Origin of the sequence: Fluviicola chungangensis (assembly GCF_007558725.1) — a bacterium.
GTDB classification, from domain to species: domain Bacteria; phylum Bacteroidota; class Bacteroidia; order Flavobacteriales_D; family Crocinitomicaceae; genus Fluviicola; species Fluviicola chungangensis.
The window spans coordinates 115,344-172,596 of record NZ_VLPL01000009.1; the positions used below are offsets into that span (position 1 = coordinate 115,344).

A 57,253-nucleotide genomic window follows, 5' to 3' on the forward strand; every position below is an offset into this window, starting at 1 on the left:
CCGATCTATTACCCCAGGTTTTAAAACGTTTTGAGCGAAATCACGCGCAGCTTCTTTTACTGCTTTTTGTTCTTCTGTCAATTCGAAATTCATCTGTATCGCAGTTTATTTTATATTTGTTCAGGAGACAAATGTACCTATAAAAACTTAATTTTCGTCTTTTATGAATTCATTCAAAATAATCGGCTTAATGTCAGGCACTTCACTCGATGGAGTCGATGTAACTTATGCAACATATACGAAGGTTTCTGATAAGAATTGGGAGTTTAAAATTCACGCGTCTCACACCTTTCAATTCCCTGAAATCCTGCTATCCAGCCTGCATGAAGCAAGCAAATTAACGGGATCTCAACTGATGACACTGGACCACGATCTGGGCATTTTCCTGGCCTCATGCATCAATCAATTTATCGAAGCAAACGGAATTTCAAGACAAGAGGTGGAAGCCATCGCATCTCATGGTCAAACTGTTTTTCACCAACCATCCCGAGGGTTTACAACACAAATCGGGAATCCAGCCGTCATTGCCGTAAAAACAGGTATCAGAACCATCGGCGATTTCAGAACAAAAGATGTCTTGTACGGAGGCCAGGGAGCACCACTGGTACCAATTGGTGATCAATACTTGTTCGGATCAAAAGCGGACGGATTTATCAATATCGGTGGTTTTGCAAATATCAGTTTCGAAGAGAACGGAGTTGTACAGGCTTATGATATTTGTCCGGCCAACCTTCCCATGAACAAACTAGCCCGGTCCAAGCAGTTGGAATACGATAAAAACGGGGATCTGGCCCGGGAAGGCGAATTGAACTATTTCCTGCTGGATTTGCTGAACAGCCTCGAATATTACAAAGAAGAAGGACCGAAATCATTGGGAACGGAATGGCTCGAACAACACTTCTACCCGCTTCTTAAATTTGACAAAGACATTGAAAACAACCTGGCAACAGTTGTAGAACATATCGCCATTCAAATCGGTGAGATCTGTACCAAAAAAGATTTGAAACGCGTGATGATAACAGGCGGAGGTGCAAAAAACACCTTTTTGATCGAACGACTGAAGCGCTATTATACCGGGGAAATCATTTCAGTTGACGGTGAACTGATTGATTACAAGGAAGCTTTGATTTTCGGATTATTGGGAGCATTGAACCTAAACAATGAACCAAATTGCATTTCGAGTGTCACGGGCGCATCAAAAAACGTGATTGGTGGAGTTCATCATTTACCATAGGAATCCTATCACCTGTAAAGTTTACCGGAGAATTCACTGATTTCTCAAGGTTGAAAGAGCAATAATTCCTACTTTTGCGTCTCAATATTTGAAAGATCCAACGAATAAGTTAACATGAAAGATTTACTTCACAAGTTTGAAAATAAGCGCCCGGAAATCGTTTTCGAGTGGAAAGATGCTGAAACTGAAGCAGAAGGATGGGTAGTGATCAATTCTTTGCGTGGCGGAGCTGCCGGAGGTGGTACCCGAATGCGCGTAGGTTTGGACAAACGTGAAGTGGAAAGCCTTGCAAAAACCATGGAAGTAAAATTTACGGTTGCAGGCCCTCCCATTGGCGGAGCAAAATCCGGAATTAACTTCGACCCGAAAGATCCGCGGAAAGAAGGCGTTCTGAGACGTTGGTATGCTGCCGTGACACCGCTTTTGAAGCATTATTACGGAACAGGCGGCGATTTGAACGTAGACGAAATCCATGAAGTAATACCGATTACCGAAGATTGTGGAATCTGGCACCCGCAGGAAGGTGTTTTCAACGGACACTTCCAACCGCGGGAAGCTCAGAAAATCAATCGCATCGGTCAATTGAGACAAGGAGTTCTGAAAGTAATTGAAGACAAACAATATAGCCCAAGTGTAGAAAAGAAATTTGTAGTCGCAGATATGATTACCGGATACGGTGTAGCTCAATCGGTAGCTCATTATTACAACATTTGGGGAGGCGACCTGAAGGACAAAAAAGTCATTGTTCAGGGCTGGGGAAATGTAGCTTCGGCAGGAGCTTATTACCTGGCACAATCAGGGGCCAAAATCGTTGGGATCATTGACCGTGTCGGTGGTTTGATCAATGAAAACGGATTTTCATTTGAAGAAATCAAACAGTTATTCCTGACAAAAAACGGAAACGAGATCATTCATCCGGACTTGAAATCTTTCGATGAGATTAACGGAAAAATCTGGGATGTTCAGGCGGATGTATTTATTCCGTGCGCTGCTTCCCGTTTGATTACGCAGGAGCAAGTTGAACGCATGATCAAAGCAGGAGTCCAGGTAATTGCTGCCGGGGCAAACGTTCCGTTTGCAGATAAAGAAATTTTCTTCGGCCCCATTGCTGATTATGCTGACAACCACATTTCAGTGATTCCTGATTTCATTTCAAACTGCGGAATGGCACGTGTATTTGCCTATTTGATGAGCAATGACCTGAAAGAGCTGACTGACAAAGGAATTTTCGAAGATACGAGCAAGATCATCGGAGATGCATTGAGAAAAGCACACGCGTCAAATCCATCCAAAACCGGAATTGCTAAAGCTGCATTTGAAATCGCACTGAACCAACTGGTATAGTTCATTTGTTCCAAAAGTTCAACAAGTTTAAAAATTGAACTCTGCGCCGATGCTAAAGCTTTAGCGCAAGCATTTTGAACCGTTGAACTTTCAAAAAAGATCATGGCAAACAGGAAAACAGACAGCAGAATATTCAAAAAATTCTTTGAAAGCGAAAAATCGAGCGGTTTAACGCTGATTGCTTTTACCATTTTATCTCTTATTCTGGCAAATTCGTCATTCAAAGACTCTTATATTGAACTTTGGGAACATACGATTGCCGGTTTAAAAATCGAACATTGGGTAAACGACGGATTGATGGCCGTTTTTTTTCTCCTGGTCGGGCTGGAGCTGAAACACGAATTTATGGACGGAGAACTTTCTTCGCTAAAAAAAGCTACGCTTCCTATGTTCAGTGCACTTGGCGGAATGCTTGTTCCTGCCGGGATCTTCGCTTTTATCAATCTCGGTTCACCAACTGCTTCGGGATTCGGAATTCCCATGGCCACAGATATTGCATTTGCCCTGGGAGCATTGTCACTTTTGGGAGACCGGGTACCGCTTTCTATTAAAGTATTCCTGACAGCCCTGGCAGTAATTGATGATTTGGGAGCGATTGTGGTTATTGGTGTTTTCTACACAAAAACCATCTTCTGGCTGAATTTTGCTATCGCAGTAGGAATTTTCATCGGACTGCTGGTCTTGAACAAATTGAAAGTACGTTCGCTCTGGATCTATCTTCCTCTCGGAATCGCCATGTGGTATTTCATGCTCCACTCCGGGATTCACGCAACTATTTCAGGTGTATTACTGGCATTAGCGATCCCTGCTTCCAAAAAGAACGGCGCCAAATCTCCGGCCAATCGTTTACAGGAAAAACTGAATTACCCGGTTCCATTTATCATACTTCCGTTGTTTGCATTGGTAAATACCGCAATTGAAATCGGACCTGCTTGGCAGACAGCTTTGTTTGAACGCGCCAGCCTGGGGATTATATTCGGTTTAGTCATTGGGAAGCCGGTCGGAATCTTTCTGTTCACCTGGATCTCTATCCGTTTCAAACTGGCCGACAAGCCTAAAGGAACGACCTGGGGACAGTTATTTGGAGTTGGGATTCTGGGAGGAATTGGCTTCACCATGTCGATCTTTGTAACCATTCTTGCTTTCACAGATAAAGAAATCATTAACAACTCCAAATTTGCTATTCTTGTTTCCTCCTTATTGGCAGGATTGTTTGGGATTATCTGGCTGAAATGGAGTTTCAAAAAGGCTGCCAAACGCACCAATCTAAAAAAGAAGTAAGCCTGGACCGTAACCAAATCAGTCCTTGAAACTTATTGAATAGACACGCGAATCGCAAAATTCAATCCCTATAAACAAAATACTGTGAATATCTCTTTACCTGAAGGGAAAATCATCTGTTATTGGGGCGTATTTTTGGAAATTGATTCATGTATTCATTTATAGACCAGATGAAAAAAGCAGCAGTATTTACCCTTTTATTTTTAGCAACCCCTTTGTTGAGCCTTGCACAAATTGTCAAAGACAGCGTGCCGGAAGCGGAGAAGGTAGCAAAAGCAGGTGAAAAGATCACGGCATTGGAATTCGTTATGAAAGGCGGTGTCTTCATCATTCCGATTATCATATTGCTGTTCTATACCCTGTATGTGGTGATTGAACGATACAGATACATCAAACGCATGTCTGTATACAATTCCAATCTGTTGAATGACATCCGGATGAACCTTGAAAAAGGAAATATCCAGGATGCATTGAATACGGTACAACGCGACCAAAGTGCTTACGGATCAGTTGTTGCTGAAGGCATTCAAACCATCGGAAGACCTGTTTCCGAGATCGAATCCAACATGGAAAAGGTTGCCAATATCGAAATCGGGAAAATGGAAAAAGGGATGGGAATTTTGGGATTGATCGCAGGAATTGCTCCTACATTCGGGTTTATCGGTACTATTGCCGGGGTAATTAAGATCTTCTACAACATCTCGATTTCCGAAAATGTAAGTATCGGGAATATCTCCGGAGGTCTCTATGAAAAAATGATCAGTTCCGGTGCCGGATTGGTTGTGGGTATCATTGCTTATTCAGCATATCACATTCTGAATGCGATGATTGATAACTACACCCTAAAAATCCAGTCAACGAACCTCGGATTTATTAATATCATTCAACGACCAGGAAAATGGCAATAAAACGCAAAAAACGCTTTCATGCGGGGGTCGAATCCTCCTCCATGAGCGACATCATGTTCTTCCTGCTTTTGTTCTTTTTGATCATCTCGACTTTGGCCAATCCTAACGTGATTAAAGTCCCGCTTCCGGATGCGAAAGAAACAGACACCAAAGTCGGATCTCATCTGACTTTAACAGTAACGAGTGAAAAAAGATACTACCTGGATAAAGAAGAAGTCAGTCCCCAGGACCTGGAAGTCCGTTTACTGCAGGAAACAAAATTGCGAAAAGATGAAACCGTAGTGCTTCGTCCTGCGTATGACTTGGATGTCCAGGAATTGATCGATCTGTTACAACTCGGTTTGAAACATCAATTGAAGTTTGTGATTGCTACCAAGGCCGGATAATGAGCTAAAATCCAGAAATATGTCTATTCGTGTTGAAACAGAGCAAACCTACGGGATCAGGGACCGTAAAATAGCCGGGATAATTGCATTCACGGCTTTTGTGTTGTTAGCAGCTTTGCTTGGTTTTATCGGATACCGCATTTCAAACCAGTCTCTTCCCAAGCAAACGGCATCCGAAAAAATGACACTCATTCCACTGAATCCCCAAGTATTGGAGCAAATGCAAAAAAACGGGCGATCCGGCAGCCCTGCCAAAACAACGGAAGCAAAAACGACACCTGCACAAACAGAGCAACTTCTCGCGGCAGCACATAGTTCCGAACATGTAAAATCGGGGAATTCCAACATAACGAATACATCAGCCCCAAACAATAATCCTTCCGGAGCAAAATACCTGAGCGACAATCCATTTACATCGGGAGGAATCAATGGCGGAAAATACCGTGAAAAGGATCCTATCGGGATGCACGATGATCAAATCGATGATCCGAAACCTGTGAACAACCTCCGTCAGCTGATTTCATTGCCCAATACAAGTGCTATTGTTTCTGATGAGAATTGTAGAATTCTCTTATCCGTTCTGGTAGATCCGGACGGAAATATTATAGGCAATCCAACCCTGGTAAAAAGCGCTTCAACAACAACAGACATGAGTTTGATCAAGGAAGTTATTTCCGTGGTAAAAAATCAGGCAAAATACAACAAAGTAAAAACAACAACGAATATGAAATTGGCACTGAGCATTCGTATTACCGCAAGTTAGTTTTGCTAAAAGTCATTAAAAAAATGAACGATTCGGGAATTGAATGGTAAATTAGAATAGATCATTTTCCGGAAAAACACTAAATGAAGAATTATGGAAGAATTTGCATTTGAAACAGTAAAAGCCGAAGAGATCAAGGATCGCAAGGTTGCAGGGATCATTGCAATATCTGCATTTGCACTTTTATTGGCGATTCTTCATTTTCTCGGATACCGCATCCCAACTCCTCCTCTCCCGGAGCAGTTGTTGTACCAGAATATGGAAATGGAGTTGATTCCAATGGAATTACAGGAATTGCCTACCGGGACCGGTGGTGGTGGCTCCGGAACACCGGCAAAAGTGGAGCAGACAGATAAAACGCCTCCACAGATGGAACAAGTTCTGACACAGAACAGCAGCAATACACATGTAAAATCAGGAAATTCCAACATCACTAACACCAACACTCCGAACAACAATCCTCCAAGTGGACAGAATGTCAGCAACAACCCCTTCGGATCAGGCGGCAGCGGTGGCGGGAACGGAAGTGGAAACGGTCACGGAATCGGGAATGACAACGGAAACGGGGAAGGACCCGGAAGCGGGCCCGGAAGTGGTGGAGACCCTGAGCGTTATTGGGTGGAAAAACCCAATACCAATAGCATACGATCGGATGAAAGCTGTGTCATTGTTTTATCTATTTTGGTCGATCCAAACGGAAATATTATCGGGAAACCAACTTTCGTAAAGAACGGATCCAATACGAATGATATGACGGTGATCAACCAGGTGATTAATGTGGTAAAGAACCAGGGACGGTTCAACAAAGTGAATACTTCCAGAAACATGAAAGTTCCTGTTGTCATCCGGATTAGTGCAAATTAGTTTTCGTTAAAGTCGTTTAAAAAAATAATTTCTTCATTTTTTACTTGTAGATTTAAACTGGTTTACACAGAGGTTTATGTTATTCGTATATATTCTATTTATACTCATTATTATTTTTTCACTCTATCAGTATGTAGACAATAGTGAATGGGAAGAATTTCATGCGAAAAATTTCAAAACAATTTTCGAACACCGCAATAAACGCTATGGCGCTTACCAGGCAAGAACCCGCCAACCAGTAATTATGATGTATATTTTATTCGGAGCAATTGCCCTGGGCGCAGGATCTGTTTACACCAAAACCATCATTGACAACTACGAAGGTTTAAATGAAATGAATTTCAGTGATGTCTCGGACACAACCCAATTTTCGCTAAACAACCAAAATGTGGAAGAAACTCCTCCGGCACAGTTTAATTACCAGGGCGAAAACGGAGACGGGCTTCCCCAAGCAAAAGAAGGCGGAGAAGTACGGGAAGATCGCCCGGAAACAACCGAAGCTTCTTCCAGGCAGCAACCGAAACCGGAACAAACAAAGCCCAAAACCCCGGAAGAATCCATTTATGATTTTGAAGCCAAACAATTCGAAATGACCGGTGGAGCTGCAGAGCGCGAAAGGATCAAAAATGAAATGGAAAAGCGCAAAAAAGAGCGGGAAGAAAAGGAAAAAAAAAGACAGCAGCAAAAAACTGAAGGAGGCAACGGTGGAAATATCGGTTCGAATACCGGAGTGAAAGGCTCCACGATGATGAGCTATAATTTGAACGGCCGGAAAGCCTTTCAAAAAAACGATGATTACATCAAAATCCCTGGCTATATGTGCGGAAAGGGAATTTCGGAAACGATCGTGGTCAAGGTGAAGGTGAATTCAAACGGAGACGTTTATTGGGCGCAATCTCAGGCTCCCTCCACGGCAAACCAGTGTTGTGTAGAATTAGCGGAACGCTATGCCAAGAAATCGCGGTTTGAGTATTCCGAAAGACCTATTGAAGAAGGAACCATTACCTATACCTTCAAAGCACAATAATTCCATGAACTATTCAGAAACCATCGATTGGTTATTCCGGCAATTTCCGGCGTATCACAATTTAGGTGCACAGGCCTACAATCCGGGATTAAAGAACATCGAAGAATTGAGTGCTTTCTTTCATAATCCGGAAAAAGAACTGCGTTTTATTCACGTAGGTGGTACAAACGGAAAAGGTTCCGTATCCAACATGCTGGCTTCGATTCTCACGGAAAGCGGTGAAACCGTCGGTTTATTCACCTCTCCTCACCTTTTCGACTTTACGGAGCGGATCCGCATCAATGGAAACCCGGTCGACGAACAATTTGTCATTGAATTTTGCGAAAAAGTGAGAAATCACTCCTGGAAGATCGAACCTTCTTTTTTTGAAATTACCTGGATGATGGCGCTCGTATTCTTCCATCGAAACAGTTGTTCGATTGTCGTAGCAGAAGTTGGTTTAGGCGGGCGACTGGATGCTACGAATATCATTCAACCACTCATTTCAGTCATTACCAATATCGGGCTGGACCATGTGAATATTTTAGGTGATACGCGCGCAAAAATTGCATTTGAGAAGGCAGGTATCATCAAAACACACACCCCGGTTGTACTAGGTGAAACAGATTCCGAAACCTTTCCTGTATTTGAATCCAGAGCAAAGGAATTGCAGGCCGAAATCATCATCCCACGAAAAGAAATCAGCTTACCCGAAGGAATAATCGGTTACCAAACGGGAAATTACATCATCGTATCAGCCGTTTGTGATTACCTGGAAACACAAGGTTTTTCGGTAGATCAAACTGTTCGCGAAAAAGGGATTCGAAACCTGAAGCGACACACCGGCTTCTTTGGGCGCATGGAAATAATTGCCCGGCACCCTCTGACCATTGTGGATTGTGCGCATAATGCAGAAGGAATTCATGCACTATTTCAATCCGTCAAAGAGTTTTCAAGAGGAACACTTCACTGCATTTACGGGACCAGTTCGGACAAAGACCTGGAAGCCATCCTGGATGAATTCCCAGCTGATGCACATTTTTACTTCACAGCTTTTGCGAATCCACGGAGTATCCGGTTAGAGGATTTGAAAGAAAAAGTAGATTCGCGTGTAGAAAAAAAACTTTTTTTTGATTCCCCGCTAAAAGCATTGGAAAAAGCGCAAGATTCTGCAAACAAAGCGGATACGATTTTGATTTTTGGTTCCTTCTTTTTGGTTCATGATTTTTTTGAAGTTTTTTTTCAAAAAGGTCTTGCAGAAAAGAAATAATGCCTTATATTTGCACTCGCGTTTGAGAAACAACGGTAACTCGGAAAACGCATCGTATGGGGGATTAGCTCAGTTGGTTCAGAGCGCCTGCCTTACAAGCAGGATGTCGGCGGTTCGAATCCGTCATTCCCCACAAAAAGAAAAAAGCATTCAGCGGTAGTTGGATGCTTTTTTTCTTTTTGTCCCTCTGTACTCGCTCTCACGCTCACTCTTTTCGGGCTTTTTTCTTTTTGCAGAGCGAGAACTGAGAGTGAGAGAAGAGTGTGAAATCCCGGTTCGAAGTTTCATTCTGTCTCCTCCCTTGAGAAGAGCATACGCAGTATGTGAAGACGAACAACGACAAGCGTCAGTGCGAAAGTTGTGAGGAGGATTAAGGAGGATGGCAGAACCCAAATCTTCCGCAAGCACCGATTTTATTCGAATTCCCCAAATTCATACCGGTTCAATTCCGGTTTGCTCGGAAATCCTAGTATTTCGGTATTTTTGATTAATAATTCTTTCATTCAAAATGAAAAAAGAAAACTTAACCAACATACATCTCCATTCTGCAGGCGCAACTATTCAGCATAAAAGCCCATTTGAAGATCTCATTTCTTATACAAACGAAACCAATCTTTCACAGGAATTTAGGGAAGAATGGGTTATTCCATTTTATTTTGAACTTAATAATCAATCTGATGAATGGATAAAAAAAATGATCGAGTTAAAACCTCAAATAAACGAAAATATCATACTTCAGAATTTGGGTGATTTTGATTGGAGAATACGATCAACGGGAAGTTATTTTGCTGGTATAAAAAAGGCTATTCAATTTCAAGAAATTATCGGGATTCATTTATTGAAAAGTGAAGTTTGTTATGCAGGTTCAGAATATGCAATAACTCTTGCTTCTTTTAACACAAAACGTTCTGTTTATTATTTGAATCTGTATTTGGAATACTATTTAACAAAACCAGAGCTCTATTTTGATCAAGGTTCAGTAATAACTGCTCTTAAATATCTGGATGAAATTAATAATACGAATAATACAGAAAAACATCTGAAAAACTGGGAGAGCCTTGTAATCTGGCGTAACGAAAAGCAAATTGAAAATCTAAACAATCTAAAAAAACTAATTCCAGATAAAAATCTGGAACTAGAACAACAGATTCAGGAAATAAAACCAATGGATACAAACATTGTAATTTCAAATTTTCATAAATCGATTGAATCATTGAAAAGGATAATAAATGGCTAATTAGTGGTTTCATTTCCGTTCGCTCTTCCCCACAAAAAAGTTCAGATGCAAGTCTGGACTTTTTTTTTGACTAATAATTCCACCGCCGACATCCTGCATAGAGTATTTTTTGAGGTTCCCTGTCATTCCCCACAAAAAGAAAAAGCATTACGAGAGTGATGCTTTTTCTTTTTGTCCCTCTTTGCTCACACTTCACACTCACACTGAGTTGTAGCTTTTTCTTTTTGAGTATTGAGCGTGAGTTTTGAGTGTGGAATCTCGGTTCGAAGATCAATCTAGGCTTCCTCCTTTGAAGGAGGACCGAGGAGGGTGGCAAAGCCAAATCTTCCGCAGTGATTGATTTCATTCAGGTGAGAAATGTTCCGATAGTTATCGGATTTTCGCCTGTGTTCTCGATACGCCCCGCACTCGAGCCGACAGGCGAAAGTATTGAGACAACAGCGGTCGATTCCCATTTACTCATCAACACAAATCGATATCGCTTCGTAATCGGTCCCTAAACTTCCTTTCCAAAACCTTTTGAAAAATTCCTCAGAAAAACTTAATTTTACACCCGAAACCTAAATTATAAGACAATAGGCCTAAACTTAAAATGCTTAAATTTTATCATGAGAAAATTATTAATCTTAACCCTCCTGACACCGCTTACTTTTTTTGCTCAAAAAAATGTTTCCAGGGTAGTGGCAAGAGATGTGATCGATCGCGGCATCAAATTGCACGACGAAGAAAAGTATGCCCAGGCAATCGAAGAGTACCAGAAAGTGAATATCAACGATACCGCTTATGCGCTTGCACAATACGAAACAGCGCTGAGTCACATGGAACTCGAGAACTACCACCAGGCTACTCAAATACTCAATGACTTACTGAAATACCAAATCCGTTTCAATTTTAAGCACACCATTTATTTGACGCTTGGAAGCTGTTACGATATGAACAAGAAACCGGAAGAAGCGATTCGTACGTATACGGAAGGACTGAAATTGTACCCTTATCAACACAACTTGCTCTACAACCGGGGGATAACTTACGCCAATCAAAAGAAATACAAGGAAGCAATCAGCGATTACAAACAAGCTATTCAGAGCAATGTTTATCACGGGAACAGCCATTTGGCACTCGGGTTACTGGCTGCACACGAAGGATTATACGATCAGGCGATGCTTTCCCTGCTGACTTTTCTGTGGTTAGCACCGGACGATTCCAGGGCACCCGAAATTACAGCGATCGTTGAACGACTTTCAAACGGATCTTTCGAAAAAGAACCCAAAAACATTAAAGAACTTTTCGGGCCGGATAATTACGAAGATTACAACCTGCTTTTTGAGAATAAAATCGCACTGCAGGATAATTACAAGGTGAAACTCTCAATCCCTACTTCGTATGGAAGACAACTTCACTTGTTTTTGAAAAACAACAGTTACGACAAGTCCAATATGGATTTTTGGAACCAGCACTACCTGCCATTTTTCGAAAAAATCTGGAAAGGAAAAATGCTGGACCAATTTTGTATGGTCCCATTGACTTCCGTTAAGAACGAAGGAGTACAATCCAAAGTCAAGTCAAAGATTTCAGCGATTAAAACGTTTTATGAATGGTCAAAAACAGCTTACAAAGAAGCAACTTCTGATCAGTTTATGGAATTTGAAGGAAAAATGCAGTGGGTAAATGTCGATTACCAACCTTCCCACCTGGAAGGAATCGGTATAATGAACGATAAAAAACAAGTGGTTGGGAATTACTTTATTTACCACAAAAACGGCTTACTGAAAATGCGTGCCCAGTTCGGGGAAGACCAGAAACAGATCGGGACCTGGGAAATATATAACGATTACGACGGAAAAATCACCCGGCGAGTTGGTTTCACATCCAATCCGGACGAAAAGATTCAATATTCCTATTATCCTAGCGGTGAATTATACCTCAAATACCGGACAATCAACGACCTCGAACAGGATACGGTTACTTACTTTTACCGGAACGGAACCATAAAAGAATGTTACCTGATAAAAGACGGGAAGAAAAACGGGATCTACAGAACGTATTATGCAAACGGCCAGTTATCGCTGGAAATGCAATACAAAATGGGACTTGGGGAAGGAAATTATGTTTCGTATTATTCGAACGGGACCAAGCAGGCGGAATTCAAACTGGTGAACGATAACATTGACGGCATCAGTAAGGGATACCACACAAACGGGCAACTTGCTTCTCAATATAACTACGTGAATGGAAAATATGACGGTGAATACGTCAATTATTTCTATGATGGAACAATCGAAAAAAAGGGAACTTACAAAAATGACAATGAGGTAGGTAAATTTGAAGAGTACTTCTTCAACGGAGCCATGGCTGCTTCCATGCTCCTGGATGAATCCGGGAAACAGAACGGAATCAACACCTTGTATGACCTGGACGGAAAAAAATACGAAGAACTGGAATTTTCCAAGGGCGAATTAAAATCAATCACGCATTTTGATAAGGCAGGAAATTCCAAAATCATTTCCGAGAAAAAAGGAAAGAAATTAGATTATATCCGCACTTATCCCGACGGAAAAAAATCCATCGAAGGACAAATCATCGATGATGAACGGGTCGGTGAATGGAAGTACTATGACAAATACGGGAATCTGACAACGCTTGAAAAATACAAAGACGGGAAATTAACCGATACCTTAAAAGAGTTCTTTTCCAACGGACAATTGGAAAGCTTCAGTTTAGTGAACGAAGGAAGAAGAGACGGTTTGTTCCAGGTATTCAATATCTTCGGCGACTTGGTTTCCGAAGGATATTATTCGGACGGCGAATACGACAGTCAATGGATCGGGTATTACTCCGATGGCAGTTTCAAATACAAAAACTTCTTCGTTCAGGGAAGAAAACAAGGATATCAGCTCTCTTACGATGTGAATGGCAAACTGGAAGAACTCGATGAGTTTGACGACGGACTGCTGATTGCGCATACACAATTTGATACAACAGAAAACATTATCAGTCAAATGGGAGAATACAATGGTGAAATCCAATTGAAAGATCCTACGAACAGCTACGTTACCTATATCGGAAACTATAAAAACGGAACGGCAGACGGAATATTCAAATGGTTTACGATCAACCAGGTTTTAACCTGCGAAGGGACGTATAAAAACGGAGATCGTGACGGGGTTTGGCGCTGGTACAACGAAAATGGCAAGCTAACACGCGAAGCGAAATACGTCAATGCCAATTTAGACGGGGTCGATAAAAATTACCATGACAACGGCGTGATCCAATCCGAGTTCACCTATGTCAATGGAGTACGCCAGGGAAAATTTACGCATTACAGTGAAAGCGGGAAAGTTATAATCAGCGGGGAAAACCTGGATGACCAAAGACACGGAGAAGTCAAATACTTTGATCTGAATGGTTCGTTGATGATGGTCCGTTACTACAATTACGGCATTTTCACCTCCTATTCTTATTTAAATCCGGAAGGCAAATTGGTAAAACCGGTAGAGCTGGCCGGCAATGAAATGAAAGTTGCCTGTTATTACAAAACCGGTAAAAAGTCCATGGAACATTTGCGCAAGAACGGTTTGATAGAAGGACACTACATTACCTATCACGAAAACGGGAAAACCTGGGAAGACGAAAGCTTCCTGCACGGCGAGCAACACGGAAAATCAATCGAATACAACGAACTCGGTAAGAAAATAAAAGAGGCTGATTACCTGAAAGGAGAATTGCATGGGAAGTACCTGAAATACAACCAGGCAGGCACCTTGGTTTATGAAGCAAACTACCGTTTCGGAGAGTTGAACGGTGATACGAAAGAATACAACGCAGATGGAAAATTAATCCGAATTATTACATATTATGGAAATGTCGCAGTTAAGGTTCAAACATTCTAAGCAGCTCTTTCTTTTCGTGTGTTTTTTGGGCGCCTTTCTCAGTTCCCGGGCTCAGACGACAGAAATCCTTGCGAACTATAAAATCAAGTACCCTGGAAATCACATTGTTTCGACCAAACATGAACGAACTGTAACTATCCGGTATGTCAAAGGGAAACCGACGTTGGTTTACCATTTTGAATACGAAGATCTGATCATCGACAAAAGCGGCGTGAATATGCTTTCGGAATATGGCATTGATTTCACTTCTTTTGAAACGGTCTCCAACATTGAAGCTTACGCTTTAATTCCTTCGGAAAACAAATCCAAAAAAGTGGCATCAAACGCTGCTTTCACCCGGGATGCCCAATCCGATGGAAGTGTTTTCCACGATGACGACAAGGAAACGATCATTGTTTTTCCCGGATTGATCGAGGGTGCGCTTCGGCATGTTTCGTATGATATCACCATGAAAGAGAATGATTTCCCTTTCGGGTTTATCTTTTGTGATTACACCCCAACGGAGAACCCGACACTCAAAATCATTTCGGATACCTCCATCCATCTGTTACTGAAAGAATACAACATGGATAAGATCAAACTGAAAAAGGAAGAGTCTATCTCCAAGAATATCCGTACAACGACTTACAGTTGTGAACAGGCTTTCTTATTGAAACAAGAAGAAAACGCGCCAAATATCCGGTACTACGCGCCGCAAATCCTGGCACAAATTGCCTATTATAACTACAAAGGACAAAAAATACAGGTTGGGGCCAATTTGTCTGACTTGCACACGAATTATTCCTCGAATGTAGCGGAAGTTGAAAATGAAAAACCAAGCCCGGAAATTACGCGGATCGCTGATTCGATCACGCGCAATCTGACAACCAATCTCGACAAGGTGCGCGCAATCTATTACTGGGTGCAGGATCACGTGAAATACATCGCTTTCGAGGAAGGAATGGGCGGATTTGTTCCACGTCAGCCGAGTTTGGTGGTGGATAAACGTTACGGAGATTGTAAAGACATGGCTTCCCTGATCTATTCCCTGTTGAAAGCAGCTAACATCCCCAGTTATTTAACTTGGGTCGGATCACGTGATATTCCGTTTAAATACAGCGAATTCCCAAGTGGAATGTGTGACAATCACATGATCACCACTTACAAGGAAGACGGGAAATACTACTTCCTGGATGCTACCAATTCCTTTCAGACGATGAATGCGGCAACCGATTTCATCCAGGGAAAAGAAGCACTTCTGCACATCAGTCCAACCGAATTCGAATTGACTAGTATACCGGTCCGGACACAAAATTACTCAACTTATACGGATTACTCCAAAATCAAAATCGAAGGGAAGGACCTGGTTGGAAAGTCCTCTGTCAAAATTGACGGTTATTACCACACACTGATCGGAAATTATGCAAAGGATGTACTTGCCAAGGACCTGAATAAGTTCTTGACCAGTATGAATAATCGTGGAAATAATTCTTTCATTGTCACAAATGGAAGTATGCAAAATGTATTGCAAAGAGACAGTACCGGAGTAATGGATTTTGACTGGACCTGCAAGAATTATTGTACGAATCTGGATGATGCTATTTACGTCAACCTGATCCTGGATAAGGAAATCACTTTTCAGAATGAACTGAAGGAAACGCGTATTGCCCCTTTTGAACTCAACCATCAATCATTCGACCGATACATCGTTGACCTGGAAATTCCTCAAAATTACGTGGTAAACTATCTTCCTGCTCCGGTTTCCTATCATTCCGACATTGTTGATTTTGAAGTGAGCTACGAACAAACCGGATCACGGGTAACCATGACGCTGGATCTCGCTTTGAAATTCTTAATCCTGGAACCGGGCCAATTCGCAGAATGGAACAAATTCGTTGCCCAAAAGAAAAAAGCAATCTCCGAAACTATTGAACTTAAACGCAAAAAATAATATGAAACATCTAATCCTTGGGATACTCGCTTTTGCAGCAACAAGTTACGCGATCGCCCAATCACCGGTCTACATGAATTATGATTGGAAAAGTACCCCTGATAAATTCGAATTAACGGAAAAGGACCGTTTGGAAGACGAGATCCTCCTGTTTGAAAAAAGAAGCATTGAGTTTGCAGAATACAACAACGGATTTTACCAACTGGTCCTGGTTCACAGTATTAAACTGATCAACACCGATAACGGGATCGAGAACAGTAACAAAGTGTATATTTCCAACAAACCCGGTTCAACCGTACTGAAACAAAAAGCGCGCGTAATCAAACCGGACGGAAAAATCATCAACCTCAAGGAAACCGATATCCAGGAATCCAAAGACGAAAACGGTGAAGTGGAATATCATTATTTCGCTTTGGAAGGGTTGGAAAAAGGAAGTTATGTTGAATACCTTCACTATATAAGTGAAGAACCGGTTCTAACGGGTTCTGCCATTTACATGCAATCGGACGTGGATAAAAAGAAGGTCAGTTATGATATTATTTGCCCGAACCACCTGGAATTTAAATTCCACTCTATTAACGGGATGCCTGAGTTCAAAAAAGATACGCTGAATGTGGATGTCAATCGCTGCTTCATTGAGGCTTCGGATATTGAAGGATTGAAAAATGAAGAATCCAGTGCGTATAATGCCGATTTGATGAAGTGCTATTACAAACTTCAAAAGAACACTTCCAATGGAAAATCCAATTTTTATACCTACCTGGACGTCTCTAAAAACGTATATGCCAATCTATTTGAAACAGTATCGAAAAAATCAGCCAAAAAAATCACCTCTTTGGTTGCTGATCTCGGAAAAGGAGACCTGGAAGCCAGGCTGCGCGAATTGGAGTACAAATTAAAATCAGAATTTGGAATAACCGAGGAGTACTTTGATGGAATCAGTGATTTGGACAATATCCTCACCAAGAAAATCACCAATGAAACAGGTATGATCAAACTGATGATCGCCTGTCTGAAAGAAATGAAAGTCAAATTCGAAGTCGTTCTGACCTCCGACCGGGAGGAAAACCCGTTCCTGACAGATTATGAAGCATATAATTTTCTGGACGAAACCATGATCTACCTGAGTGATATTCAGAAGTACTGGTCGCCCGGATTGTTTTCCCGAATCGGTTTTCCTCCATTCGAATTCACCCATAACAACGGATTGTTTGTTGAAGAGCGCATTGTTGCTGATCAGGCTTTCGGAGTCGGTAAAGTGAAGTACATTTCAGGAACCAAAAGTGAGGAATCCATTGACGAGATCAACACAATTGTGACCTTCGATGCCGGATTGACGGAACCTACCATTGAACTTGAACGGAAGTTATCCGGATACAAGGCCATGTTCCCGCAATTCATCCTGGATTTCGTACAGGACGAAGCTAAAAAGACCGAGTTGAAAGAAGAAGTCCTGCTTTACCTTGACAAGGATTCAAAACTCACGGATGTTTCTTTTCAAAACGACAACAGCAAAGTAGCAGGTAAAGAAACATTTATTGCCAAGGGAAAAATTTCGGGAACAAATTTCATCGAAAAAGCAGGGACCAAAACCCTTTTGAAAGTAGGAATGCTTATTGGTCCACAAGCTGAAATGTATAATAAAGAGCCTCGGAAATTACCTGTTTCGACACAATTTACACGTCAGTATGTAAGAAAGATCGTCATTCACATTCCGGAAGGAGTCACTGTGAAAAATCCGGAAATTCTCAACATACATATTGTAACCGCAGATGAAAAAGCGCTGCAATCCGGTTTTATCTCTTCTTATGAATTAAGCGGAAACCAGCTGGTGGTAACAGTGAATGAATTTTACAATAAAGTGTACTACCCCGTCTCGGAATACGAGATGTATGAAAAAGTGATTAATGGGGCGGCTGATTTCAATAAACTGGTACTGGTCCTGGAGTAAACTTGCGGAAAAAGATAAAATAACTCAAAAAAATCCCCGGCATTTGATTCTTGAAATACCGGGGATTTTTTATTTCTTGCAATTGCTTGCAATCTGCGTCATCACCTTGGTTGTAATCTGCATTTCTTCCTGGGTTAATCCGCTCAGAGCAGTTGCGCGATTGGTTGGAATCACCTCATCCATTGCCTCCATCGCATCCAGTGCCTTTTGTGTTACCAGGATGTCCATTTTCCGGCGGTCCGTTTTGTTAATTTTACGCTTCAGGTACTTGGATTCCACCAACAGGTTAATCATCCTGTTAACAGACGCCGCATCTTTAAATACCAATTCAGAAATTTCATTTTGTTGAATACCGGGATTTTCAATCAAACAGCGTATTACCAACCACTGGTCGATAGTAATTTGATGTCCCAAAGATCTCAGACGAGCTTGTGCAAATTGGCGATAGGTACGAATAGCTCGGTCGATCTTATAAAAAATAATCGAATCTAGTTTTTCCACTTGAATAATATTGTTGTAGTAAATTGATAAATTGAGTTATTGATATAACGTCATTTACTCACTCTAAGTTGCATTCCGTGGACAAAATCCGTGAATTCTTTTAAAAGCCTTGCTAAATGAGGCCAAATCAGCGTACCCAAAAATAGAACTGATCTCCGTCCAGGTATAAACTTCCTGATTGTGTAACTCTTTGGCCTTCGCCATTTTAATGTTCCGGAAATAAGTTGCAGGACCAACTCCCATATAGGCCTTAAAGCTTTTGTTCAATTTCGATACAGAAAATCCGATCATCCGTGCATGATTCGTCACGTCGAAATTTTCATGCGGATGCTCATTCATGTAAGCAATCAACTTTTCAATTGCCTTACAGTCTTCCGGGTGCAACATTTGTTTCATAGTCAACAGATTACCAAAACAAAGGTAATAATTGATACATCAATTAATAAATTGCAGTCACTTTATATTACCACTGGTCATTGATTCTGAACCGTTTACAAATTCGGGTAAAAACAGACAACACAAAACCAGTCAAAAAAACTGATTTTTGAAAAAACAATTAAACACAAAGGATATGATTCAATGGTTTTCACATCAATTAAGCATTATCGATCTTTTTGCAATTTTCGGTAAAAAATAACTTCCAGATATTTCTTTGGTCGGCAGCTCCCGTTCTGGTTTTACACATGGAGATATAGAGTACGGTTAGGTAATATAAGTTGAGATGCTTCAGCATTTAACAAAGCAAAACGAACAGAAGCCACCCGATTGAAGAAAAAACAGCTGCATAGCTGAGTAAATTAAAGAAGAAGACCCCGTTTCTAGCTAGCGGGGCTCTTTTCTTTTCCCATTACTTCGTCCAATGCTTCATCCAACAGATCTTCTGATGCTTTAAACGCGATTTTACTAAAAACATAACGCAAGAGTATCAATGCAACGATCGCAAGTGCTCCCGCAACAAAAAATGGTGTTCCGTAAAAAACAGCATTTTTTTCAGCTAAAGGGACCGATTTATAGAAAATCCAAATCATAAAAAACGGCCCGACAATCTCAGCTAAACTCATCAGGGAAGTGAAAATCCCCTGTAATTCGCCCTGTTCATTGCTTTTTACCTCACCTGAAACCAAAGAGCGTACACTCGGATCAACGATTCCCGAAAATGCGTACGGTAAAATAATTACATACATCAACCATCCGTAAGGGATCAAACCAATTCCCAGGGTAACCAAACTTAAAATAACGAGTCCAAGTGTTGCGGCTCCTTTCTCTCCCATTTTTTTCACAATCGGCCCAGCCAGGGCACCCTGCACCAACCCGAAACAAACACCTACTACTGCCAGTGAAATCCCTACATCCTTTGTTTCCCATCCATAACGGGAAATGGTATAATAATTCCACACGGAATGAATTGCCATGTTTGATAATAAAACAATGAACGTAACTACAAACAATCCCCGGTATTTCGGAAAGTGCACAATCTGTTTAATCGCACCTATTGGATTCGCACGTGCCAAATCAAAAGACCTGCGTTCGGAAGCCGGCAGGGATTCTTTCAAAAAAATCAATCCATAAATGAAATTTGTCAGTGACAAAAAGGCTGCGACCATAAACGGAACACGCAATCCGAATTCGGAAGCCACACCGCCGATCGCCGGTCCGATAATGAATCCCACACCGAATGCAGCTCCGATCAAACCGAAATTTCGTGCCCTGTTCTCATCTGTCGAGATATCTGCAATGTAAGCAGCTGCCGTTGTAAAGCTTGCCCCAAACATTCCCGAAACGGCTCTGCCGACAATTAACCATGCCAAACTTGGAGCAAAATACATGAATACGTAATCCAATCCCAGCCCTAAGAGAGACATTAAAATAATGGGTCTGCGTCCATAGCGATCGCTTAAATTCCCAATTAAAGGTGAAAACAAGAACTGCATGGCAGCATACGTAATCAAAACAGGGATGGAATATTTTGCGGATGCTGTAATAGACATATGTGTCGCATCTGCAATCAAACTGGGCAACGATGGAATGATAATCCCCAATCCAATGGAATCGATGCAAATAGTGATTAAAATAAATAGTAATCCTCTGGTCTGTTTTTCACTCATGCGGCAAAATTAAGGATTCCTTTTCTTTAAGGAAAATCTGAATTTTAATTTTAGGTAAAATGTGGATTTCGGGGTGTAAATGGAATTATCAATTATGAATGATTTAATTATCAAGAATGAAACTCCTCTTGATAATTAATAATTAGTCCTGACTCTAACAGTCTTGACTCTTCTGAATATTGACTAGTTTTGTAACATGAAACGTGAATTGGTAAAAACTGCGGATGGTTCAACAACAATCTATCTTCCGGAATGGAACGAGCATTACCATTCCAGTCATGGTGCGCTGCAGGAAGCTCAGCACGTTTTCATTAAACACGGACTCAATCCAAAATCCGAAGATTACCTGACTATTTTTGAAATGGGTTTCGGAACAGGATTAAATGCACTCCTCACCTATTTTGCTTCGGAAAAACGGAATCAATACATTCATTACATTGCTTTGGAGGCGTTTCCCCCAACTCCGGAAGAGATTAAAGGAATGAATTACGTTTCATTCACACGGGATGAAGAGGCTGCAGAAATCTTCCAAAAAATGCATCTGGTTGATTGGAATGCTCCACGGGAAATTTCAGAACATTTTGTCTTGGAAAAAGTTGAAAAACAAATCCAGGACCTGGAATTGGGAGAAGGGAGTATTGATCTGTGCTATTACGATGCATTTGGTCCGCGGGTTCAGCCGGAATTGTGGAGTGCCGAAATCTTTCGTAAGATATACAACTGGCTGAGTCCGGGAGGTGTTTTGGTTACCTATTGCGCAAAAGGACAAGTCAAACGTGATCTGAAATCTGTTGGATTTGAAGTGGTTTCTTTACCTGGCCCCCCGGGCAAACGGGAAATGACAAAAGCAATTAAAAATGAAAATTCGTCATTCGCAATTTAATATCGTAATTTTAGAATCGTAAAAACACAAACAATGGCAAATGTAACTTTAGGAGGGAATCCTCTACACACCAGCGGCGATTTACCTGCAAAAGGATCGCAAGCAGCAGATTTTTCATTAGTAAATACAGACCTGGGAGCAGTTTCGCTGGATAATTACAAAGGAAAAAAACTGATCCTGAACATCTTTCCAAGTATTGATACGGGAACCTGTGCAGCTTCCGTTCGGGAATTCAACAAGAAAGCTTCTACTTTGGAAAACACAACCGTTTTATGTATTTCACGCGATCTTCCTTTTGCTCAAAAACGTTTTTGCGGTGCAGAGGGAATTGAAAATGTGGTAACACTTTCTGATTTCAGAGATGGTGAGTTCGGAAAAAACTACGGATTGGAATTATTGGATGGACCGTTACAAGGATTGCATGCAAGATCGGTAGTTGTTTTGGATGAGGATCACAAAGTCGTTTATACCGAATTGGTACCGGACATCAAGGATGAGCCGAATTACGAAAAGGCATTGGCCGCTTTGTAAATTTTAAGCCACAAGACTTACACAATAGTTCTTACCTTCGTAAAACTTCAGGATAGCAAGGATAGCGAAGGCTTATAGAAACATAGATTTAAAATCCCGTTTAGCAAAGGCTGATCGGGATTTTTTTCCTTTTTGGGGATAAGTGCAAGATTATCCACCAGATACCATGGTAAATAATTTATTTATTCTCCTCCTACATTCGGCAAATTCAACCCTTCCGAATCATTTTTCTCTATTCTCCCGAAAGAATAAGCGATCTTAAACCAAATAATCCGTGTATCCTGCTTGGAATAGCTGTTCATATGAATATTCGGGAATGAAACCCTTGTATTGCTTTGGTCGGTATTGAAAATGTCTTCAAAAGAGACCGAAGTCTTTAACTTTTTCTCGTAAAACTCTCTGCTGAAAGACACATCAAATGATGATCGGTTTCTCACAAATTCGTAAATCTGGTAATTCCCTTTTCCGGTTATGTAATACTCCACATTCATTCGGATTTTCCAGGGTAAAATAAACTGAGAATAAACTCCCAATGTCCACATTCCCTTGTTCCGGTTTACATAACTATAATCCGGGATGGTTGTTTTTGTATAAGAACTGTAGATATACAAAAATGACATCTTATCCACTTCCACCGGCTCGTCCATAAACTTCAGTCCTTTTGTAAACAAGACAAATGGAATTGGAAGTGCCATAAAATAGTTGATCGAATTCACATTCTTATACGTCCGGAAAGTTTGAACAGTCTGTAACGAATTCGGTTGAACAACCACTTCGCTCAGATTTAAAAATTGGGAATGGGTATAATTGACTGAAAGCTGTGCATAATCGAAAAAAGTGATCTTGAACTGGGCATTGTCATAAAAATTAGGTTTCAAGGCACTATTTCCGCTGGAAGAAGTAAAGGGATCATAATACCCCGAATTATTCGGATCATACTGAGAGAAACCAGGTATTCCAATTTTCCGCGAATAGGTTCCGATCACATTTACCAGCGAATTCATACGGTAAATGGCATTAAATGACGGAAAGAAATTAAAGTAATTATTCCTTGCCGTACTTGTTACGTTGGAAGCACGACTCAAACTGAAGTTTTCAGCTCGCAAACCTGTCCCGATCGTGACTTTCTTTCCCAATTTCTTTTTCAGATCGAGATAGCCAGCCAGGTTATCTTCCGTATAATCAAAATCGATCCTGGAGGAATACGTGCGATTATCAAAGATCTCTGAGGAATCATTGTTTAAATTATAGGAGCCGATATTATCAACGTGCATCAAACTGTATTTTACTCCGAAGTTCATATAAAACTTAATTTTTTCAAAAGGGATTTCAGCATCAGCTCTCAGATAAAAGCGATTGATATTCATGTAGTAATCCAAAATACTGAAATCATCCATTTCGGAAACCCGCTGTAAGTTGCTTCTTTTGGACCTGTTCTGATAATTGGAGTAAAATGCGGTCACATTTAGCACCCTTTTTAAAGTATCGAATTCCTGCCTGAATTTTAGCATTCCTTCATTTCCCATTCCATAGTTGCGGGAAGTATAATCCGTTTGAAGCGCAATAGCAGGAACCATTCCGGGGCTTTCCGTCATCGAATTCCCTGTGAACTTCGTATCACCAAAAGAACCATTATAATTCATGATCAAACTTGAACGCCTGGAAAAATTCAGTGTCGCCGAAGGTTTAAAATAAAAATAGCTGCTGTGTACTTGTTCCTTCCTGTCCGAATTCAGACCGATCTCCGGGTTGAATGAACTAAAAACACGGTCCGATGTATCTCTATTGGAACGTTCGTTATTGGAATAGCCAGTCTGCAACTGCCAACTCCATTTAGATTGACGACTGCTTAACACGATGGACGGAGAAATCTTCTGGTTCTGGTTCAAACCATAGTTCAGCGTTACAGTTCCCGACAACCATTTGGTAGGTTTACCGATACTGTTAATATTAATGATTGCTCCACTGACGTTTGCATCGAAAGAAGCTCCGGGATTCGAAATAATTTCGATTGTTTCTACAGAACTGGCCGGTAAACTTTTCAGTAAATTCATCAAATCATCAGTCGACAAGCTGCTCGGAACTCCTTCAAAATAAACCGAAGCCATTTGCCCGCCTACAGCAAAACCACCTCCGGGGTACGGCATAATTCCCGGAACTTTCAAAATTGCATCATAAATACTGCTAATCGATAAAACCGGGTTATCCTTTACCGTCAGAGTTGTCTTATCCGCATCGATCTCAATAAATTTCCGTTGAATTCCCGTAATCGTTACTTCATCCAATTCGGAAACAGGTTCTTTTAATACCAGGTCTCCCAATTGGATCGTATCTGCCATATTTTCTTTAATCTCGAAACTCAGCAGGATCGGTTGGTATAGTTGTGTTTTTACCGTAAACGAATACATTCCCGGAAGTTTTGGTATTTCAATGGATTTCGAACATTCGGAAAACGGTTGTTTAAAAATCGTACTGTCTTTTCCTGCTAGAATTGTAGAAATGGTCAGTTCCTTCGGAACCTCCTCGCAGGGAAAATCCTTCGAAACAAATGAAAACTGTATCCATTGGGATTGAGCAGACAATTCCATAGAGCAAAGCAAGATACAAGCTAGAATGAGCGTACGTTTCATTTGAGTTTTAGTGAACCGAAGTTACAAGATTAATACCCAACAACAATGCTGAAATGTGACTTCGTTACAAATAATCTTTCGAACGGCGAAAAAAATTTAGGGACCCTACCCCCCACCAGCTTTCCCATTTCCGTTCCTCTTCAAAATAGTTAAATCGAAAAAATATGAAACGCTTCCATTTTTTATCCGTACTTATGGCAGGAGCCATCCTGATTTTTGCCGCATCCTGCAAAAAAGACAAACCACAGCCAACCAACCCGGACCCGTCGAATCCTGCAACAAATTACGCAACGGCATTTTTTAACAACAACTTGAGCAACGGAACACAAACATTTACCATCAATGCCGGACAGGCTCAAACCATTACAGGTAACAAAGGAACGGTCATCCATTTCAATGCAAATTCGTTCGTTACGGCAAGTGGAGCTCCTGTTACAGGAAGTGTGCAAATCGAATTGGTGGAAATATTCAGCAAGTCCGACATGATCCTTTTGAATAAACAACCTGTTGGTAAAACAGGAAATGGTGTCAGCCAACTAATTTCAGGCGGACAATTCAGCATAGTGGCAAAACAAAACGGACAAAAACTGAAACTGGCCCCCGGAATGTGTTACCAGATTGAAGCTCCGGCTCCAAACGGTACGAATAATATGATGGGTTTATTCTATGGCCAGGAGACAGACGGACAATTAGAATGGACATAAGCTGATTCGGCATTTGTGAATCCCGGTACGGGAATTTATGCTGCATTTCCTGATTCTACAGGATGGGTAAACCTGGATTACTTCATGAATACTTCAGGACCATTATCCAAATTGAGTGTTCAGATTCCTTCCGGATTTACTACAACGAACACCCGCGTATTCGTTTCAATCGACGGTTCAAGTGCAATGGCGGGAATTTATCATGTAGATTCGGGAATTTTCAATACCGGTGATTACTACAAACTTCCTGTAGGAATGAATGTACACTTTGTGATCATCAGTTTGGATAACAACGAAATTCACGCTGCAGTGGTACCGGCCACCATTACAGCCAACCACATGCAGGTAGTCGGTTCTCTAAATGCATATTCCCTTACCCAATTAGATGCATTGCTTGACAACCTTCCTTAAACAATTTTCGTTTGGTTAAAGGATGGGCATTTTGCTCATCCTTTGCTTGTATTTCATGACTGAAATAATTCCGTTACCTTTTGTTTGAATTAAATCGCGATTCCGTTCATGCTATAAAAAAAGGCGATCGAAAGATTATCCTGGATTTATACCGCTACACTTTTCAGGTGTTAATGGGAAATGCTGTCCGGTATTCAAGCGACCAGGAGAAACAAATGGAAATGGTAAATAATGCGTTTATGAAAATTATCGCAAATATCGATCAATTCCAATTGGGAACAGCCTATTTTTCATGGGCCAAACAAATTGTGAAACGGGAAATCATTGACGATTTCAGAAAAAATAAACGCTACAAAGAACTATTCTCCTACAATGATGATTACAAAAATGATTCATTGCTGAGTGAGCCGGAAATCAACACTACATTTCAAGCCGAAGAATTACAACTGTTGCTTGACCAGCTGCCCCCGGCAACCAAACTCGTTTTCAATCTCTATGCCATTGACGGATTTAGTTCCAAAGAAATCATGGACGAACTCCAGATTTCCTATGAAACAGTAAAATGGCACATCAAAGAAGCACGGAAACGCTTAAAAATTGCCCTGAGTATTCATCAAACCCAAGAAGTAAAGTCATGAAAGATGATAAGGAACATATCGACCAATTGTTCGAGTCATTAAATGACCGCCAGTTCGATATTCCGGAAGCTTTCCTGGAGGATTTGAACAAGCGTTTAGACAATCAACCAAAGAAAAGAAGGTACGGCTTCTTATGGTTCCTGGTTCCCTTTGCTTTAATCGGAGCAATCGGAATCGGCTATTTTTCCTATACTGACAACTCAGAAGAGAAATATCCTGGCCGCAAGGAAAAGAAACAAGTTGCCATAGATGAATACAACAAAAACTTAAAGAACCAAAATACTTACCATTTGAACGAGCCGGATCAACGGATACACCATGCGAGTGATTCGGACTTATCGCAGGAAAAAACCGGATATGCGCAAGCCGGCACACCTGAAAGTATACAGCAATCAGCCAAATTGGCTCATTCCGTTCAATGGGGCCAAACAAAACTGAAAACTGAAAATACACAGGTCAAACAATCTGCACAGATTAAAACTGCAGGTCGAAAATCACGTTCAGAAATCAGCACCGATAAACAAACAAAAGGAACAAGCCAAAAACAACTCACTTACAAAACAAAAAAAATCACCGATTCTGATAAAAAGACAAGCAGCAGTGCAGACATGAGTGTTCCCGATAAAACAAAAGAACCAAATCTTTCTGGTTCAGATAAAGGAACAGCACCCGGAGACAAAACTCTGCAGGCTTCTATTGCCGATTCTGCTGATAAAACTTCAGCAAGCACAAAAGCGGACAGAGAAGAATTGTCCGGTGAATCCGTTCCAGAAAAAGATTCCACGCTGGCACAAACTATAAGTGACAGCGCACAGCAAGTGAACTCAAATCAGCGCGAAAAGGATGAAACCGGTGTAAAACCTCCGTTGAACAATTGGAAAAAAGAAGTGCAGTTTTTCGCAGGATTGGGAGGAAACAGCATACAGGACTCACCGAAAAGCTCCGATTACCTGGCAAAAATCAAACAAGATCAGCATTCCATTTTTGCTGCGTCTTTTGGTGTAAATGTAAACTTCTCCCATAAAAAAATCACTTTCGGTTCGGGAGTTAATTACGCTCAAACCGGGGAAAAATTCAAAGCAGACATGAAAAGTACCGAATTGAAAGATTCTACTTACTCCGAGTTTATCCAGGATACCCTTTGGGTCCAGGATTCTATCGGAAACTGGATTCCGGTTCCACACGATACAACGATCTACCATACGGTCCAATACATGGATTCGGTATCAAACTCCCAGTCATTCCAAAACCGCTATTCGTGGATTTCAATCCCATTGCATTTCGGTTACCGGTTTGAATTGGGAGACTATGAGTTGATTCCGCGTCTGGGAGCAGTTTTTAACTTCGGGATAACCTCGGGAGTTGGAACTTATCCGAATGCTTCGTTTAACAATACCGGTCGGTACAAACCCGTCACAGTTAACGTTTCTTATCTCATCGAGCTGGAAGCAAGAAGAAATTTTGACAAGTGGTTTATCTATATCAATCCGTACTTCCGGTCCATGATCAATCCTGCCGTTTCCGGTGATGTCATTCGCAGAAGATATGCTTCCTGGGGAATACAGTTCGGAATCGGTTTGAAGCTCTAACTATTGATTGTTTTTAAATCAATAGATGATTATTTTTTAATCAGATTACTTGTTTCAAATGAACTTTCTTCTTATCTTAAATAAGAAAACGAGAAGAAATGCTGGTAAAAACATTTGGAAGTGCGGTATTCGGAATTGATGCAACAACGATTACCATTGAAGTGAACATTGCAAACGGAGTCAATTTTATGCTGGTCGGACTACCCGATAAAGCAGTCCAGGAGAGCCATCAACGGATCAAGGCGGCTTTAAAGAACAACAATCTGAATTATCCCGGAAAAGAGATCACTGTCAACATGGCGCCGGCAGATATTCGTAAGGAAGGATCCACTTTCGACCTGGCCATCGGAATTGGAATCCTGGCAGCTTCCGAACAAATTTCCTCTGCCAAACTGGAAGAGTATATGCTGCTTGGTGAATTATCCCTTGACGGGACATTGCAACTAGTTAAAGGAGTGTTGCCCGTAGTTATGCAAGCCAAAAAAGATGGTTTCAAAGGAATTCTTCTCCCCAAACAAAATGAGTCCGAGGCAGCAATTGTAGAAGGAATTGATGTCTACGGAATGGAAAACATGCAGGAAGTCATCGATTTTTTGAACGAAGCAAAGCCATTTACTCCTGTAAAATTCAATATCGAAGAAGAATTCCAACGCCAACTCCATGAAAACGAAGTTGACTTCAGGGATGTCAAGGGACAGAGTGCCATCAAACGGGCATTTGAAATTGCAGCAGCTGGCGGGCACAATGTCATCCTGATTGGTCCTCCCGGGGCAGGGAAATCCATGCTGGCAAAAAGGCTCCCGACCATTCTCCCTCCTATGAGTATTGAAGAATCGCTGGAAACGACCAAAATTCATTCGGTAGCCGGAAAAATCGGTAAAAACAATGGCCTGGTAACTCAAAGACCATTCAGGAAACCGCACCACACGATTTCGGATGTTGCATTAGTCGGTGGGGGATCTTACCCGCAGCCTGGCGAAATTTCCCTGGCACATAATGGTGTGCTGTTCCTGGATGAACTTCCCGAATACAAACGGCAGGTCCTGGAAGTCATGCGACAACCTTTGGAAGACCGGACAGTGACAGTTTCCCGCGCACGTTTCTCTGTTGATTATCCGGCCGGGTTCATGTTGGTTGCTGCAATGAATCCTTGTCCGTGTGGCTATTACAATCATCCCGAAAAAGAATGCGTTTGCGCACCGGGCACTGTTCAGCGTTATTTGAATAAGATTTCAGGCCCCTTATTGGATCGCATCGATTTACACGTGGAAGTCACTCCGGTTTCCTTTGATGACCTGGCTTTCAACGCACCTACTGAAACCAGCGCAGAAATTCGTGAACGCGTCATCCGGGCACGAATTATCCAACTGGATCGCTATCGGGATTCACAAACGCATTGCAATGCACAAATGCAACGAAAAGAGCTGACCCGATTTTGCGAGATCTCCCCGGAAGGCAAGCAATTATTGAAACACGCCATGGACAGGCTGGGACTTTCGGCCAGGGCATACGACCGGATTCTGAAAGTTGCCCGGACAATCGCAGATTTGGAAGAATCAACACTTATTGAAACCGTCCACCTTTCCGAAGCGATCCAATTACGCAACCTGGACCGGGAAAATTGGGCCGGGTAAGCTAAACACTCATTATTCTTTCACAAAATTCAAGGTATAGAGCTCTTTGTCTGTTTGAATTCTGAGTAAATACATTCCGCCGGTAAGCTCCGAAATGTCAATTGCATTTTGATTTACCACCGGATGAATGGTCTTCCCGTCAAGAGATAGAATGGATAAAGCCGACACCTGTAGATCGTGAAGGTTCAGGATATGTAAAAATCCGGATGTCGGATTCGGATAGAGTACGAAAGGAGTCTCTTGAGCATTTTCATCGACTGAAAGGGTATTCAAGGCAAGTTTAACAGCAGCATAAGCATTGATTTTTCCCATTCCCCACTTGGTATCACCCGGAGCAACAATAGTCCCCGTATAATTGTCGAGTCGGGCGGTCGTTTTAATAATATTTTTGACCTGCTGACTGGACAAATTCGGATTTGCATCCAGGATCAGGGAAACGATACCGGTAACGCATGGCGTAGCCATCGATGTTCCGGAAAACTTCGCGAAATCATACGTTTTATTGTTGAAAGTTATCGAAGCAACTGCCGTATAAGCCGCATCCGTATAAGAGGAAATGGAGGAAATCACGTTGACTCCCGGAGCCGCAATATCCGGTTTCATTGTTTCATTATGTAATGGCCCGATACTCGTGAATGATGCCGGAGCCCCCCCGATCGTATTCCCGGAGGTGGTAACATAACTGGACGCATAGGCAGCAACGGTAATCACGCTATTTGCACAGCCTGGCTCTCCGATGGCATAAAATGAGTCTCCGGTGATTCCATTGGCTCCGTAAGCAGAAAACGTTTGACCGAAATTACCTGCGCCGTTTGTTAATTCAGGAAGGTTCCAATAATGAACGGTTCCATCTGTTGCCGAGCCCGTAAGTACAACTCTGTTATTCGCATTCAGGGAACGAATACGAATCTGCATACCAGGTTTTCCATTCAGGGGATTGGCACTTTCTTTGGAAATATTGAACTCAATCGTATCGTTTCCTGCAACTAAAATGGAATCCAGGTATCCGGTCGTGGAGGTAGAGTAAGTGGGGCTTGCAACCAGCAATGTTCCGACATTATTGTAAATGGAGATCTTGTTAGAAAAATTATGCCCCTGTTCTCCCCATACCGTAATACATTCTCCCCACATATTCGGATTGGCAGCATATGAATAAAAGCCAACTAAGGTATTAAAGAAGTTATTATTGAACGTCTTTTTGATATGGAAATTGGTTCCGTTATTGTTTCCGGCTGCAGCAACAAACACAACCTGGTTCGTTGCACTTAATTCGTCAATCGCTTCGGAAAGCAATGAAAACCCATCCAAACTTCCCATCTGATTGTAATAAACTCCCCAACTCATGTTTACAACCAATCGTTTGCCGGCAGCTTCCGCCTTATCTTTCATCCAGACAAACGCATCGATCGCCGAAGCCTGATCAATATAAAAAGTGGTAAAGAGGTATTGGGATTCAAAACCAAATCCGCGGTAAACGGATCCTGCACCGCTTCCTCCTGCAATACCTGAAACATGAGAACCGTGTGTATGATGACTATAAATATTCGCTGTATCCGTTTCGGCAGCAGCCAATTCTGCCGGGGTATCGTATTCAACGCCATACGTTTGTCCGAACGGCAAATCACCGGTTTGTTTGTATTGGTCCCAAGCTGCGTAAACCCGTGACTGTGTAAGCAAAGTGTCGTAAAACATCGGGTGGCCATAGTCAAATCCCCAATCCGTAACACCGATCAATATATCTTTCCCGGTAAACGCTCCCGGTAAATTAATCCCTTGCTGAACACTGTCCGCACGCGTATCTTTTACTGCTTTATCCAGTTGCGGAACAATTTTCCCCGGAATCTCCAGGTAAGAATAGAACTGCGAAAAATCGATGATGTTCAATCGCTCCAAAGGAACTTTCATGGTGGTAATTTTTCCTACAGAACTTCCCAACAGGATATTGTTTTCCTGGATCAGGTTCCAGTTACAATTTGGAAGCCGTTTTCCATATAGCGAAACATACCAAACTCCGGAAATCTTGTAAACCGGATAAGCGTCAACCACTTCCTGGCTCACACCAGTCTCATTTTTAAATGTTTTCGAATACTGTATTAATTGGTCCCAACGCATGCGATTGCTGGCACTCTGAGTCTGGGCAACTAAAAATCCGCTTGCAAAAACGAACATAAGCAGTAATAAGTTCTTCATAATTATCCTATTAATCCGGTATTCAATAACAGCCGGTTGATTGGACAAAGATAGGGTTTTAGATGATGTTTGCCAATTTGGTATTAGATTCCAAATGCCTTAGTCACTAACTCATCATGTGTAATTGCCTGATACGATCTCAGGATTTTGGAATCCTTCTCAATAATCAAAATCCGGGAACAGTATTCGATACAAAAATCAATGTCATGCGAAGCAATCATCACCATCCGGTTGCTTTCTGCGGCGATTTGTCCCAATAAAGACATCACTTCTCTCTTCGTAGGATAATCCAAAAAAGCGGTCGGTTCATCCAGAAGAATGATTGGAGTTTCCTGGATCAATGCTTTGGCAATTCCAACGCGTTGACGTTCGCCGTCACTCAGAGTCGAAGTGGATTGCCCCAACAGAGAATCCAAATGCAGGATTTGAATGTACTTTTGAACGACCAACCGGTCTTCGGCAGTCAATCGTCCGGTGAAATTGGTATAGGAATGCCGGCCTAATTCCAGGTACTCACTCACCTTCAGGTAATCAAAACCCAGGAAATGATTGTCGACCAAGGTAATTTGATGAGCCCGTTCCATCAGCTTCAAGTCAATCCAGTTCCGTCCTTCAATACTCACTTTTCCATCTGGAAATTTACCCTGGACCAGGGAATCCATTAAGGTCGATTTGCCCGAACCATTCGCTCCGATTAAGGCCACAAATTCCCCCCTCCGCAATTCCAATTCCGGAATTTCATACAAGGTCCGATCATGTCCTATGCTGCAATTTTCGAACTTAAGCATTGCGAATATTTTTAAGTAACAGGAACAGAACAATCGGTGCACCAAGCAAAGCTGTTAAACTATTAATCGGCAGGACCATAATGGGCTCAAAAATGCGAATCAGCAAGACACACAAAACCATCACGCTGGCACCAATGAGTCCCGAAGCCAAAAGTAAATGACCGTGCCGTGCCGTTTTATAGAACATACGCACCAAATTCGGAACGATTAGTCCAACGAATCCAATCGGTCCGCAAAATGCCGTTACCAATCCCGCCAATAGGGAAACCACAAAAATGATTTTCCAACGTGTTTGTTTCACTTTTACCCCGAGAATGGCTGCGGGCTTTTCACCCAGGATCAGAGCGTTCAATGGTTTTGTCAATAAAAAGGCCAAACCGATCCCGATCAGGAAAAGCAAGGTAATCAGGGGAACCTGATCAATACTGACCTGCTGTAAAGAACCCATGCCCCAGATGGAAAAAGCTTTGACGCTGTTCGCATCGGCCTTCATCAGGATAATATTTGTAATCGAATAAACAAAAGTACCCAACATCATTCCTACTAAAAGCAAAGAAACCATCGAACGGATCCTGGCTGCAATTACCAGAATCAGCAACCCGAAAACCAAAGCACCGATAGTGGCTGAAACGGTAATTCCGAGATCCAATATTTCCAGTCCGAGCATCGAACTTCCCATAATAGTCAATGCAACCATTAAATGCGAACCTGCGGTAAGTCCCAAAATGGAAGGTCCTGCGAGTGGATTGTTCAAAGTTGTTTGTAAAAGCAATCCCGCAATGGATAAGGCAAATCCTGCGACAACAGCTATAAACACTTCGGGAACCCTGTAAATTACAAACAACTGCCAGGCTTGCTTATCAGAAGTAGTTAGAAAGGAGAACCAGGGATCATCTCCATGTGGAAAACCGATCGTAATCACGGTAATCACGATAAACACGGCAAATGAAAACAGGTGCTTCTTCCACATAATTTATTTCAACTGCTTATAAAAATGTAAATTGGCCGGCGTATCATCGCGGTTGATCCGCATAAAATCTTCCAGTAACCAATGGGGATTTACCTGGCTATATTCCCAGTAATAATTGGGATCATGCATGTAACTGTAGACTTTCCCTTCCCGGACCGTGTGGAAATACCTGAACTTGGAATTCAACTCAAACAGCTCATTCAAAGTAGATGCTTCGGCATTGATCCACACATCACACGACCGGTCGTCATTAAAAACCTGTTCCAAACTCAGAGAAATACTCGCCGTGCCCGTGGTATTTTTATAAAAATAATTCATCCCGGCATCTTTCATGATTCCGGCCATAAAAGATTTTCCGGCAGGTGCATACCAAATATCTCCCGCCAATCCACCGCACAAAACTGTTTTCTGGTTTCGTTTCGTTTCAGAACCGGAAGTGATCTGCTTTCTCAGTTCCCGGTAAGATTTAACGACCTGGTTAAAATAAGTGTCTGCTTCCTTCTCTTTGCAAACCAGGGCTCCAAAAACCTTGATCCATTCAGCTTTTCCCAGCGGATGTTTTTCTTCCCAGTCGTAATTTGCCATACAGACAACTCCCAATTGCGCAAACTTGTCCTCATTCGGAAAAGGTTGACCGAAACCACTGAAAACAATCAACGGAATTTCTGCTTTTAAAACGGCTTCAGGAGTTAAACCTGTTTCATAACCTGCCGTAAGTACTCTTCCTGCTTTAATCCCTTTCAGTAATTGCCTGTTCGAGATATATTGTTCTTCAGTTGTAGCTTTAATGGCTCCTATGCTTTTGATTGCATTCAGCATCCCCACAAAAGAAGTAGATAGAGCTGCCATATGTTGAACAGGAACCTCAATGATCTTCCCATTTTTCGGACGTTTCATTTTAGAATTGCGCGGAAACAGTACATAACGGCTTTCCACTTTTAATGTCTTCGGGTTTTTAATGATTAATTCTTTGTATCCCGATTTTTGTTCGATAGAAACCAATTGAGCATATTCGAATCCCTTCACTTCAACATTAGCTGTTTCTTTCTGCCTGGTCGTACAGGAAAACAAGAAGATAAGCAGGGAACAAATCACTAAGGTATTTTTCATTGGACAGGGCATTTTGCGTGTTTCATGGCTTCGGCAAGCTGCCGGTCATTCGAAGTTCGTATATTCAGGTCAGTCAGGATCCGGTTAAAATCTACTTCATTTCTATTCTGCGACAGCTTAAATGCCGCTTCAAAGTGTTGGATTTCGATCCGGTAGCCGACAATTTCCTTTAGGTATGCCTCTATCAAATCTTGCGGCCATTGGCTCAGATGCACTTTGTTCTCGCGGTCAGATTCAAAGGAATCCACCAGTCTGGTCAGGTGATTTATCAATTCCTGCTCTGTCAGTTCTTCCAGCTTACCGGAAATATGAACCGCTTCATAGTTGTAAGTCGGAACGTTGACATGCGTATAAACGGAAGATGAAATGTACCCGTGAGCACCTAAAACAATCATCTTTCCCCGCTTTTCTTTTGAAATAGCCGAACTGATCGGGTTTGATTTTGCCACATGAAACTCCAGGCACTTCGCAGAATCATTGAATTCACAGGTAAAAGGAATGTGAACGACTGCAGGAAATCCATCCACATCATTTACCGTCAATGACCCGAAGGGATGCTGTTTCAAAAACTTCAGCACCTGCTCCTGATCTTTCAACTCAAAATCCTTCGGGATATACATAAAGCAAATATACCATTTCGGGAAGATATTCCTTTCATATCATAACAATGCTGCACAATCCTGGTTCCAAATGAAAACCAATGATAAAACAACCCGGGAACCTGTTAATGTCATGCGAATAAAGGCCTGTTTTAATTCTGCCGGAAATATTCCACTATGCAGCTGCGAAATCCGTGCAATCCGCGGGAGACCAAAATTTGGATTAACTTTGTAAAAAACTGGTTCATGTTATTTTCGGATTATCCCATCTCCAAAGAAATTAAAGCGCAATTAGAAGTTTTAGGATTTAAAAGACCAACAGACATTCAATTCAAAGCGATTACACCTATTCTCAACGGAGAAGATGTCTTCGGTATTGCACAAACCGGAACGGGAAAAACGGCCGCTTTTGCGATCCCGATTGTTCACAAATTGAGTACATCCAAAGCAAAATCAAAAAGTCCGAGATGCATCGTTATGGCTCCTACAAGGGAACTCGCGGAACAAATCAAACAAGCATTCGAAAGCATTGCAAAAGGTTCTGATTTAAGAGTCACCGCAATCCTGGGCGGATTGGAACAAGATAAGCAAATCCAGGAATTGAAACGCGGGACCGACGTGATCGTTGCAACTCCGGGACGGGTGTTCGATTTGCGCTCGCAAGGCCATCTTTCGCTGGATTCCATCCAATTTCTTGTACTGGACGAGGCTGACAGAATGCTGGACCTGGGTTTTGCACACGACATGAAAGCCATTCACAAACTTTCACCGCAGCGAAATCGTCAAACCCTGTTCTTCTCCGCAACAATTGACAAAAAAATCAAGGCTTTGGCCTACGATTTGGTTCGCGATGCGATCCGCATCCAGATCTCACCGAAAGATCCGGTGGCAAAAAACATAGAACACGGGTACATCAAAGTAGAAATGGACGATAAACGCTTCTTTTTGGAGAACATCATCAAAGAATACGAAGCGCTGAAATACGTAGTTTTCGTCCGCACCAAAGTGCGCTGCGAACGTGTGGTTGCAGCAATGGAGCGGGTCGGTATCCATTCGGAGGCACTTCATGGAGATGTGGAACAAAAAGAACGGTTCAACGTATTGGAGCGGTTTCGCTCCGGAGAAAATAAGGTATTGATTACAACGGATGTTTCTGCCCGAGGAATCGATATTCAGGGCGTAGATTACGTCATAAACTACGACTTACCGGAGCAGGGAGAACAGTACGTTCACCGAATCGGGCGAACAGGCCGTGGAGAAAACAAAGGACAGGCACTTTCTTTCTGCAGCAAGGAAGAAGAGAAAACGCTGGAAGAAATTGAATTGTACCTGGGATACGACATCGAAGAAATCGTAATCAGTAAAGGCGATTATTCTGCCATCTTGAAAGACACCGAAGACACTACTTACAACTGGAAAAAATTGTTGGACGAAGCAAACGAGGAAGACGGAACACAGGACACCTGGTGATCAATTCCGAGTGAAAGTCATACTGACGGGAGCATTCGTAATTAATAAAAAAACCATCTTTCGATGGCATTTTTTATTTGGAGAAGGCAATATCGTATTGAAGATCGATCTGGGAAAGCTGCGCGTCCATTTCATTCCAGGAGTACAATTCCACATACAATCCGGTAGTTGAGTCAAAAACGGTCACACGGCGATCTTTTTTGCGATAAGAATCGTATAATTTCGCATCAAATAATTGTCTTTGTGAGCGAAGAACCATCTGATTGTCGGCAAAGCGGTAAGATTGTGCCATCACATAATTCAATTTAGCAAGCTTGCGCGCATCGCTTTCCAGTTCCATGCGCTCCTGGGTGGAGAAATTCGCCTGGATCAAACGCTGGGTAACGGGCGCACAATCGGCGAATTTCTGAATGAGGGTAACGGTGTTAGCTTGAGAGAATCCTACGAAGCTGAAACAAAGTAAAGCTAAAATGGTAATTGTAGTTTTCATAGCAGTGTGTTTTAAGATGATCTTAATAACGGCTTTCATTATTAACTATCTAAAAGCTATGAAATAATTAAACAGAAATCAAATCTGTGGAAATTCCAACAAGTCAACTCAATGAAACAAACCGCATATTTACTGATAGTTGCAAAACACCATCAAAAACACGTAATTCATCAAAAACCAAGATTTAATCATTATGCAAGCATAAATATTCATTCAAACACGGACTTTACTCATTTAAGCCCTAAATGGATTTAGTAGGCTAAAGAATATTCACTTCGCGCTCCAATGTCACTCCGAATTTGGACTGGATATCTTCAATAATCGCGGTTGACAAATCGTAAATTTCACGACCACTTGCTCCTCCGTAGTTCACAAGTACCAAAGCCTGTTTTTCGTGAACACCACAGTTTCCAATGCGCTTTCCTTTCCATCCGGCTTTTTCGATCAACCAACCGGCCGCCAGTTTTTCCTCTCCGGATTCCTGCGGGTAATGCGGGGCATCCGGGTAATTGCGCAACAACTCATCGAAAACTTCTTTTGAAACCACGGGATTTTTGAAGAAACTTCCCGCATTGCCCAACACATTCGGATCCGGTAATTTACTTCTTCGGATATTCATGACAGCCTGGCTCACCGTATCCACCGTAACTTCATTCACACCCATCACTTCTATTTCGGATTGGATGGCACCATAGGTAGTATTGATCTTCGGATTTTTTGACAACTCGTAAGAAACCGAAACGATTACGTATTGGTCTTTCAACGCTCTTTTGAACACACTTTCGCGGTATCCGAAACGGCATTCTTCCTTATTGAACGTACACATTTCCAACGTATCGATGCGCAGTGCTTCCAATGAAACAAAGGTATCTTTGATCTCTGCACCATAAGCTCCGATGTTCTGCATCGGACTTGCGCCGACACTTCCCGGGATCAAACTCATATTCTCTATTCCTCCCCATCCTTTTTCAACGGTGTAGCGCACAAAGGAATGCCATTCCACACCGGAACCTACTTTCAAAACTACGTGTGTTTCCGTTTCGTTCACCAGTTCAATTCCTGAAATTTCATTTTTTAAAACAAAATAAGGCAAGTCCTTTGTCAACAAAACATTGCTTCCGCCACCCAGAATGAACAGGGGTATCTCTTTATCTCTGCTGCGCAACAGATCTTTCAATTCATCTACCGATCTGAAACGTCCGAATGATTTGGCTTTGACATCAATCCCAAAGGTATTGTAAGGTTTTAAAGAGATATTGTGTTCGATCATGGTGCAAAATTAATTGAATGGAGAATGTAAAATGTATAATTGAAAAGAAAAAGGTAGCTCCGATTTCACGTAACCACCTTTTCAATTATAACATGATCAATTTTCAATTAGTGAAGATCGATCTCGTAGGGCATTCTCATTTGAATTCCGGTATATGATTCCAATTTCATCAGGCGTTTTGTCAGGTCATCAATTACTTTCGGAATAGCATTTTGTTTGATCTTCAACGATTCCTCGTCTCCATCTGACAACTGGTCCAACAAATCTTCAATCGGATCTTCTTTTACTTTCGGGTAGTACTGAACACGCGCGTCTTTGATTTTCGCTTCCTTGATCGCATAAGCCAATGCATCGTTTACTCCACCCAATTTATCAACCAACCCGATCTTCAGGGCATCCGCTCCTGTCCACACCCTTCCGCGGGCAATTTTGTGCACCTGTGCCACTGTCAAACCTCTTCCGTCAGCTACACGTTTTTTGAATTGAGTGTAGATCTGGTCCACTTCTGTCTGAATCAAAGACACTTCTTCCGGAGTTAGTTTTCTGTTTGTAGACAATACACTGTGCTTATTGGTTTGAACACGATCGAAGGTCAGTCCCAATTTATTTTCCAGAAAAGCCCCCGTATAAGGAATTACTCCGAAAACACCGATTGAACCCGTAATGGTTGTTGGTTCCGCAAAGATCGTTGATGCAGGTGTAGAAATATAATAACCACCTGAAGCCGCAACATCTCCCATAGAAACGATTACCTTTTTCTTTTTGGTTGTCAGGGAAACTTCTCGCCAGATTTCTTCCGAAGCAAGCGCACTTCCTCCCGGACTGTTCACTCTGAAAACCACTACTTTAATTTTATCGTTGTTGCGCACTTCTCTGAAATATTTACACACCTTATGGGATGTCATTTCATCTCCGTCAACAGTAATAGCACCTTCTGCTACAATCACAGCAACATTCGCTGTCGCCGTTTCATTGTCATAAGCCAGTTGTTTGTTCTTGAATCCTTTTGCAGCATATTCCTCAAAAGTCATGATGTTCTTCAAATCTTTCAATTTGGACTTTTTCAGAATAATATCTTCTACTTCGTCGCGGTATTTCATCGCATCAATTAATTTGAACTTCACCGCATCATCCACCCGTTGAATTTTTGCGTTTTCTGCAATATCATTCAATTGAGCAACCGTTAGCTTGCGGTCAGCAGCAATCTGGGACCGGATATCACTCCAGATCGAAGCCATGTAGCGCTGGGTTTGCAAACGACTTGAATCGCTCATATCTGTTCTGAAGTATGGCTCCACAGCACTTTTAAAATCATTGTCGGAACCGCGAATTACCTGCATTTCGATCCCTAATTTATCGAAAGTGTTTTTGAAGAACATTAACTCTCCCCCCAAACCAATAAATTCCATCGCGGAAGTGGAGAAGCCATACACTTCATCCGAAACAGAACTGATGTAGTACTGTTTTTGGGTAATGACTTCCCCATTCAGGTAAGCCACCAGGAATTTTCCGGATTTTTTAAAGTCTTTGAGTGCATTGCGAATTTCCATCGCGGTAGCATACCCACACTGAACGTTCCCCAACTCCAAATAAATTCCTTTTACATGCTTGTCTGCTTTGGCCTTTTCCAAACCGGTCAAAATATCAGCCAATCCGTTCGTTTTATCCATTTTAAAACTGGAAGGATTCAATTTGGAAGAACTTCGTTCACCGATCGCTCCGCTGAGGGTCATGTGCAAAACACTCGGATCCTTCGCTTTCGGTTCTTCACCGAGCACAGACCCGAAAATAATGATCCAAAAAATCCATCCGAAAACGGATAAGATCATGGAAGCCAGTAAGGATGGCCAAAAAATGCGCCAAAAAGAAACTTTAACTGTAGACGTTGACATAGAATATAACTTTGGAACAAATATACACCCAAAAAAAAAAGTCGTTTCACCATTAATGATGTAAGTTATCTTTACTCCATCAAAAGGACAAATATTGATTTGAATGGTAAGTCAGGAAAAAGCCGGTTACAACGAATACATTTATATTGGTGTCGGTACCAATTTAGGGAATCGCCTGGAGCACATAAAACAGGCGGCAAAGGAACTTCAGAGCCTGGGAATCCGCATTTTACGGACATCTTCCATTTACGAAACCCAGGCATGGGGGTTTGAATCCGATGAATTATTCTTAAACACTGTATTTGAGTGTGTTAGCTCAATGAAACCATTGAATTGTTTAAAAGCCCTTCAATTTGTGGAAAAAAAAATGGGGCGAAAAAAGCATTTGGATAGCGGATACGAATCCCGGATTATAGACCTCGACATCCTCCTGTTTAAAGATCAACGAATTCAATTGCCTGAGTTAACAATTCCACACCTCTATATTACTGAAAGACAGTTTGTAATCACCCCGATGCATGAACTAACGGGTTCGTTTTTCTTTCATTCGCTTTCTGTCAGTTTTGAAGAACTAAAAAGCAAATTCGAAAACCCGGATTTTCCATTCGTCGTTTATAATCCGCCACTTGTCAATGAATAAATACAGATTAATCTTTCACAGGTTAAAAAATAATGTTTATTATTGCAAGGAATTTTATTAAGGTAGTAACTAACAATTGAATATGAGAAAGCAAAGTATCAAAGGATTAGCTTTTATCGCTGTAACTGGTTCGCTTGTTTCAAGTTGTGATCTTTTAAAGGATCTGGATTACACAGTAACTCCAAGCCCTCTTGAGATGCACGCTGACAGTGTACGCGTAAAAATTGATGTTAAATTCCCAGAGAAAGGAATTAAGAAAAAAGCATACGCTGAAATCACTCCGAAATTAGCCGGAACACCATTGAAAACGGTAACCGTTCAGGGAGAGAAAGCAACAGCGAATGGTACAGTAATTCAGTACAAACCAGGTGGAACAATGACATACACAGATGTTATCCCGTACAAGCCTGAGTTCGAGTACACAGAGTTAATCGTAACTGGTAAAGTATTCAAGGGAGGAAAAGAAAAAGCAGGTCAGTTTGAAGATAAAGAAATCGCAAAAGGGACTATTATCACTCCTTACTTAGTGAACAAAAATTTCAAATGTATTTATGCGAAAGACGAATTCAAGCGTGTAAACGAGAAAACGTCTATGGCTCAGATCAACTACCTGAAAGGGAAGCATGATGTGCGTAAAACGGAATACAAAGATACGGATATCGTGAATTTGGGAACTTGGTTGACTGCTGCTCAATCCAATCCGAAAATCAATATCAAGTCAATCAACATTACCGGTTTTGCATCTCCTGAAGGGGAAGTAGCGTTCAACGACAACTTGTCTACTGACCGTGCAAACTCAGGAAAAGCTGCAACTATGGAAGTTGCTAAAAAAGCTAAAAATGAGAAAGCTTCAGGCGAAATTTACAACCTGGCAGGACGTGGTGAGGACTTTGACGGGTTCAAAGTACAGTTAGCTAAAAACAATGCAATCAAGCAAGAAGATAAAGATTTGATCCTGCGCGTACTTCAAATGTATGCGGATCCGAATCAACGTGAGACTGAAATGAGAAACTTAGGTAAATCATTTACAGAATTAGACAAAAACATCTTCCCGTTATTGCGTCGTGCTGAAATCAGTGTAGTTTACGATCTAACAGGATATTCCGATGAAGAATTGAAAGCAATCTCTACTTCAGATCCACAAAAATTGACATTGGAAGAGTTGTTGTTTACAGCTACTTTGACAGAAGATTTGAATGAGAAATTACGTTTGTACAAAGAAGCTGAGAAAAAGGATCCTTCTGATTACCGTGCTGCAAACAACGTAGGTGTTGTATTGTACAACCAAGGTAAAGTTGCGGAAGCGAAGTCTCAATTCGAAAAAGCAAACGGCCTGAAAGACAACGCTATCTCTAAAAACAACTTGGGAGCTGTTGCAGGAGTAAGCGGAGATCGTAAGAAAGCTGCTGAACTGTTTGGACAGGCTAACGGAGCTGGCGAAGAGGTAAATTACAACAAAGGTATCCTGGCGATCCAAAACGGTAAATACGCAGATGCAGTAAGTGCATTCGGTGGAACTGCTTCTTTCAACAAAGCATTGGCTCAATTGTTGAATGGTGATGCCGCTGCTGCGATCAGCACAATCGATAATTCAACAGACAAAGAGTCTGGTCAGGGATATTACCTGAAAGCAATTGCTGCTGCTCGTCAAAGTAAATTGACTGACGTGGTTAGCAACTTGAAAAGTGCAATCGCTAAAGACGCTGCATGGAAAGCTAAAGCTGCTAAGGATCGTGAGTTCCTGAAGTATGCTGAAGACGCTTCTATGTCTTTCATTAAGTAAGAAATAACTTCTTATATATCAAAAGCCCTGATGTTCATCAGGGCTTTTTTATTACCTTTAACTTACCAAAATCAGGATTTATGAACTCCATCTTCCTTCGCGCCAAACACTGGCAATTATTCATTCCGCTTGTAGTGATTCCCTTCATTGCGATGATCATTTTTGTTATCATCATTGCTGCTATTACAGTAACCAACAGAAGACCTCCCAGCCCGGAAGATTTCATTTGGATCTCTTACTTTTTTCCTGTCATCGGCATACTAAGCGGGTTTATTCAATTTGCCTGGTTCTGGAATGTCATTACCAAATTGAGTAAGCTTGTGAGTGATAAAGTCCGGTTTCCGATGACACGAATCAAGCTCTTCTTTTTTATTCCGGTCATCTATTTTTGCATCCTGCCTTTCTTTATCTCCTTTGCGGTAAAAACAACAACAACTTCCCATCAAAATATAGATGCCATCTTCGAACTCGTGCTATTCGGTATCCTTATTTTTATTCTTCATTTGTTCAGTATCTTCTGTATTTTGCACACCATCTACTTTTCGGCAAAAGTCGTTAAATGCGTGGAAATGCAAACAAACGCGCGTTTCTCAAACTTTGTCGGGGATTTTTTCCTGATCTGGTTCTTTCCGGTAGGGGTTTGGTTTTTACAACCACGGATTAATGCGCTTGCAGAAAAAGCAAGTAATTCCTTGAGTTCAACCGACGAAGAACTCGTTGATCGGTTTTAAGAACTAAATAAACTCAAAGTCCACTCTTCTGTTTAACTGCTTTCCTTCTTCAGATTTGTTGTCACTAACCGGGTTCTTTTCCCCTTTAAAGTCGATGACAATGCGATCGCGTTTCAATCCGGCTTTCACAAAAAAATCAATGATTGCCTGTGCCCGGCGCTCTGAAAGACCGATGTTGTATTGGTCCGATCCGTCCGCATCTGTATTACCGGTTACACGTACCCGCAAATCCGAATGGCTGTTGATCACATATACGATCCGGTTCAAAAAAGCTTCATATTCCGGCCGGATATCCGCTTTGTCATAATCAAAATAGATCGGTTCAAACTGGAAGTTTTTCCGTTCCTGGTCACGGATTTCTCTCGACTTCCGCCCTTTTTTAATATCATCTAAAAAAATAGGACGCCAGGATTGTAATTCAATCACTGTTTTCTCTTTTGAAACCGTTTCGGACACTTTAAAGCAAACGAGTTTCCCACTGACTCCTCTACATTCCAGACTAAAGAATTTACCCTGTAAATAACCGGTCGAATCCACATAGGCCATTTCAAATTCCAGGGCACACCACCGGTTTCCGTAGAGATCCTTTTTCTTTACAATAGTGGACTGCTTGCCCTTGATCACCCCGTTTTTCGTTTCCGTTTTAAGCACACGGACCACGTATCCATCCTTTCCCGGAAGTTCTTCCCGGGTGATCGGTTCCTTTCCAAAATCAAAATAAATAATCGATGCCTGATCCAATTTTTGTCCATCCCGAATCAATACACCTTTCCAAACTCCGGTAACCTGAGCATTGATTATAAATGAGATAAAGCTTGAAAAAAAGAAAAGTTGGTACTTCATGTTTACTTATTCGTTAATTTTAGAAAAAAGTTGCCTTTTAGGCAGACTTAGCTAATTTTTGATTATGAAAGCAATACTATTTTCTTTATTCGTACTTGTAAGCGTAATTGCTGCATCTCAAACGATCTATGATTTCAAAGTAACCGATATTGATGGAAAGGAATTCGACCTGGCATCCCTGAAAGGAAAAAAGGTCATGATTGTCAATACCGCTTCAAAATGTGGATTCACACCACAATACGAAGACCTGGAAAAACTCTATGAAATGTATAAAGATCAGAATTTTGTGATTATCGGCTTTCCATCCAATGATTTCATGTCCCAGGAACCGGGTTCGAATAGTGAGATCAAAGAGTTTTGTAAAAAGAATTACGGAGTAAGCTTCCCGATGATGAGTAAGATCGAAGTAAAAGGAAAGGGAATGCACCCATTATATCAATTCCTTACCGAGAAAAAACAAAACGGATATTCGGACAATTCCGTAAAATGGAATTTTCAAAAATACCTGATCAACGAAGAGGGTAAATTGGTTAAGGTAATCGCTCCGGGAACAAATCCCATGTCAGAAGAGATTACTTCCTGGATCGCAAACAAATAAACAATCATATACACATGAAAATTAGAAACCTCGCTGCCTTAGCATTCATTGGCGCCACCTTTGCAAGCACGGTGTTAGCGCAAGATGACAAAGTAACTACTTCAAAGGAATTTGAATACAAAGCCGGTGACCCTTATCCGGTTGTTGATGCTGCAATCAAAAGCTATTCATCAAGAGATGGTGGTGTTGTCTCCTTCAAAATGAACAGTCGTTCAGTGACTATTCAAAAGTTTTCCGGATCACCTTTAAACCAGGAATCCAGTAAGTTGTACGAAGATTTTCCAAACGGAACGGTTTACGAGGATGATATTGAAACTGAGGATTTTGTTTACCTGCTTTACTCTGTTTGGGACAAACCCAATAAGGTAGAACAACTTTACGTAAGAGCCATCAACTTAAAAACCGGAGAATTCGAAAACGAAGGTGAAAGAATCATTGCTGTAGAAGGCAAAGTTACAGGTGGAGATGGAAACAAGTTCAAATTAGCAACCTCTTTTGATAACTCTAAATTGTTGGTACGTTTCCGCAAGAAACCGGAATCACGCAATGATAAAGTAAACAAAGACGTCATTGGTTTGTACGTATTCGATTCCAAGTCGATGAAACAACTTTGGGGTAAAGATGTTGAAATGCCTTACACGGAAGCACGCATGGACAACATCGATTACGCGGTAGGTTCAAACGGAGATGTTTTCATTTTATCTGAAGTGATGAAAGAAGGTGAAACCAGAAAGTTTGACCGTGATGACAATCCTAATTTCGACAACCAGTTAATTGCAATTTCCGAATCCGGAGTAGATGTAAATGCTTCAGAGATCGATGTTAAGGGAAAATTTGTTACTCAGGCAAGTTTCTTTGAAGGTAAAAACGACGCCCTGATGATCGCAGGTTTTTACGGAAACAAAAGAGGAATTCAAACAGACGGTATTTTCTACCTTTCATTAACAAAAGATGGTACACAGTCTGATTTCAAGAATTTCGAGATCCCATTGGAATTGATCAAGCAATACATGTCTCAAAGAAGTCAGGAAAAACTGGAGAAAAAAGAAGACAAAGGGAAGGATTTGGGAATGACCAACATGGTATTACGCGATATCCTGATCCACGACGACGGAAGTATTTTCTTTGCTGCTGAGAAATATTATGTAATCACAAGAACCGACACAAAGACAGGTAATACTACTTATGATTACTATTTTGAAGAAATGTTGGCTGCTAAGATTGACAAAAACGGAGAGTTGGTTTATATGAAAAAACTTCCGAAAAGACAACACAGCAGCTCAAGCGGTTCCGGATTTGGATTCGTTAGTTTTAGTGGCTTCATTGGTGCAAACTTCTTTAGAAACAGCGAGTTGAGTTACAAATTAGTTCAATCGGATAACTACTACTACATCATGTTCCTGGACAACGTAAAAAACATGATGTTGGACGAAAACAAAGTTCCGGCACGTCACGAACAGGGACGCGGAGGTTTCCTGACTGCTTACCAAATCAATAAAGAATCAGGCAGTGTGAAAAAACTCTCTATTTTGGATACCAGAGATGCTCAGGGATACGAACTATTCCAATTCTCGCCTAAACGAATTGTAGAGCTTGGTGATGATGAATTCGCAGTAGAATTCTACATCAAAAAGAAGCAGGATATTATGATCCGAATTAAAATTAAAGATTAAGCAGAAAGCCCCGATTAAATCGGGGCTTTTTTATTGCCTTAAAATGTCAATATTTTGTTGATAAGTACCCGCTCCCAAGCCCATTTCCGCTAGTAAAAACGGCTTAAATTTCGTATATTTGTTCGGCATTGAAAAATGCATTTTTTAAGCAATTTATTTTATGAGCGAAGAAAAAAAGAATCAGGATTATTCTGCGGATAATATTCAGGTATTAGAAGGCTTAGAGGCCGTTCGTAAGCGTCCTGCCATGTACATCGGTGACGTTGGGGTAAAAGGTCTGCACCACCTTGTTTACGAGGTAGTTGATAACTCTATTGATGAGGCACTGGCGGGTCATTGTGATACAATCGGTGTGTGGATTAATGCAGACAACTCCATCACCGTTAAAGATAACGGTCGCGGGATTCCGACAGGTATCAATACGAAAGAAGGAAAATCTGCTTTGGAGATCGTTATGACGGTTCTTCACGCAGGTGGTAAATTCGATAAAGACACATATAAAGTTTCCGGAGGTTTGCACGGTGTGGGTGTTTCGTGTGTGAATGCCTTGTCTACTCACCTGCATGCTGTTGTGCACCGTGACGGAAAAATATTTGAACAGGAATACAACATCGGTAAACCCTTATACGAGGTTCGTGAAATCGGCAATTCCGATAAACATGGAACGGAAGTAACGTTTAAACCGGACGGAAGTATTTTTGAATCCACGGAATATAATTATGACACCTTGTGCGCACGTATGCGTGAATTGGCTTTCCTGAACAAAGGAATCACCATTACCATTACCGATTTAAGAGAAGTTGACGAAAACGGAAAAGCAACATCGGATGTATTTCATTCCGAAGGAGGATTGCGTGAGTTTGCCCAATACCTGGACCGAAACCGCGAACCGCTAATCACTGACGTCATTTATTTCGAAGGAGAACGCGAAGGAATTCCGGTAGAAGTTGCTTTGACTTACAACACTTCCTATACTGAAAATATCCAGGCATATGTCAACAACATCAATACCCACGAAGGTGGTACTCACCTTTCAGGTTTCCGTCGTGGTTTGACAAACACCCTGAAAAAATATGCTACTGACAGCGGTATGCTGGCGAAAGAAAAAATCGAAATTGACGGGGATGATTTCCGTGAAGGATTGACTGCGGTTGTTTCGGTAAAAGTGCAGGAACCTCAATTCGAAGGACAAACGAAAACCAAATTGGGTAACAGAGAAGTAACAGCTCCGGTGTCTCAAGGGGTTTCGGAAATGTTGACGATTTACCTGGAGGAACATCCTGCCGAAGCAAAAATCATTGTTGACAAGGTTATTCTTGCTGCCAGAGCCCGTCATGCTGCCAGAAAAGCGCGTGAAATGGTTCAAAGAAAGAACGTGATGTCAGGATCCGGATTACCTGGAAAACTGGCAGATTGTTCGGAAAAAGATGCTTCTTTGTGTGAGATTTACTTAGTCGAGGGAGATTCGGCAGGTGGAACTGCAAAACAAGGACGTGACCGGATGTTCCAGGCAATTATGCCACTTCGCGGAAAAATCCTGAACGTCGAAAAAGCTATGCAACACAAGATTTTCGAAAACGAAGAGATCAAGAACATTTATACTGCGCTCGGAGTTCGTATCGGAACAGAGGAAGATTCAAAGGCTTTGAACCTGGAGAAACTGCGTTACCACAAGGTGATTATCATGTGTGATGCCGATGTCGATGGTTCTCATATCGAAACCTTGATCCTGACGTTCTTCTTCCGTTATATGAAGGAATTGATTGAATCCGGTTACATTTACATTGCTACTCCTCCTCTTTACCAGGTTAAAAAAGGTACAAAAGCAGAATACGCATGGAATGAAGATCAACGTGACCGTTTAATTACAGAATTAAAAGGAAACGGCGCGGATTCTTCCGTAAACGTACAGCGATACAAAGGTTTGGGTGAGATGAACGCAGAACAGTTGTGGGATACAACGATGAATCCGGAGAACAGAACGCTTCGCCAGGTAACCATCGAAAATGCCGCTGAATGTGACCAGATCTTCTCCATGCTTATGGGAGACGAGGTACCGCCAAGACGGGAGTTCATTGAAAAGAATGCGAAATACGCAAAAATTGATATCTAAATAGAAAGCCCGGATGATAATTGTCCGGGCTTTTTTTATATTTATATCCAAATCAATTTTAGTCAAACGAAATCCGTCTTATGATCTATCGATTAGTACTCTTGTTCATTCCAACCTTTCTGTTCGTAGGATGTTATGATTTCGATAAGGAAAACAAGGAAATCAGAGAAGATTTCAAAAAGAACCACTACAATTTTAACCTAAATAAAACGCTTAAATACGAAGGAATTTCATTTAAATTGCCGGATCATTTCAAGCAAAATTACTCACACACGTATACGATCAAAAACTCGTCCCTGACCCGGTCAAGTAATGCATTTAATATTTATTTCTCTGTGGAACGATTTAATAAATCCGACCTGAATCGGGAATTTGTTTACGATTTTGTCTTAGCAGATGATGATCTGCTGAACACTTTCCAGGACGCCTATGTTTGGCGTCGATTTGAATCCCTGAATAATTCCGGAGTATCTATCAAAAAAGAACTTCCGAAGAGCTTTAGGAACAAAGGCCTTATTCAGACAATTTCTGGCGACGGAACCTATTCCGGTCAAACCTATTATGTGACTTCTACCATCAAAGTGAAGAATGATTACTATGTGTTCCAATGGATCACAAGCAAACCCATCATGAATTATACTTACGACGATTTTGAGCGAATTCTGAAAAGCGTACGGAAATCGAAATGACACACGCAGATTTAATTACAAAGTTCAAAAAGGAATTACCCGGAGAAAAATCTCATTTTGCATTCATGCCTTCGAGAGGAAGTTCGATGGAACAAATACGCCGGGGAATTACTTTCCGGGATGCAGCTGTTGCTATTATCCTTTTTCACGATGAAGCAGGTAAATTGTGTACGATTGTAACCAGGAGACAAGAATACGATGGTTCTCACAGCGGACAGATTAGTTTTCCCGGGGGGAAAAAAGAATTGGACGATACCAACTTGCTGGATACAGCCATCCGGGAATGTTACGAAGAGATCGGTGTCCATGCAAGGAACTTCGAACTATTGAAAGAATTAACCCCTCTTTTTGTTCCTGTAAGCCAATTTTTGATCACTCCTTACGTTTTCTACTCTCCAAACAAATCATTCGACTATATGCGTTCTGAACGCGAAGTAGCAGCGATTTATGAATTGGATCTGCTGGCCCTGTACGCGTCGGAAGTTGTCCGGATCGATATTCCGATTCAGGCGGATTTGACCATGAAGAATGTCCCGCACTTTAAACAGGGAGACATTCTTATTTGGGGAGCAACTGCTCTTATTCTAAATGAGCTGAAAGATATCCTGATCTAGAATCGTACACGTGCAAAACCTAAAGCAGCTGAAACACTTGTTCCGTCTTTTAAAAAGAAACTAAGTGCATCTCTGGAAGCAATGCCGAATTCATACGCTCCGTCTTTGATAATAAAGGTCAAACCAAGCGGCATGTTGTTTTTATATACTCCGCCACCATAATAACCGATACTTAATTGAAGCCATTTTACAGGGATGATATCTCCTCCAAATGAGTAAACCGGATTTTGAATGGATCCGGGAGTTTCTTTATTGAAGGGAGCAACAACATCAAATCCTAAACGAATGTACTTGATCGGCTCATAACTTACTCCGAATCTGAAATCAGAAGCATTAATTACCGTGTATTTCTGCTCTCCTTCCAATGTTAACAACCCATTGTCTCGCACCAGCTGATTAACCGTCTGCGTAATGTTATCACTATTGACGCCACCTAAATTGAAACTTGCAAACAAAGTATCCTTCACCTTGTAGACATTTCGCTTATAAGTGACCGAACCAATATTATTGACCGCAGCAGCTATCCGCACTTTGTTGAAGAGAATGATACTCGCTGAAAGATCTATTCCATATCCTGTTCCCATAACTGGTGCCATTCCTTTACTTTTCTTTGGTACCGAATTGGAACCACTGACATTTCCGTAGTCAATATCGAATGTAGGAGTGATTGCCGAATACATTCTTAAACCGTCGTCATCGGAAGTCATATTGAACATAGCCATAGAAGTGATCAATCGTGCACCAACACCTCCATATACTTCAAATACGGAATCTTTACCGAATAATTTTCGACCGTAACCAACATTGTAACTTCTGTTCCAAACCATCTGAATCTGGGTTCCCTTGGTCAGTTCACTGATACGGATCGGAACATTTAAGGAGCCACTGACAACATGTCCCAAAGAGTCCTCGGAAATATTCGCATTGTTTGCAATACGGGAAGTATCCGAGCCATACACAACCGTCAGGGAATCAAAAACAGAAGATAATTTCCCTCTGAATAATAAATCGGTTGTCTGGGAATTCATTTTTGAATACCAGCTGTAATTTTCCCGGATGTTGAATGCGATACCACCGAACCGTTCTCCATAGTAAGCAAATCCCAGCCAGTTGTAATCAAAATTAATGGCAACCCCCGACTCAGCGTAATCACCAGCGGACTGCAATTGTCTTTTATAATCTACCTCATTGGGATTTTTATGCTGTGCCGCATTGTATAAAGTACTTGTGAGGTTTTGAAGTTTTTGGGAATTCAGTGAAGGAGACGAAACACCAAACGCAAATTCAGAAGTTCCGGTTGTAAATTTCTTTCCTGCGTATCTGGGCCTCCAACCCAATGCCGAAGTATTTATTCCCAGTGCATGATAATCCGTTACAAAAGGCGTTGCAACTCCTTTTCCTACTGTCGGAAAGGCAACTCCCTGCGTTTGAGAAAATGAAAATGAATATGATAAAAGGAATAAAAGAAATAGTTTTAGCTTCATAATTGTAGTTTGAAGCCTAAAGAAACAAAAAAATCAGGAATTCGGTTATGTAAAAACAAAAAGAGGAGTAAATTCGATGTCATTTACTCCTCTTTTTGCTAAACCATGCTAAAACTATAAAACCCAAAACTAACAACTATGAAAATTGTCGTTCTTGAAACAAAGGTAAGCCAGTTTATTGATATAACAACTTTATTTTATTTTTTTTTATTCAAATAAAGCGTTTATTCTTGAATTCTTGAAACGGAGATTTTACTAAACTTTAGCTGGAACGTATACTTTTTTTGAAAGGCAAGACAAATATGGAAATCAAAAACAGCAAGCCATTCACACATACAATTAACGGTGAAATTGAAATATTGATCCACTTGCCAAGGAACACTCCAAAGACACAAGATACTATTCCTATGCATGCAGAGTATAAAAAAGTTCTTGCCAAAGTCCCGGAAAACTGTAAAGCTGTTGCAGCCGGTAAAACCAATAACCCTACTACGAGTATAACCCCCACGCTTTCAAAACTCAAAACAGCATGGATACTTAACAATAACATGAGCACCAATTGAAAAGCCTGAATCGGAATTCCGATAAAAGATCCGAATTGCGGATTAAAGGCCCAAACCTTCCAGCCCTTGAAGCCGACAATAATTACAATCAACAAGGTAATTGTCAGGGGAAGCAATTGTAAAATGGCTCTTGTTCCATACAAATAGCTACCAACAATCACCTGGTCCAGGATAGATGTCTCCAAATCTCCATATAAAACACATTCCTGGTCCAAATCACTGTTTTTCCCGGCAAAAATGGCAATCATTAATACTCCAAGTGCGAATAGGAAGGTAAATGTAAACCCAATTGCCGCATCTTCCTGTATGCGCCATTTTTTTCTCAAAAAGTCAATCAGGAAAGTCGTTAAAAACCCTGTAATGGCTGCTCCGAAAAGCATTGGAACAGAATCCTTGGTTCCGCTAAGCAAATAAGCAACAACAATCCCCGGCAAAACAGCATGCGAAATTGCATCTCCGACCATCACCAGGCTTTTTGAAACCAACAATACACCCAGCAAAGATGCGGGTATCGCAACAGAACAAGCAGTCAATATCATGAGCAGATCATTCATCTTATTTTTTTATTTTGAATGGCACTCTCAGCAAAAGAGCAACCGAAATTGCACACATACTCAATACCATAATGATACAGGGGCCGGTGGGAATATTTTTGCCCAAAATTGAAATATAAGATCCGGCTAAAGATGAACCCGTTCCGAAAATAAGTGAAAGCGTGATCAGAGACCTCAATTGATAAGTGAGCATCCTTGCTGTTAATACCGGAATGATTAAAAGGGCGGACATCAGTACCACTCCAACAGCCTGAACTCCCATTGCAACCACTAAAATGGTCATCGAATTCAAGATAAAGTCATTCCACCGCAGCGAGAACCCTTTGCTGATCATAAACTCTTTGTTGAACGCAAAACTGAACATGACCCGATATCTGAAAAAAGTCACTGCAATGATCAGCGCAGAAACGGTTGCAAAAAGATACAGATCTTCTATATTTAAGGCCGCAATTTTTCCAAATAAAAAATCACTTAATCCTGCTTGTCCATCATCCGGTCTTCCCTGGATGTACGACAACATAGCCAATCCCAAAGCAAAGAAAATACTTAGTGTAGCGGCAACAATGGTATCCGATTTCAATTTGGTTTTCCGCTGCAGCCAGGATATTTGCTGTGTTGCTAACCAACCTGAAAAAAATGCCCCGAGCATTAGGATCAGTGTATTGCGTTGCCCGGAAATCATATAAGCCAAAACAATTCCGGGTAGAATGGAATGTGAAATCGCATCACCGATCAATGATTTCTTTTGGAGGAAGGTAAATGTTCCCACCAACGCCGCCGAAATCCCGATGAGAGCGGTTCCTATGAATACGATCCAAATACTTAAGTCCATTACTTCCGATTCAATAAAAGTGTCATTCCGTATGCCTTTTCAATATTTTCAGATTTCAGGATTTCGCTAATCGGACCATTTGCGATCAGTTTTTTGTTCAATAATATCACTTCATCAAAATATTCCGCTACAACGGATAAATCGTGGTGAACAATTACGACCGTTTTCCCCGAATCCCGGAGTTTTTGTACGATGGATAAGATCGATTCCTGGGAAGCCATGTCAATTCCAACAAACGGTTCATCCATTACGATCAACTCGGCTTCCTGTGCCAATGCCCGGGCAAGAAAAACACGTTGCTGCTGACCACCCGAAAGCTGTCCGATCTGTCGGTTGACGAATTCAGACAATTGCACTTTTTTCAAGGTTTCCTTTACAATTTCCCTGTCAGCCATCGTAGTCCGCGACCACCATTTTTTCGGGCGGATCCTTCCCATTGCCACCACTTCTTCCACGGTTATCGGGAAATCCCAATCAATGGACTCTCTTTGCGGGACATAAGCAATCTTTGAGCGGTATTTTTCAAGCGAACTTCCGAAAAAACTTACAGTTCCTTTTTTTACTGGAATAATTCCTAAAATTCCTTTCAGCAAAGTGGATTTCCCGGAGCCGTTCGGACCAATAATCCCGGTGATTTTTCCCGAATTTATGGATACCGACACATTATCCAAAGCCAATGTATCGCGATAAAAAACGGTCAGATCATTTATTTCAACAGCCTTTTTCATTTCAATCCTTCTTTTATGGAATTCACATTATGAGTTAACATTCCCACATAGGTGTCGGCACCGCTTCCCTTTGATCCCAAAGCATCTGAAAAAAGAGTTCCCCCGATTTTTACATGGTATCCCCGGCGTTCAACCGAACTTAAAACACTTTTTAATGCTTTCGGGCTCACGGAATTTTCAACAAAAATGGCTTTTACCTTATGGTCGACAATAAAATCTACCAGGTCTACCACATCTCTCATTCCCGGTTCCTGGGAAGTGGACACTCCTTGAAGTGCTTTTACCCGAATATCAAAAGTTCTCCCGAAATAATGAAATGCATCGTGAGAAGTGATTAAAACCCTTTGTTTTTCTGGTATTTCACTCAATTTTTGCTTCAACTCCTTTGTCTTTTGCTGAACTTGTATCATGAATCTGTAAAAATTCTCTCTAAACTCCAGTTCATATTGCGGGTAAAGTTCCACTAACTTGTCGACCACTCCATTCATACCGTGAACCCAGGAATCGGTATCAAACCATACGTGTGGATCAGGCGTGATTCCGTCCGTATAGAGGATTCTTTGCTTGGGAAAATCCAATTGAAAAGAAATCACTTCCTTTCTTTCCGATAAACGGCTAAACAATTCGGCCATTTTCCCTTCCAAATGGAACCCCGTGTACACGACGAGTCTGGCATCATTCAACAACACTACATCACTGGGTCTCGGATTATACGTATGCGGATCGACACCAGGCCCCATGAGTGACTTGACCGTTAATTTGCTTCCAACCACCTGTCGGACACAATCAGCAGTTATGGAAGTGGAACAAACAATCAGTTTTTCATTCTCTTTTGTTTGCTTCACCTTACAGCTAAAGACAGTGCCTGCGCAAATCAGAATGTAAACAAAACGTTTCATAGGGGCTTGATCGATATTTGTTTGGCGATAGTAATAGAAAACTGAACCTGCTTCCCATTCATGTTAACGAGAACAGACCCGTCAAAACTTAATTTATCCGCGATATCTATTGGCGTACCCAGGTGCAGTCCGATTTTATTCAGATATTGCAAAAACTCCGTTTGATCGTCCTCCACTCCCATGACAATTGCTTTCATTCCAACAAGTGACTCTGATAAAAGAATTCTGTTCGAAACGGATTCGATTCTTCCGTCTTTACCGGGAATAGGTTCTCCATGGGGGTCCACTTTAGGAAAACCAAGAAATTCATCCAACCGGTCTGTTAATTCGGTTGATTGAATGTGCTCTAACTGTTCCGCTATCTCGTGGACTTCGTCCCAACCAAAGTTCAGTTTATCTACCAAAAAAGTTTCCCAGAGCCGGTGCTTGCGGATAATGGCCAAAGCGTGTGCTTTTCCTGAATTTGTGAGTGCGCATCCTTGGTATTTTTGATACTCCAACAATTCCTTTTCACACAACTTTTTGAGCATATCCGTCACAGATGAGGCTTTCGTAAGCATTTTTTCTGCCAAATCATTTGTGGAAATCGCTCCTTCCGTATCCTGGCTCAGTGTAAAAATCGCCTTTAAATAATTTTCTTCGCTTTGAGTCAAACGCAACATGCTGCTTTTTTTACAAATATAAAACTTTTTTTAGACTAGTCTAAAAATTAGATGAATTAAGTGTGATCATTGAATTAGCATGTCGGCATATTTGGAAAATAGTTGTACTTTTGCACCAAATTATTCAAATCAATTAAGATGTCAGGCAACAGAACATTCACAATGTTAAAACCAGATGCGATCGAAAACGGTCACATGGGAAAAATTATTGATATGATTATCCAGGCTGGATTTTCGATCAAAGCGATGAAATTAACACGTTTAACTGAGGAGCAAGCAAAGAAGTTTTACGAAGTACATGCTGAACGTCCGTTCTACGGTGAATTGGTTGAATATATGACATCAGGCCCCATTGTTGCAGCAATTTTAGAGAAAGACAATGCAGTGGCTGATTTTCGAGCATTGATCGGTGCGACAGATCCTGCTGAAGCTGCTGAAGGAACTATTCGTAAGTATTACGCAGAATCAAAAGGAAGAAATGCCGTTCACGGATCTGATTCTGATGAGAATGCTGCCATTGAAAGTAAATTCCATTTTGCAGATTCAGAGATTTTCTAAGAAACTTTCAGATTAAGATAAATAAAGGCCTTACTTTTAGTGAGGCTTTTTTTATGAGAAAGAATTTGATCAAATGCAACAATTAGACATGTTTGGAAGTGAACTTCATGAATACCTCATTTGTGTTGAACCCGATCAGCAAACAACAAACAAGGTAATTCAATTAAAACATTTACTTCATACTAGCATTCCGTTATCAGATCAGGTCTTAAAGTCCAAACCACACATCAGCCTGTGCTACTTTGAAGCTTCTGATTTTTCTGATGAATTAATCATTTTAAAGATAAAACAAGCTCTTGCCGGGATTGAATGTTTTAAGATTGGATTAAATGGTTGCGAACTATGGAACAATGGATCTTTCATTCTGAAAGTTGACCACACTGAGTCTATTCATATGCTTCAGAAACAACTCTCTGCTCATTTTAAAGGAGTCGTGCAAACACTTCATTTAACCATTGCCCGCACTATTTCAAGAAAACAATTCGCTGATTTTTCAGCTAATGATTTTCAATATTCCGGAAACTTTAGCTGTGACAGTATTGTTTTGCTAAAAAAGAGCGGAAATACCCCTTATCAACTGCTACATCGGATTCTTCTTTCCAGTATGAAGTGATCTGCGATTTTATCCTTATCTATTCCATCATCTTTTCAAAAAACAAAAACGCAAAAAAGCCGCTCCTTTTGGGAACGGCTTTATTAAAAGTGGCATCGACTTACTCTCCCACCCTCAAAAGGGCAGTACCATCAGCGCTAACGGGCTTAACTTCTCTGTTCGGAATGGGAAGAGGTGGACCTCGTTGCTATAGACACCTAAAATCAT

Annotated in this window: 51 protein-coding genes, 1 tRNA gene and 1 rRNA gene (1 of these 53 running past the window's edge); 32 read left to right on the forward strand and 21 right to left on the reverse strand. The window is 41.3% G+C overall.

The window, feature by feature from the left end; genetic code table 11:
* On the reverse strand, positions 1 to 93 hold the 5' portion of the coding sequence (locus FO442_RS16235; RefSeq protein ID WP_144334272.1) for an acyl-CoA dehydrogenase. 1,050 nt of this gene lie to the left of the window's left edge; the window shows 93 of its 1,143 coding nt (coding positions 1-93); it begins with the start codon at positions 91 to 93; its stop codon lies off the left edge, out of view.
* Between the two features lie 97 nt (positions 94 to 190).
* Here FO442_RS16235 and FO442_RS16240 point away from each other — a divergent pair, with 97 nt between their 5' ends.
* The 14 genes from FO442_RS16240 to FO442_RS16305 all read left to right on the forward strand — a co-directional run bounded on the left by FO442_RS16240 (position 191) and on the right by FO442_RS16305 (position 18,064).
* Complete coding sequence (locus tag FO442_RS16240; RefSeq protein ID WP_186280197.1) at positions 191 to 1,234, forward strand: anhydro-N-acetylmuramic acid kinase; 1,044 nt, start codon at positions 191 to 193, stop codon at positions 1,232 to 1,234.
* A gap of 114 nt (positions 1,235 to 1,348) precedes the next feature.
* Entirely contained in the window at positions 1,349 to 2,578 is a 1,230-nt protein-coding gene (locus tag FO442_RS16245) for a Glu/Leu/Phe/Val dehydrogenase dimerization domain-containing protein (protein ID WP_144334274.1), read from the forward strand.
* A 102-nt stretch (positions 2,579 to 2,680) separates the two neighbouring features.
* The gene (nhaA, locus tag FO442_RS16250) at positions 2,681 to 3,859 is read left to right on the forward strand and encodes a Na+/H+ antiporter NhaA (RefSeq protein WP_144334275.1); all 1,179 of its coding nucleotides are present in this window, start codon (positions 2,681 to 2,683) and stop codon (positions 3,857 to 3,859) included.
* 170 nt (positions 3,860 to 4,029) lie between these two features.
* Positions 4,030 to 4,767 carry a MotA/TolQ/ExbB proton channel family protein gene (locus tag FO442_RS16255; RefSeq protein WP_246073873.1) on the forward strand — a complete coding sequence of 246 codons (738 nt, stop codon included), beginning with the start codon at positions 4,030 to 4,032 and terminating at the stop codon, positions 4,765 to 4,767.
* Positions 4,758 to 5,153: an ExbD/TolR family protein gene (locus FO442_RS16260; protein ID WP_144334277.1), complete on the forward strand. Its 396-nt coding sequence runs from the start codon at positions 4,758 to 4,760 to the stop codon at positions 5,151 to 5,153. The genes FO442_RS16255 and FO442_RS16260 overlap by 10 nt, the downstream gene beginning before the upstream one ends.
* Positions 5,154 to 5,172: 19 nt before the next feature.
* Complete coding sequence (locus tag FO442_RS16265) at positions 5,173 to 5,916, forward strand: hypothetical protein (protein ID WP_144334278.1); 744 nt, start codon at positions 5,173 to 5,175, stop codon at positions 5,914 to 5,916.
* A gap of 93 nt (positions 5,917 to 6,009) precedes the next feature.
* On the forward strand, positions 6,010 to 6,780 hold the full coding sequence (locus tag FO442_RS16270; protein WP_144334279.1) for a hypothetical protein: 771 nt from the start codon (positions 6,010 to 6,012) through the stop codon (positions 6,778 to 6,780).
* A gap of 76 nt (positions 6,781 to 6,856) precedes the next feature.
* Complete coding sequence (locus tag FO442_RS16275) at positions 6,857 to 7,807, forward strand: hypothetical protein (protein ID WP_144334280.1); 951 nt, start codon at positions 6,857 to 6,859, stop codon at positions 7,805 to 7,807.
* Positions 7,808 to 7,811: 4 nt separating this feature from the next.
* A complete protein-coding gene (locus FO442_RS16280) occupies positions 7,812 to 9,056 on the forward strand; it encodes a bifunctional folylpolyglutamate synthase/dihydrofolate synthase (RefSeq protein ID WP_186280199.1) in 1,245 nt (414 codons plus the stop codon).
* A 58-nt stretch (positions 9,057 to 9,114) separates the two neighbouring features.
* Positions 9,115 to 9,189, forward strand: a tRNA-Val gene (locus tag FO442_RS16285).
* A 375-nt stretch (positions 9,190 to 9,564) separates the two neighbouring features.
* Positions 9,565 to 10,293, forward strand: coding sequence for a DUF6000 family protein (locus tag FO442_RS16290; protein WP_144334282.1), 729 nt, complete (start codon positions 9,565 to 9,567; stop codon positions 10,291 to 10,293).
* Between the two features lie 608 nt (positions 10,294 to 10,901).
* On the forward strand, positions 10,902 to 14,183 hold the full coding sequence (locus FO442_RS16295; RefSeq protein WP_144334283.1) for a toxin-antitoxin system YwqK family antitoxin: 3,282 nt from the start codon (positions 10,902 to 10,904) through the stop codon (positions 14,181 to 14,183).
* The gene (locus FO442_RS16300; protein WP_186280201.1) at positions 14,155 to 16,113 is read left to right on the forward strand and encodes a transglutaminase domain-containing protein; all 1,959 of its coding nucleotides are present in this window, start codon (positions 14,155 to 14,157) and stop codon (positions 16,111 to 16,113) included. The genes FO442_RS16295 and FO442_RS16300 overlap by 29 nt, the downstream gene beginning before the upstream one ends.
* Before the next feature lies 1 nt (position 16,114).
* A complete protein-coding gene (locus FO442_RS16305) occupies positions 16,115 to 18,064 on the forward strand; it encodes a DUF3857 domain-containing protein (protein WP_144334285.1) in 1,950 nt (649 codons plus the stop codon).
* A 69-nt stretch (positions 18,065 to 18,133) separates the two neighbouring features.
* Here FO442_RS16305 and FO442_RS16310 read toward each other — a convergent pair whose 3' ends face one another.
* From FO442_RS16310 to FO442_RS16320, 3 genes are all read right to left on the reverse strand, one after another.
* Positions 18,134 to 18,565: a MarR family winged helix-turn-helix transcriptional regulator gene (locus FO442_RS16310; protein WP_186280203.1), complete on the reverse strand. Its 432-nt coding sequence runs from the start codon at positions 18,563 to 18,565 to the stop codon at positions 18,134 to 18,136.
* Positions 18,566 to 18,628: 63 nt separating this feature from the next.
* Positions 18,629 to 18,961 (reverse strand): helix-turn-helix domain-containing protein, encoded by a 333-nt coding sequence (locus tag FO442_RS16315; RefSeq protein ID WP_144334287.1) that lies wholly within the window; start codon positions 18,959 to 18,961, stop codon positions 18,629 to 18,631.
* Positions 18,962 to 19,383: 422 nt separating this feature from the next.
* Positions 19,384 to 20,670 carry a TCR/Tet family MFS transporter gene (locus tag FO442_RS16320; protein WP_144334288.1) on the reverse strand — a complete coding sequence of 429 codons (1,287 nt, stop codon included), beginning with the start codon at positions 20,668 to 20,670 and terminating at the stop codon, positions 19,384 to 19,386.
* Positions 20,671 to 20,866: 196 nt separating this feature from the next.
* Here FO442_RS16320 and mnmC2 point away from each other — a divergent pair, with 196 nt between their 5' ends.
* Both mnmC2 and tpx read left to right on the forward strand, forming a co-directional pair.
* On the forward strand, positions 20,867 to 21,553 hold the full coding sequence (gene mnmC2, locus FO442_RS16325) for a tRNA (5-methylaminomethyl-2-thiouridine)(34)-methyltransferase MnmC2 (RefSeq protein WP_144334289.1): 687 nt from the start codon (positions 20,867 to 20,869) through the stop codon (positions 21,551 to 21,553).
* Positions 21,554 to 21,586: 33 nt separating this feature from the next.
* The gene (tpx, locus tag FO442_RS16330) at positions 21,587 to 22,084 is read left to right on the forward strand and encodes a thiol peroxidase (protein ID WP_144334290.1); all 498 of its coding nucleotides are present in this window, start codon (positions 21,587 to 21,589) and stop codon (positions 22,082 to 22,084) included.
* A 182-nt stretch (positions 22,085 to 22,266) separates the two neighbouring features.
* Here tpx and FO442_RS16335 read toward each other — a convergent pair whose 3' ends face one another.
* On the reverse strand, positions 22,267 to 24,714 hold the full coding sequence (locus FO442_RS16335) for a TonB-dependent receptor domain-containing protein (RefSeq protein ID WP_144334291.1): 2,448 nt from the start codon (positions 24,712 to 24,714) through the stop codon (positions 22,267 to 22,269).
* Positions 24,715 to 24,878: 164 nt separating this feature from the next.
* On the opposite strand from FO442_RS16335, the gene FO442_RS16340 reads away from it, so the two are divergent.
* The 5 genes from FO442_RS16340 to FO442_RS16360 all read left to right on the forward strand — a co-directional run bounded on the left by FO442_RS16340 (position 24,879) and on the right by FO442_RS16360 (position 29,690).
* Entirely contained in the window at positions 24,879 to 25,418 is a 540-nt protein-coding gene (locus FO442_RS16340; RefSeq protein ID WP_144334292.1) for a hypothetical protein, read from the forward strand.
* Between the two features lie 15 nt (positions 25,419 to 25,433).
* On the forward strand, positions 25,434 to 25,829 hold the full coding sequence (locus FO442_RS16345; RefSeq protein WP_144334293.1) for a hypothetical protein: 396 nt from the start codon (positions 25,434 to 25,436) through the stop codon (positions 25,827 to 25,829).
* An 80-nt stretch (positions 25,830 to 25,909) separates the two neighbouring features.
* Entirely contained in the window at positions 25,910 to 26,467 is a 558-nt protein-coding gene (locus tag FO442_RS16350) for an RNA polymerase sigma factor (RefSeq protein WP_144334294.1), read from the forward strand.
* Positions 26,464 to 28,056 carry a hypothetical protein gene (locus FO442_RS16355; RefSeq protein ID WP_144334295.1) on the forward strand — a complete coding sequence of 531 codons (1,593 nt, stop codon included), beginning with the start codon at positions 26,464 to 26,466 and terminating at the stop codon, positions 28,054 to 28,056. The genes FO442_RS16350 and FO442_RS16355 overlap by 4 nt, the downstream gene beginning before the upstream one ends.
* Positions 28,057 to 28,154: 98 nt before the next feature.
* Positions 28,155 to 29,690 carry a YifB family Mg chelatase-like AAA ATPase gene (locus tag FO442_RS16360; protein WP_144334296.1) on the forward strand — a complete coding sequence of 512 codons (1,536 nt, stop codon included), beginning with the start codon at positions 28,155 to 28,157 and terminating at the stop codon, positions 29,688 to 29,690.
* A gap of 12 nt (positions 29,691 to 29,702) precedes the next feature.
* Here the strand turns inward: FO442_RS16360 and FO442_RS16365 are convergent, their stop codons facing one another.
* The 5 genes from FO442_RS16365 to FO442_RS16385 form a co-directional block, all read right to left on the reverse strand.
* The gene (locus FO442_RS16365) at positions 29,703 to 31,880 is read right to left on the reverse strand and encodes a S8 family peptidase (protein WP_144334297.1); all 2,178 of its coding nucleotides are present in this window, start codon (positions 31,878 to 31,880) and stop codon (positions 29,703 to 29,705) included.
* Positions 31,881 to 31,963: 83 nt separating this feature from the next.
* Positions 31,964 to 32,668 (reverse strand): ABC transporter ATP-binding protein, encoded by a 705-nt coding sequence (locus FO442_RS16370; RefSeq protein WP_144334298.1) that lies wholly within the window; start codon positions 32,666 to 32,668, stop codon positions 31,964 to 31,966.
* On the reverse strand, positions 32,661 to 33,638 hold the full coding sequence (locus FO442_RS16375) for a FecCD family ABC transporter permease (protein ID WP_144334299.1): 978 nt from the start codon (positions 33,636 to 33,638) through the stop codon (positions 32,661 to 32,663). Before FO442_RS16375 ends, FO442_RS16370 begins: the two co-directional genes overlap by 8 nt.
* Before the next feature lie 3 nt (positions 33,639 to 33,641).
* Positions 33,642 to 34,748, reverse strand: a complete 1,107-nt coding sequence (locus FO442_RS16380) for an ABC transporter substrate-binding protein (RefSeq protein WP_186280205.1) — start codon at positions 34,746 to 34,748, stop codon at positions 33,642 to 33,644.
* Positions 34,745 to 35,368 carry an FMN-binding negative transcriptional regulator gene (locus FO442_RS16385; protein WP_144334301.1) on the reverse strand — a complete coding sequence of 208 codons (624 nt, stop codon included), beginning with the start codon at positions 35,366 to 35,368 and terminating at the stop codon, positions 34,745 to 34,747. The genes FO442_RS16380 and FO442_RS16385 overlap by 4 nt, the downstream gene beginning before the upstream one ends.
* Positions 35,369 to 35,593: 225 nt before the next feature.
* On the opposite strand from FO442_RS16385, the gene FO442_RS16390 reads away from it, so the two are divergent.
* Entirely contained in the window at positions 35,594 to 36,817 is a 1,224-nt protein-coding gene (locus FO442_RS16390; protein WP_144334302.1) for a DEAD/DEAH box helicase, read from the forward strand.
* Positions 36,818 to 36,890: 73 nt separating this feature from the next.
* Here FO442_RS16390 and FO442_RS16395 read toward each other — a convergent pair whose 3' ends face one another.
* The 3 genes from FO442_RS16395 to sppA all read right to left on the reverse strand — a co-directional run bounded on the left by FO442_RS16395 (position 36,891) and on the right by sppA (position 40,469).
* A complete protein-coding gene (locus tag FO442_RS16395) occupies positions 36,891 to 37,307 on the reverse strand; it encodes a hypothetical protein (RefSeq protein ID WP_144334303.1) in 417 nt (138 codons plus the stop codon).
* 259 nt (positions 37,308 to 37,566) lie between these two features.
* Positions 37,567 to 38,577 carry a UDP-N-acetylmuramate dehydrogenase gene (murB, locus tag FO442_RS16400; protein ID WP_144334304.1) on the reverse strand — a complete coding sequence of 337 codons (1,011 nt, stop codon included), beginning with the start codon at positions 38,575 to 38,577 and terminating at the stop codon, positions 37,567 to 37,569.
* Positions 38,578 to 38,684: 107 nt separating this feature from the next.
* A complete protein-coding gene (gene sppA / locus FO442_RS16405; RefSeq protein WP_144334305.1) occupies positions 38,685 to 40,469 on the reverse strand; it encodes a signal peptide peptidase SppA in 1,785 nt (594 codons plus the stop codon).
* 103 nt (positions 40,470 to 40,572) lie between these two features.
* On the opposite strand from sppA, the gene folK reads away from it, so the two are divergent.
* From folK to FO442_RS16420, 3 genes are all read left to right on the forward strand, one after another.
* A complete protein-coding gene (folK, locus tag FO442_RS16410) occupies positions 40,573 to 41,109 on the forward strand; it encodes a 2-amino-4-hydroxy-6-hydroxymethyldihydropteridine diphosphokinase (RefSeq protein ID WP_144334306.1) in 537 nt (178 codons plus the stop codon).
* 82 nt (positions 41,110 to 41,191) lie between these two features.
* A complete protein-coding gene (locus FO442_RS16415; RefSeq protein ID WP_144334307.1) occupies positions 41,192 to 42,892 on the forward strand; it encodes a tetratricopeptide repeat protein in 1,701 nt (566 codons plus the stop codon).
* A gap of 80 nt (positions 42,893 to 42,972) precedes the next feature.
* Complete coding sequence (locus FO442_RS16420; RefSeq protein WP_144334308.1) at positions 42,973 to 43,623, forward strand: hypothetical protein; 651 nt, start codon at positions 42,973 to 42,975, stop codon at positions 43,621 to 43,623.
* Between the two features lie 3 nt (positions 43,624 to 43,626).
* Here FO442_RS16420 and FO442_RS16425 read toward each other — a convergent pair whose 3' ends face one another.
* The gene (locus FO442_RS16425) at positions 43,627 to 44,466 is read right to left on the reverse strand and encodes an OmpA family protein (protein ID WP_144334309.1); all 840 of its coding nucleotides are present in this window, start codon (positions 44,464 to 44,466) and stop codon (positions 43,627 to 43,629) included.
* A gap of 64 nt (positions 44,467 to 44,530) precedes the next feature.
* Here FO442_RS16425 and FO442_RS16430 point away from each other — a divergent pair, with 64 nt between their 5' ends.
* The 5 genes from FO442_RS16430 (at position 44,531) to FO442_RS16450 (ending at position 50,153) form a co-directional block, all read left to right on the forward strand.
* On the forward strand, positions 44,531 to 45,064 hold the full coding sequence (locus FO442_RS16430; protein WP_144334310.1) for a glutathione peroxidase: 534 nt from the start codon (positions 44,531 to 44,533) through the stop codon (positions 45,062 to 45,064).
* Positions 45,065 to 45,078: 14 nt separating this feature from the next.
* Positions 45,079 to 46,737: a hypothetical protein gene (locus FO442_RS16435; protein WP_144334311.1), complete on the forward strand. Its 1,659-nt coding sequence runs from the start codon at positions 45,079 to 45,081 to the stop codon at positions 46,735 to 46,737.
* Positions 46,738 to 46,897: 160 nt separating this feature from the next.
* Positions 46,898 to 48,850, forward strand: a complete 1,953-nt coding sequence (gene gyrB / locus FO442_RS16440; protein ID WP_144334312.1) for a DNA topoisomerase (ATP-hydrolyzing) subunit B — start codon at positions 46,898 to 46,900, stop codon at positions 48,848 to 48,850.
* An 80-nt stretch (positions 48,851 to 48,930) separates the two neighbouring features.
* Complete coding sequence (locus FO442_RS16445; RefSeq protein WP_144334313.1) at positions 48,931 to 49,539, forward strand: hypothetical protein; 609 nt, start codon at positions 48,931 to 48,933, stop codon at positions 49,537 to 49,539.
* A complete protein-coding gene (locus FO442_RS16450) occupies positions 49,536 to 50,153 on the forward strand; it encodes an NUDIX hydrolase (RefSeq protein ID WP_144334314.1) in 618 nt (205 codons plus the stop codon). Before FO442_RS16445 ends, FO442_RS16450 begins: the two co-directional genes overlap by 4 nt.
* Here the strand turns inward: FO442_RS16450 and FO442_RS16455 are convergent.
* The 6 genes from FO442_RS16455 to FO442_RS16480 form a co-directional block, all read right to left on the reverse strand.
* Positions 50,150 to 51,637 (reverse strand): DUF5723 family protein, encoded by a 1,488-nt coding sequence (locus FO442_RS16455; RefSeq protein WP_144334315.1) that lies wholly within the window; start codon positions 51,635 to 51,637, stop codon positions 50,150 to 50,152. The genes FO442_RS16450 and FO442_RS16455 overlap by 4 nt on opposite strands.
* A 262-nt stretch (positions 51,638 to 51,899) precedes the next feature.
* Complete coding sequence (locus FO442_RS16460) at positions 51,900 to 52,754, reverse strand: metal ABC transporter permease (RefSeq protein WP_144334316.1); 855 nt, start codon at positions 52,752 to 52,754, stop codon at positions 51,900 to 51,902.
* Between the two features lies 1 nt (position 52,755).
* Positions 52,756 to 53,586, reverse strand: a complete 831-nt coding sequence (locus FO442_RS16465) for a metal ABC transporter permease (RefSeq protein ID WP_144334317.1) — start codon at positions 53,584 to 53,586, stop codon at positions 52,756 to 52,758.
* Positions 53,586 to 54,314 (reverse strand): metal ABC transporter ATP-binding protein, encoded by a 729-nt coding sequence (locus FO442_RS16470; RefSeq protein WP_144334318.1) that lies wholly within the window; start codon positions 54,312 to 54,314, stop codon positions 53,586 to 53,588. Before FO442_RS16470 ends, FO442_RS16465 begins: the two co-directional genes overlap by 1 nt.
* Positions 54,311 to 55,213 (reverse strand): metal ABC transporter solute-binding protein, Zn/Mn family, encoded by a 903-nt coding sequence (locus FO442_RS16475; RefSeq protein WP_144334319.1) that lies wholly within the window; start codon positions 55,211 to 55,213, stop codon positions 54,311 to 54,313. Before FO442_RS16475 ends, FO442_RS16470 begins: the two co-directional genes overlap by 4 nt.
* The gene (locus tag FO442_RS16480; protein ID WP_144334320.1) at positions 55,210 to 55,875 is read right to left on the reverse strand and encodes a metal-dependent transcriptional regulator; all 666 of its coding nucleotides are present in this window, start codon (positions 55,873 to 55,875) and stop codon (positions 55,210 to 55,212) included. The genes FO442_RS16475 and FO442_RS16480 overlap by 4 nt, the downstream gene beginning before the upstream one ends.
* Positions 55,876 to 56,013: 138 nt before the next feature.
* Between FO442_RS16480 and FO442_RS16485 the strand changes: the two genes are divergently transcribed.
* Complete coding sequence (locus FO442_RS16485; RefSeq protein WP_144334321.1) at positions 56,014 to 56,433, forward strand: nucleoside-diphosphate kinase; 420 nt, start codon at positions 56,014 to 56,016, stop codon at positions 56,431 to 56,433.
* 73 nt (positions 56,434 to 56,506) lie between these two features.
* On the forward strand, positions 56,507 to 57,046 hold the full coding sequence (locus FO442_RS16490) for a 2'-5' RNA ligase family protein (protein WP_144334322.1): 540 nt from the start codon (positions 56,507 to 56,509) through the stop codon (positions 57,044 to 57,046).
* An 87-nt stretch (positions 57,047 to 57,133) separates the two neighbouring features.
* On the opposite strand, the gene rrf is transcribed toward FO442_RS16490, so the two are convergent.
* Positions 57,134 to 57,247, reverse strand: a 5S ribosomal RNA gene (gene rrf / locus FO442_RS16495).
* Positions 57,248 to 57,253: the final 6 nt, after the last annotated feature.

Excerpts from the sequence above, each read along its gene's own strand:
- sppA (WP_144334305.1), bottom strand. The coding sequence starts at position 40,469 with ATGTCAACGTCTACAGTTAAAGTTTCTTTTTGGCGCATTTTTTGGCCA.
- FO442_RS16370 (WP_144334298.1), bottom strand. The coding sequence starts at position 32,668 with ATGCTTAAGTTCGAAAATTGCAGCATAGGACATGATCGGACCTTGTAT.
- FO442_RS16275 (WP_144334280.1), top strand. The coding sequence starts at position 6,857 with ATGTTATTCGTATATATTCTATTTATACTCATTATTATTTTTTCACTC.
- FO442_RS16445 (WP_144334313.1), top strand. The coding sequence starts at position 48,931 with ATGATCTATCGATTAGTACTCTTGTTCATTCCAACCTTTCTGTTCGTA.
- FO442_RS16355 (WP_144334295.1), top strand. The coding sequence starts at position 26,464 with ATGAAAGATGATAAGGAACATATCGACCAATTGTTCGAGTCATTAAAT.
- FO442_RS16385 (WP_144334301.1), bottom strand. The coding sequence starts at position 35,368 with ATGTATATCCCGAAGGATTTTGAGTTGAAAGATCAGGAGCAGGTGCTG.
- FO442_RS16460 (WP_144334316.1), bottom strand. The coding sequence starts at position 52,754 with ATGAATGATCTGCTCATGATATTGACTGCTTGTTCTGTTGCGATACCC.
- FO442_RS16360 (WP_144334296.1), top strand. The coding sequence starts at position 28,155 with ATGCTGGTAAAAACATTTGGAAGTGCGGTATTCGGAATTGATGCAACA.
- FO442_RS16255 (WP_246073873.1), top strand. The coding sequence starts at position 4,030 with ATGAAAAAAGCAGCAGTATTTACCCTTTTATTTTTAGCAACCCCTTTG.
- FO442_RS16395 (WP_144334303.1), bottom strand. The coding sequence starts at position 37,307 with ATGAAAACTACAATTACCATTTTAGCTTTACTTTGTTTCAGCTTCGTA.
- FO442_RS16365 (WP_144334297.1), bottom strand. The coding sequence starts at position 31,880 with ATGAAGAACTTATTACTGCTTATGTTCGTTTTTGCAAGCGGATTTTTA.
- FO442_RS16270 (WP_144334279.1), top strand. The coding sequence starts at position 6,010 with ATGGAAGAATTTGCATTTGAAACAGTAAAAGCCGAAGAGATCAAGGAT.
- FO442_RS16465 (WP_144334317.1), bottom strand. The coding sequence starts at position 53,586 with ATGGACTTAAGTATTTGGATCGTATTCATAGGAACCGCTCTCATCGGG.
- FO442_RS16455 (WP_144334315.1), bottom strand. The coding sequence starts at position 51,637 with ATGAAGCTAAAACTATTTCTTTTATTCCTTTTATCATATTCATTTTCA.
- mnmC2 (WP_144334289.1), top strand. The coding sequence starts at position 20,867 with ATGAAACGTGAATTGGTAAAAACTGCGGATGGTTCAACAACAATCTAT.
- FO442_RS16295 (WP_144334283.1), top strand. The coding sequence starts at position 10,902 with ATGAGAAAATTATTAATCTTAACCCTCCTGACACCGCTTACTTTTTTT.
- FO442_RS16470 (WP_144334318.1), bottom strand. The coding sequence starts at position 54,314 with ATGAAAAAGGCTGTTGAAATAAATGATCTGACCGTTTTTTATCGCGAT.
- FO442_RS16315 (WP_144334287.1), bottom strand. The coding sequence starts at position 18,961 with ATGAAACAAATGTTGCACCCGGAAGACTGTAAGGCAATTGAAAAGTTG.
- FO442_RS16430 (WP_144334310.1), top strand. The coding sequence starts at position 44,531 with ATGAAAGCAATACTATTTTCTTTATTCGTACTTGTAAGCGTAATTGCT.
- FO442_RS16290 (WP_144334282.1), top strand. The coding sequence starts at position 9,565 with ATGAAAAAAGAAAACTTAACCAACATACATCTCCATTCTGCAGGCGCA.
- FO442_RS16420 (WP_144334308.1), top strand. The coding sequence starts at position 42,973 with ATGAACTCCATCTTCCTTCGCGCCAAACACTGGCAATTATTCATTCCG.
- FO442_RS16245 (WP_144334274.1), top strand. The coding sequence starts at position 1,349 with ATGAAAGATTTACTTCACAAGTTTGAAAATAAGCGCCCGGAAATCGTT.
- FO442_RS16475 (WP_144334319.1), bottom strand. The coding sequence starts at position 55,213 with ATGAAACGTTTTGTTTACATTCTGATTTGCGCAGGCACTGTCTTTAGC.
- FO442_RS16240 (WP_186280197.1), top strand. The coding sequence starts at position 191 with ATGTCAGGCACTTCACTCGATGGAGTCGATGTAACTTATGCAACATAT.
- murB (WP_144334304.1), bottom strand. The coding sequence starts at position 38,577 with ATGATCGAACACAATATCTCTTTAAAACCTTACAATACCTTTGGGATT.
- FO442_RS16415 (WP_144334307.1), top strand. The coding sequence starts at position 41,192 with ATGAGAAAGCAAAGTATCAAAGGATTAGCTTTTATCGCTGTAACTGGT.
- FO442_RS16390 (WP_144334302.1), top strand. The coding sequence starts at position 35,594 with ATGTTATTTTCGGATTATCCCATCTCCAAAGAAATTAAAGCGCAATTA.
- FO442_RS16480 (WP_144334320.1), bottom strand. The coding sequence starts at position 55,875 with ATGTTGCGTTTGACTCAAAGCGAAGAAAATTATTTAAAGGCGATTTTT.
- FO442_RS16375 (WP_144334299.1), bottom strand. The coding sequence starts at position 33,638 with ATGTGGAAGAAGCACCTGTTTTCATTTGCCGTGTTTATCGTGATTACC.
- tpx (WP_144334290.1), top strand. The coding sequence starts at position 21,587 with ATGGCAAATGTAACTTTAGGAGGGAATCCTCTACACACCAGCGGCGAT.
- nhaA (WP_144334275.1), top strand. The coding sequence starts at position 2,681 with ATGGCAAACAGGAAAACAGACAGCAGAATATTCAAAAAATTCTTTGAA.
- FO442_RS16380 (WP_186280205.1), bottom strand. The coding sequence starts at position 34,748 with ATGAAAAATACCTTAGTGATTTGTTCCCTGCTTATCTTCTTGTTTTCC.
- FO442_RS16260 (WP_144334277.1), top strand. The coding sequence starts at position 4,758 with ATGGCAATAAAACGCAAAAAACGCTTTCATGCGGGGGTCGAATCCTCC.
- folK (WP_144334306.1), top strand. The coding sequence starts at position 40,573 with ATGGTAAGTCAGGAAAAAGCCGGTTACAACGAATACATTTATATTGGT.
- FO442_RS16340 (WP_144334292.1), top strand. The coding sequence starts at position 24,879 with ATGAAACGCTTCCATTTTTTATCCGTACTTATGGCAGGAGCCATCCTG.
- FO442_RS16450 (WP_144334314.1), top strand. The coding sequence starts at position 49,536 with ATGACACACGCAGATTTAATTACAAAGTTCAAAAAGGAATTACCCGGA.
- FO442_RS16300 (WP_186280201.1), top strand. The coding sequence starts at position 14,155 with ATGTCGCAGTTAAGGTTCAAACATTCTAAGCAGCTCTTTCTTTTCGTG.
- FO442_RS16335 (WP_144334291.1), bottom strand. The coding sequence starts at position 24,714 with ATGAAACGTACGCTCATTCTAGCTTGTATCTTGCTTTGCTCTATGGAA.
- FO442_RS16265 (WP_144334278.1), top strand. The coding sequence starts at position 5,173 with ATGTCTATTCGTGTTGAAACAGAGCAAACCTACGGGATCAGGGACCGT.
- FO442_RS16305 (WP_144334285.1), top strand. The coding sequence starts at position 16,115 with ATGAAACATCTAATCCTTGGGATACTCGCTTTTGCAGCAACAAGTTAC.
- FO442_RS16320 (WP_144334288.1), bottom strand. The coding sequence starts at position 20,670 with ATGAGTGAAAAACAGACCAGAGGATTACTATTTATTTTAATCACTATT.
- FO442_RS16280 (WP_186280199.1), top strand. The coding sequence starts at position 7,812 with ATGAACTATTCAGAAACCATCGATTGGTTATTCCGGCAATTTCCGGCG.
- gyrB (WP_144334312.1), top strand. The coding sequence starts at position 46,898 with ATGAGCGAAGAAAAAAAGAATCAGGATTATTCTGCGGATAATATTCAG.
- FO442_RS16425 (WP_144334309.1), bottom strand. The coding sequence starts at position 44,466 with ATGAAGTACCAACTTTTCTTTTTTTCAAGCTTTATCTCATTTATAATC.
- FO442_RS16435 (WP_144334311.1), top strand. The coding sequence starts at position 45,079 with ATGAAAATTAGAAACCTCGCTGCCTTAGCATTCATTGGCGCCACCTTT.
- FO442_RS16485 (WP_144334321.1), top strand. The coding sequence starts at position 56,014 with ATGTCAGGCAACAGAACATTCACAATGTTAAAACCAGATGCGATCGAA.
- FO442_RS16490 (WP_144334322.1), top strand. The coding sequence starts at position 56,507 with ATGCAACAATTAGACATGTTTGGAAGTGAACTTCATGAATACCTCATT.